This window comes from Streptomyces sp. NPDC014861, from assembly GCF_043081625.1.
GTDB lineage: Bacteria > Actinomycetota > Actinomycetes > Streptomycetales > Streptomycetaceae > Streptomyces.
In genome coordinates this window covers 1-56571 of sequence record NZ_JBIBWV010000013.1, presented here as the reverse complement: position 1 = coordinate 56571, position 56571 = coordinate 1, and the positions used below count along the sequence as shown (strand labels likewise).

General features: G+C 73.3%; 51 protein-coding genes and 1 riboswitch (1 of these 52 only partly in view). Of the genes, 14 read left to right on the top strand and 37 right to left on the bottom strand.

The genetic code is table 11. From position 1 onward, the window contains the following. From ACF1BN_RS24090 to ACF1BN_RS24010, 17 genes are all read right to left on the bottom strand, one after another. Positions 1–1180, bottom strand: partial view of a thioester reductase domain-containing protein gene (locus ACF1BN_RS24090; protein WP_392333659.1) — the 5' portion only. Its footprint begins 2306 nt before the window's first position; 1180 of the gene's 3486 nt are visible here — the first part of the coding sequence; the start codon lies at positions 1178–1180; the stop codon falls past the left edge of the window. A 17-nt stretch (positions 1181–1197) separates the two neighbouring features. Further along, positions 1198–1551: an acyl carrier protein gene (locus ACF1BN_RS24085; protein WP_392333658.1), complete on the bottom strand. Its 354-nt coding sequence runs from the start codon at positions 1549–1551 to the stop codon at positions 1198–1200. Next, a complete protein-coding gene (locus tag ACF1BN_RS24080) occupies positions 1548–4640 on the bottom strand; it encodes a condensation domain-containing protein (RefSeq protein ID WP_392333657.1) in 3093 nt (1030 codons plus the stop codon). Before ACF1BN_RS24080 ends, ACF1BN_RS24085 begins: the two co-directional genes overlap by 4 nt. Continuing rightward, on the bottom strand, positions 4637–6505 hold the full coding sequence (locus ACF1BN_RS24075) for an amino acid adenylation domain-containing protein (protein WP_392333656.1): 1869 nt from the start codon (positions 6503–6505) through the stop codon (positions 4637–4639). Before ACF1BN_RS24075 ends, ACF1BN_RS24080 begins: the two co-directional genes overlap by 4 nt. Positions 6506–6549: 44 nt before the next feature. Further along, on the bottom strand, positions 6550–6741 hold the full coding sequence (locus tag ACF1BN_RS24070; RefSeq protein WP_392333655.1) for a hypothetical protein: 192 nt from the start codon (positions 6739–6741) through the stop codon (positions 6550–6552). A 750-nt stretch (positions 6742–7491) separates the two neighbouring features. Beyond that, a complete protein-coding gene (locus ACF1BN_RS24065; RefSeq protein ID WP_392333654.1) occupies positions 7492–8658 on the bottom strand; it encodes an agmatine/peptidylarginine deiminase in 1167 nt (388 codons plus the stop codon). Positions 8659–8808: 150 nt separating this feature from the next. Then, entirely contained in the window at positions 8809–10260 is a 1452-nt protein-coding gene (locus ACF1BN_RS24060) for a purine-cytosine permease family protein (protein WP_392333653.1), read from the bottom strand. Positions 10261–10487: 227 nt separating this feature from the next. Next, positions 10488–11627 carry an agmatine/peptidylarginine deiminase gene (locus tag ACF1BN_RS24055; RefSeq protein ID WP_392333652.1) on the bottom strand — a complete coding sequence of 380 codons (1140 nt, stop codon included), beginning with the start codon at positions 11625–11627 and terminating at the stop codon, positions 10488–10490. 232 nt (positions 11628–11859) lie between these two features. Continuing rightward, positions 11860–12657 carry an ABC transporter ATP-binding protein gene (locus tag ACF1BN_RS24050; RefSeq protein WP_392333651.1) on the bottom strand — a complete coding sequence of 266 codons (798 nt, stop codon included), beginning with the start codon at positions 12655–12657 and terminating at the stop codon, positions 11860–11862. Further along, positions 12650–13645, bottom strand: a complete 996-nt coding sequence (locus tag ACF1BN_RS24045; RefSeq protein WP_392333650.1) for an ABC transporter ATP-binding protein — start codon at positions 13643–13645, stop codon at positions 12650–12652. The genes ACF1BN_RS24050 and ACF1BN_RS24045 overlap by 8 nt, the downstream gene beginning before the upstream one ends. Then, entirely contained in the window at positions 13642–14496 is an 855-nt protein-coding gene (locus ACF1BN_RS24040; protein WP_392333649.1) for an ABC transporter permease, read from the bottom strand. The genes ACF1BN_RS24045 and ACF1BN_RS24040 overlap by 4 nt, the downstream gene beginning before the upstream one ends. Further along, on the bottom strand, positions 14493–15452 hold the full coding sequence (locus ACF1BN_RS24035; RefSeq protein ID WP_392333648.1) for an ABC transporter permease: 960 nt from the start codon (positions 15450–15452) through the stop codon (positions 14493–14495). The genes ACF1BN_RS24040 and ACF1BN_RS24035 overlap by 4 nt, the downstream gene beginning before the upstream one ends. Further along, positions 15449–17185 (bottom strand): ABC transporter substrate-binding protein, encoded by a 1737-nt coding sequence (locus ACF1BN_RS24030; protein WP_392333647.1) that lies wholly within the window; start codon positions 17183–17185, stop codon positions 15449–15451. The genes ACF1BN_RS24035 and ACF1BN_RS24030 overlap by 4 nt, the downstream gene beginning before the upstream one ends. Positions 17186–17262: 77 nt before the next feature. Beyond that, positions 17263–18276: an agmatine/peptidylarginine deiminase gene (locus tag ACF1BN_RS24025; RefSeq protein ID WP_392333646.1), complete on the bottom strand. Its 1014-nt coding sequence runs from the start codon at positions 18274–18276 to the stop codon at positions 17263–17265. Positions 18277–18749: 473 nt separating this feature from the next. Beyond that, positions 18750–19331: a TetR/AcrR family transcriptional regulator gene (locus ACF1BN_RS24020; protein ID WP_392333645.1), complete on the bottom strand. Its 582-nt coding sequence runs from the start codon at positions 19329–19331 to the stop codon at positions 18750–18752. A gap of 169 nt (positions 19332–19500) precedes the next feature. Continuing rightward, positions 19501–20664, bottom strand: a complete 1164-nt coding sequence (locus tag ACF1BN_RS24015) for an agmatine deiminase family protein (RefSeq protein ID WP_392333644.1) — start codon at positions 20662–20664, stop codon at positions 19501–19503. A gap of 169 nt (positions 20665–20833) precedes the next feature. Continuing rightward, positions 20834–22510: a serine/threonine-protein kinase gene (locus ACF1BN_RS24010; protein ID WP_392333643.1), complete on the bottom strand. Its 1677-nt coding sequence runs from the start codon at positions 22508–22510 to the stop codon at positions 20834–20836. A 164-nt stretch (positions 22511–22674) separates the two neighbouring features. Here ACF1BN_RS24010 and ACF1BN_RS24005 point away from each other — a divergent pair, with 164 nt between their 5' ends. The 5 genes from ACF1BN_RS24005 to ACF1BN_RS23985 all read left to right on the top strand — a co-directional run bounded on the left by ACF1BN_RS24005 (position 22675) and on the right by ACF1BN_RS23985 (position 26407). Further along, positions 22675–23256 (top strand): TetR/AcrR family transcriptional regulator, encoded by a 582-nt coding sequence (locus tag ACF1BN_RS24005; RefSeq protein WP_392333642.1) that lies wholly within the window; start codon positions 22675–22677, stop codon positions 23254–23256. A gap of 185 nt (positions 23257–23441) precedes the next feature. Next, entirely contained in the window at positions 23442–24611 is a 1170-nt protein-coding gene (locus ACF1BN_RS24000) for an agmatine/peptidylarginine deiminase (protein WP_392333641.1), read from the top strand. Between the two features lie 48 nt (positions 24612–24659). After that, entirely contained in the window at positions 24660–25529 is an 870-nt protein-coding gene (locus ACF1BN_RS23995) for a DUF4436 domain-containing protein (RefSeq protein WP_392333640.1), read from the top strand. Between the two features lie 109 nt (positions 25530–25638). Beyond that, complete coding sequence (locus ACF1BN_RS23990) at positions 25639–25821, top strand: hypothetical protein (RefSeq protein WP_392333639.1); 183 nt, start codon at positions 25639–25641, stop codon at positions 25819–25821. Positions 25822–25999: 178 nt separating this feature from the next. After that, a complete protein-coding gene (locus ACF1BN_RS23985; protein ID WP_392333638.1) occupies positions 26000–26407 on the top strand; it encodes a Rieske (2Fe-2S) protein in 408 nt (135 codons plus the stop codon). 15 nt (positions 26408–26422) lie between these two features. On the opposite strand, the gene ACF1BN_RS23980 is transcribed toward ACF1BN_RS23985, so the two are convergent. Next, a complete protein-coding gene (locus ACF1BN_RS23980; protein ID WP_392333637.1) occupies positions 26423–27115 on the bottom strand; it encodes a cysteine hydrolase in 693 nt (230 codons plus the stop codon). A gap of 145 nt (positions 27116–27260) precedes the next feature. Here ACF1BN_RS23980 and ACF1BN_RS23975 point away from each other — a divergent pair, with 145 nt between their 5' ends. Beyond that, positions 27261–27728 carry a pyridoxamine 5'-phosphate oxidase family protein gene (locus ACF1BN_RS23975; RefSeq protein WP_392333636.1) on the top strand — a complete coding sequence of 156 codons (468 nt, stop codon included), beginning with the start codon at positions 27261–27263 and terminating at the stop codon, positions 27726–27728. A gap of 135 nt (positions 27729–27863) precedes the next feature. Here ACF1BN_RS23975 and ACF1BN_RS23970 read toward each other — a convergent pair whose 3' ends face one another. Continuing rightward, positions 27864–28766, bottom strand: a complete 903-nt coding sequence (locus ACF1BN_RS23970; RefSeq protein ID WP_387276414.1) for a LysR substrate-binding domain-containing protein — start codon at positions 28764–28766, stop codon at positions 27864–27866. Positions 28767–28840: 74 nt separating this feature from the next. Here ACF1BN_RS23970 and ACF1BN_RS23965 point away from each other — a divergent pair, with 74 nt between their 5' ends. Then, positions 28841–29917: a DMT family transporter gene (locus ACF1BN_RS23965; RefSeq protein ID WP_392333635.1), complete on the top strand. Its 1077-nt coding sequence runs from the start codon at positions 28841–28843 to the stop codon at positions 29915–29917. 38 nt (positions 29918–29955) lie between these two features. Here the strand turns inward: ACF1BN_RS23965 and ACF1BN_RS23960 are convergent, their stop codons facing one another. Then, positions 29956–31290 (bottom strand): aminotransferase class I/II-fold pyridoxal phosphate-dependent enzyme, encoded by a 1335-nt coding sequence (locus tag ACF1BN_RS23960; RefSeq protein ID WP_392333634.1) that lies wholly within the window; start codon positions 31288–31290, stop codon positions 29956–29958. Between the two features lie 47 nt (positions 31291–31337). Between ACF1BN_RS23960 and ACF1BN_RS23955 the strand changes: the two genes are divergently transcribed. Continuing rightward, positions 31338–32186 (top strand): pyridoxamine 5'-phosphate oxidase family protein, encoded by an 849-nt coding sequence (locus ACF1BN_RS23955; RefSeq protein ID WP_392333633.1) that lies wholly within the window; start codon positions 31338–31340, stop codon positions 32184–32186. Here the strand turns inward: ACF1BN_RS23955 and ACF1BN_RS23950 are convergent. The 3 genes from ACF1BN_RS23950 to ACF1BN_RS23940 all read right to left on the bottom strand — a co-directional run bounded on the left by ACF1BN_RS23950 (position 32168) and on the right by ACF1BN_RS23940 (position 35141). Continuing rightward, positions 32168–33226, bottom strand: coding sequence for a DMT family transporter (locus ACF1BN_RS23950; RefSeq protein ID WP_392333632.1), 1059 nt, complete (start codon positions 33224–33226; stop codon positions 32168–32170). The genes ACF1BN_RS23955 and ACF1BN_RS23950 overlap by 19 nt on opposite strands. Before the next feature lie 198 nt (positions 33227–33424). Beyond that, complete coding sequence (locus ACF1BN_RS23945) at positions 33425–34432, bottom strand: DMT family transporter (protein WP_392333631.1); 1008 nt, start codon at positions 34430–34432, stop codon at positions 33425–33427. Between the two features lie 91 nt (positions 34433–34523). Then, positions 34524–35141, bottom strand: coding sequence for a Clp protease N-terminal domain-containing protein (locus ACF1BN_RS23940; RefSeq protein WP_392333630.1), 618 nt, complete (start codon positions 35139–35141; stop codon positions 34524–34526). A gap of 195 nt (positions 35142–35336) precedes the next feature. On the opposite strand from ACF1BN_RS23940, the gene ACF1BN_RS23935 reads away from it, so the two are divergent. Together ACF1BN_RS23935 and ACF1BN_RS23930 are read left to right on the top strand one after the other, a co-directional pair. Next, positions 35337–35558 carry a hypothetical protein gene (locus tag ACF1BN_RS23935; RefSeq protein ID WP_392333629.1) on the top strand — a complete coding sequence of 74 codons (222 nt, stop codon included), beginning with the start codon at positions 35337–35339 and terminating at the stop codon, positions 35556–35558. A gap of 70 nt (positions 35559–35628) precedes the next feature. After that, positions 35629–36057 carry an SRPBCC family protein gene (locus tag ACF1BN_RS23930; RefSeq protein WP_376597855.1) on the top strand — a complete coding sequence of 143 codons (429 nt, stop codon included), beginning with the start codon at positions 35629–35631 and terminating at the stop codon, positions 36055–36057. Positions 36058–36149: 92 nt separating this feature from the next. On the opposite strand, the gene ACF1BN_RS23925 is transcribed toward ACF1BN_RS23930, so the two are convergent. Continuing rightward, a complete protein-coding gene (locus ACF1BN_RS23925) occupies positions 36150–36791 on the bottom strand; it encodes a PadR family transcriptional regulator (RefSeq protein ID WP_392333628.1) in 642 nt (213 codons plus the stop codon). A gap of 174 nt (positions 36792–36965) precedes the next feature. On the opposite strand from ACF1BN_RS23925, the gene ACF1BN_RS23920 reads away from it, so the two are divergent. Further along, a complete protein-coding gene (locus ACF1BN_RS23920) occupies positions 36966–37775 on the top strand; it encodes a PhzF family phenazine biosynthesis protein (RefSeq protein WP_392333627.1) in 810 nt (269 codons plus the stop codon). A gap of 74 nt (positions 37776–37849) precedes the next feature. Here the strand turns inward: ACF1BN_RS23920 and ACF1BN_RS23915 are convergent, their stop codons facing one another. Continuing rightward, positions 37850–38590: a CPBP family intramembrane glutamic endopeptidase gene (locus ACF1BN_RS23915; protein ID WP_392333771.1), complete on the bottom strand. Its 741-nt coding sequence runs from the start codon at positions 38588–38590 to the stop codon at positions 37850–37852. Between the two features lie 168 nt (positions 38591–38758). Further along, a complete protein-coding gene (locus tag ACF1BN_RS23910; protein ID WP_392333626.1) occupies positions 38759–40264 on the bottom strand; it encodes a glutamate-cysteine ligase family protein in 1506 nt (501 codons plus the stop codon). Between the two features lie 510 nt (positions 40265–40774). Here ACF1BN_RS23910 and ACF1BN_RS23905 point away from each other — a divergent pair. Next, complete coding sequence (locus ACF1BN_RS23905; protein ID WP_392333770.1) at positions 40775–41365, top strand: hypothetical protein; 591 nt, start codon at positions 40775–40777, stop codon at positions 41363–41365. 330 nt (positions 41366–41695) lie between these two features. Then, entirely contained in the window at positions 41696–41902 is a 207-nt protein-coding gene (locus ACF1BN_RS23900; protein WP_189849263.1) for a DUF5999 family protein, read from the top strand. Between the two features lie 69 nt (positions 41903–41971). Here the strand turns inward: ACF1BN_RS23900 and gcvP are convergent, their stop codons facing one another. Next, positions 41972–44857, bottom strand: coding sequence for an aminomethyl-transferring glycine dehydrogenase (gene gcvP, locus ACF1BN_RS23895; protein WP_392333625.1), 2886 nt, complete (start codon positions 44855–44857; stop codon positions 41972–41974). 179 nt (positions 44858–45036) lie between these two features. Continuing rightward, positions 45037–45136: riboswitch (glycine riboswitch) on the bottom strand. A gap of 113 nt (positions 45137–45249) precedes the next feature. Between gcvP and ACF1BN_RS23890 the strand changes: the two genes are divergently transcribed. Further along, positions 45250–45621, top strand: coding sequence for a PRC-barrel domain-containing protein (locus tag ACF1BN_RS23890; RefSeq protein WP_392333624.1), 372 nt, complete (start codon positions 45250–45252; stop codon positions 45619–45621). Between the two features lie 411 nt (positions 45622–46032). On the opposite strand, the gene ACF1BN_RS23885 is transcribed toward ACF1BN_RS23890, so the two are convergent. The 10 genes from ACF1BN_RS23885 to ACF1BN_RS23840 all read right to left on the bottom strand — a co-directional run bounded on the left by ACF1BN_RS23885 (position 46033) and on the right by ACF1BN_RS23840 (position 56389). Continuing rightward, positions 46033–47520 carry a DNA polymerase IV gene (locus tag ACF1BN_RS23885; RefSeq protein ID WP_392333623.1) on the bottom strand — a complete coding sequence of 496 codons (1488 nt, stop codon included), beginning with the start codon at positions 47518–47520 and terminating at the stop codon, positions 46033–46035. Positions 47521–47662: 142 nt separating this feature from the next. Next, on the bottom strand, positions 47663–48304 hold the full coding sequence (locus tag ACF1BN_RS23880; RefSeq protein ID WP_392333622.1) for a MerR family transcriptional regulator: 642 nt from the start codon (positions 48302–48304) through the stop codon (positions 47663–47665). 212 nt (positions 48305–48516) lie between these two features. Next, a complete protein-coding gene (locus ACF1BN_RS23875) occupies positions 48517–48984 on the bottom strand; it encodes a bifunctional nuclease family protein (RefSeq protein WP_030492457.1) in 468 nt (155 codons plus the stop codon). A gap of 90 nt (positions 48985–49074) precedes the next feature. Beyond that, positions 49075–49833, bottom strand: coding sequence for a MerR family transcriptional regulator (locus tag ACF1BN_RS23870; RefSeq protein WP_392333621.1), 759 nt, complete (start codon positions 49831–49833; stop codon positions 49075–49077). Positions 49834–49866: 33 nt separating this feature from the next. Continuing rightward, entirely contained in the window at positions 49867–50802 is a 936-nt protein-coding gene (locus ACF1BN_RS23865; RefSeq protein ID WP_392333769.1) for an FHA domain-containing protein, read from the bottom strand. Positions 50803–50883: 81 nt separating this feature from the next. Next, entirely contained in the window at positions 50884–51804 is a 921-nt protein-coding gene (locus tag ACF1BN_RS23860) for a DUF881 domain-containing protein (protein ID WP_392333620.1), read from the bottom strand. A 5-nt stretch (positions 51805–51809) separates the two neighbouring features. Further along, a complete protein-coding gene (locus tag ACF1BN_RS23855; protein ID WP_030492461.1) occupies positions 51810–52142 on the bottom strand; it encodes a small basic family protein in 333 nt (110 codons plus the stop codon). Continuing rightward, complete coding sequence (locus ACF1BN_RS23850; RefSeq protein ID WP_392333619.1) at positions 52139–53068, bottom strand: DUF881 domain-containing protein; 930 nt, start codon at positions 53066–53068, stop codon at positions 52139–52141. The genes ACF1BN_RS23855 and ACF1BN_RS23850 overlap by 4 nt, the downstream gene beginning before the upstream one ends. A gap of 100 nt (positions 53069–53168) precedes the next feature. Further along, entirely contained in the window at positions 53169–55664 is a 2496-nt protein-coding gene (locus ACF1BN_RS23845; RefSeq protein WP_392333618.1) for a sugar phosphate nucleotidyltransferase, read from the bottom strand. Positions 55665–55780: 116 nt separating this feature from the next. Further along, on the bottom strand, positions 55781–56389 hold the full coding sequence (locus tag ACF1BN_RS23840) for a CDP-alcohol phosphatidyltransferase family protein (RefSeq protein ID WP_376605335.1): 609 nt from the start codon (positions 56387–56389) through the stop codon (positions 55781–55783). Positions 56390–56571: the final 182 nt, after the last annotated feature.

The window sequence follows — 56571 nt, the reverse complement described above, 5'->3', positions numbered from 1 at the left end:
GCTGCTCGAAGGTGGGGTGCGGCGGGATCTTGCCGGTGCGGGCGACGTGGACGGCCTTGATGAAGCCGGCGATGCCCGCGGCGGGGCCGGTGTGGCCGATGTTGGACATCACCGAGCCGAGCGCGCAGTAGGCGGTCTTGTCGGTGGTGGCGCGGAACGCCCGGTCGAGGGCGATGAGTTCGATGTTGTCGCCGACCGGGGTGGCGGTGCCGTGGGCCTCGACGTAGCGGAGCTTGTCGGCGCCGACGCCGGCGGTGCCGAGGGCCGCCGCGACGACGTCGGCGACGCCGCGCGGGCTGGGGGCGACGAAGCCGAGGCGGTCTCCGCCGTCGTTGCCGACGGCGCTGCCGCGGATGACGGCGAGGACGCGGTCGCCGTCGGCGAGGGCGTCGTCGAGGCGGCGCAGGGCGACGACGCCGATGCCGGAGCTGTACGTGGTGCCGGTGGACGCGGCGTCGAAGGAGCGGCAGTAGCCGTCCTCGGAGAGCACGCCACCGGGCTGGTGGCGGTAGCCGCGGAAGGGTTCGAGGACGGTGGCGCCGCCGGCCAGGGCGATGTCGCACTCGCCGGAGAGGAGGCTGAGGGTGGCGTAGTGGACGCCGTACAGCGAGGAGGAGCAGCCGGTCTGGAGGCTGACGGCGGGCCCGCGCAGGCCGAGCTTGTAGGCGGCGCGGGAGGTCATGAAGTCGGCCTGTCCGCCGACGGTGAGTTCGAGGTCGTCGACGGCGGCGCGGAGACCGGACTCGCGAGCCTTGGCGGCGAGGAGGGCGGCGGAGTAGTTGCCGGCCGCGCTGCCGGCGAAGACGCCGACGACGGGGTCGGCGGGGCCGGTGCCGTCCTTGCGGACGGGGTGGCCGGCGTGCTCCAGCGCCTCCCAGCAGGCCTCCAGGAAGATCCGCTGCTGGGGGTCGATGGTCTCGGCCTCGCGCGGCGGGTAGCCGAAGAAGTCGGAGGCGAAGTCCTCGACGCCGGGCAGCGAGGTGGCGACGCGGACGAAGGCCGGGTCGGCGAGCATCTCCTCGGTGACGCCGGCGGCCTTCAGCTGCTCGGGGGACATCTCGCGCATGGAGACGACGCCGCGGTCGATGTTGCGCCAGAACTCCTCGGGAGTGGTGGCGTCGGGGTAGCGCAGGCCGATGCCGATGACGGCGATGTCGGTGCCGGCGGTGCTGTCGCTCATGGTCCGGATCTCCTCGCTCACGCGGACGGGCTCTGGTCGCGGCGGGCGCGGCCGAGCAGGCCGCCGCGGTTGCGGGCGCCGAGCGCGGTCAGCGGCTCCTCGGCGCCGGAGGTGTCGGCGAGCAGGGCGGCCTGGGCCCGTACGGTGCTGTGCTGGAAGAGGTCGGAGACCTTCAGGGTGCGCTCGGTCAGCGGCTCCAGCTCCTCCCAGAGCATGATGAGGAGCAGCGAGCTGCCGCCCGCCTCCAGGAAGTTGACGTCGTCGGGCACCTGGTCCGTGCCGTCCAGGTCGAGGACGTCGGACCAGGCCTGACGGACCTGGTCGATGAGTGCGGTCCCGGTGGGCGGGGTGGTGGCCACGGTGTCGTTCACGGAGTGCTCCTGGTGAAGGGGAGGGAGTCGGGGTCGGCTGCGAGGTCTTCGGCGGCGGCGACCACGTCGTCGAGCAGCGCCTGCGCGGTCTCCGGGGTGAAGAGGTGGACGGCGTAGGCCAGGGCGAGTTCGAGGCGGTCGGCCGTCGGTTCGGTGGCGACGAGTTCGAGCTCGTACTTGATGTGGAGCGGGTCGAGCGGGAGGAGCCGGGCGGTGGTGGCACCGGTCAGGGGGGCCGGTCCGGGGGCGCCGCTCTGGGCGCTGAGGAAGACCGGCGTCAGGGCGGGGCGGCTGAGGTCGCGGTCGGTGTGCAGCTCGTTGGCGAGGACGTCGAGGGCCACGTCGGCGTGCCGGTAGGAGACGGAACAGGACTCCCTCACCCGGCCGAGGAGTTCCCGCCAGGTGGGTTCTCCGCGCAGGTCGAGGCGGAGGATCAGGGTGTTGACGAACATGCCGACGGCCTCGGTGGCGTCCGGCTCCTCGCGGCCCGCCCAGGGGAAGGCGAAGAGGAAGTCGCGCTGGCTGCCGCGCCGGGCGAGGGCCACGGCGAACAGGGCGGCGGTGGTCATGAAGAGGGTGCAGCCGTTCACGGCCGCGGCGACGGCGCGCAGCCGGGCGGCGGTCGGCGCGGGCAGCGTGGCGGTGAGCAGCGCGGCCTCGGTGCTCTGGAGTTCGGTGCGGGGGCGGTCGTGGGGCAGCGCGATGTCGTTGGGGGCGTCGCGCAGGTGTTCCAGGAGGTCGGCGGCCCGCTCCTTCTCGCGGGCGGGGCCGAGGGCGTCCGGGGTGAGCCGGGCCGGGTGGACGGGTGCGGCGAGCGCGGGCTCGGTGCCGGCGGCCAGGGCCTGGTAGGCGGTGCCGATCTCGGCGAGCAGCAGGTCGCGGGACCAGCCGTCGGCGACGATGTGGTGGACGACGAGGGCGAGGACGGTCCGGTCGGGGCCGAGGACCAGGATCTCCGCGCGGGCGGCGGCCTCCTGCCCCAGGTCCATGGGGGCCCAGCAGAGCCGGGAGAGACGGTCGCGCAGGGTGTCCGGGTCCCAGTCGGCGGCGTCGGTGACGGCGGTCGGCGCGGGGGTGCCGCTGGTGCGGTAGCAGACGTGGCGCTTGCGCCGATCGAGGCAGAAGACCGAGGCGAGCGCGGGGTGGCGGCCGAGGACGAGGTCCACCGCGCGGCGCAGCACCTCGTGGTCGACGGCGCCTCCGTACTCGACGAGGGTGGGGATCAGGTAGGCGGCGCGCAGCGACGGCAGCCGGTCGAGGAACCAGAAGCGCTGCTGCACCGGGGAGGCGGGGTGGGCCTCGTCGTCGGCGGCGGGCGCGGACTCGGGCCGGGTGGCGGGGTGGGGGGCCGCGGTGCCGGAGGGGGTCCCGTCGCCGGTGGGGTTACCGGTCGCGGTCTCCGCCGCGGCCTCGGCCTCGGTGAGGAGGCCGGCGAGTCCGGAGACGGTGGGGCGGGGCAGGAAGGCGCGCGGCGAGACGACGAGGCCGTGGCGGCGCTTGGCCTCGGCGAGCATGCTGACGGCGAGCAGCGAGTGGCCGCCGAGCGCGAAGAAGTCGGAGTCCGGGCTGAGGTCGGCCGCCGCGGGGGCGGGGCCGAGGCCGCCGCCGCGGGCGAGGACGGCGGCGAAGAGCTCGGCCGCCCGGACCTCGGCCGGAGCGAGCGCGCCGCCGGGCGCTCCGCCCGGGGTACGGGTTTCCACCGCGGCCGGTGCTGCGGGCAGGGCGGCGGGAGCATCCGGCAGGGCGTCGAGGGCGGGCTGGCCGGGCGGCTCGGGGAGTTCGGCGAGGGGCGTGTCGGGGTCCTCGACCGCCGCGTCGAGCAGCCCCGCGAACCCCTCGGCGAGGGCGCGGGCGGTGGCGGGGGCGTACAGCGCGGTGTCGTACTCGACAGTGACGGAGAGTCCGTCGGGTCCGTCCTCCAGGATCAGCAGGAGGTCGAATTTGGCGGTGCCGGTCCCGAGGACGGCGGGGGCGCTCCAGCCGGTGGCGCCGGGGTGGGGGGCGGGGGCGTTCTGGTAGACGAAGCCGACCTCGACCAGGGGGCCGCGGCCGGTTCCCCGCGCGGCGGACGCGGCGGCGGTGAGCCGGTCGAAGGGGACGCGCTGGTGGGCCAGGGAGCGGAAGGCCTCCTTGCGGGTGGCCGCGCACAGGGCGCGGAAGGTGTCGGCGGGGTCGACCCGGCAGCGCAGCGGCACGGTGTTGACGAAGAAGCCGACGGCCTCCTCCAGGCCGGGGTGGTCGCGGTTGGCGGTCATGGTGCCGACCAGGAAGTCGGTACGGCCGGACCAGCGGCGCAGCAGGGCCTGGACGGCGGAGGCGAGCACCACGTACGGGGTGACGCGCAGGCCGCGGGCGAGGGCGTCGACGCCTGCGCGGACCGTCGCGGGGACGGTGAGGGCGAGCTGGGCGCCGGTCCGGGTGCCGTCGGGGGCCGCGGGCCGGTCGGCGCGGCCGGCGAGGCGCAGGCCGGGGGCGACGTCGAGGAGCCCGGTGACGCGCTCCTCCAGGGCGCGGACGGAGTCCGGGTCGCGTTCGGCGGCGCGTTCGAGGGCGGCGAAGTCGGCGTAGCGGGCGGGGAGCGGGGGCAGGTCGGCGGGGTCGCCGGCGAGGGCCGTGCCGTAGGCGCGGGCCAGGTCGTCGAAGAGCGGTGCGAGGGACCAGCCGTCCACGGCGATGTGGTGGACGGTCAGGAGGACGGCGTCGCCGTCGGGCAGGCCCTGCCAGAGGGTGCAGCGCAGCAGCGGTCCCGCGGTCAGGTCGAAGGGGGCCCGGCCGCGTTCGCGGGCCTCGCGCACGGCGCGGGCGGCGGCGTCGGGGGCGCCGGTGAGGTCGACGACCTCGACGGGCACCGGTTCGGGCTCCAGGACGTCCTGGACGGGAAGGTCGTCGACGAGCCGGTAGACCGTGCGCAGCGGCTCGTGCCGGGCGGTGACCGCCTCCAGCGCGAGGGAGAGGGCCTTGGGGTCGAGCGGGCCGGGGGCGCGGAAGAACAGCGGGACGTTGTACGTGGGGTTGCCGGGCGCGGTGGCGTCGGCGAACCAGAGCCGCTCCTGCGCGAAGGAGAGCGGTGCGGGCGGGTTCACGGTCACGGGGCGGCCGCCAGGGGGGTCGAGGCCACGTGGGCGGCCAGCTCGTCGAGGCTGTCGGTGAGCAGGACGGCTCCGGCGTCGACGCGTACGTCGAGGTGGCGCCGCACCCGGACGGCCACCTGCATGGCGAGGATGGAGTTGCCGCCGAGGTCGATGAAGTTGGCGTCGGGGGCGACGGCGTCGGTGCCGAGGACGTCCCGCCAGATCTCCTGGAGCGCGGCGAGCGCCGCGGCGTGCCCGGAGGCCGGGGCGGAGCCCGGGTCGGCCGGCGGGGCGGCGGCGGTGGACGGACCGGCGGCCGGGTCGGTGGACGGGGCGGCCGGCGTGCCGGGGCCGGGCGCGTCGAGGAGGGCGAGCAGGCGGGCGCGGTCGGCCTTGCCGGTGGACCCGAAGGGCACCCGGTCCAGGACCACCCAGCGGGCGGGGAGCATGTAGCCGGGGAGGGTCTCGCCGAGGCGGTGCCGGAGCGCCTCGGGCAGCTCCGCGCGGCTCGGGCCGGTGGCCTCGGGCGAGGGGAGGACGAAGCCGACGAGCGAGGCGGCGGGGCCCTCGCCGACCTTCTCGACGAAGGCGGCGTCCGCGAGCCCGGAGGCGGTGGCGGCCCGCTCGATCTCCTCCAGTTCGATGCGGAATCCGCGCAGCTTGACCTGGCGGTCGGTGCGGCCGAAGAGCTCGACGGCGCCACTGGGCAGCAGTCGGCCGGTGTCGCCGGTGCGGTAGATGCGCTCACCGGTGCGGGGCAGCGTGACGAAACGTTCCGCCGTCAGTTCCGGCCGGGCCAGGTAGCCCAGCGCGACGCCCGGTCCGCCGACGCACAGCTCACCGGTCTCCCCCGGCGCCACCTCGTTCAGCCCCGCGTCCAGGAGGTGCAGGGAGGTCTCCTGGAGCGGGAAGCCGACCGGAACCCGGTCGAGGCCCGCCAGGCTCTCCTCGGTGCAGTCGAAGTACGCCGCGAAGGTCGTCGTCTCGGTCGGGCCGTAGCCGTTGACCAGCCGGCCGGGAGCCCGGGCCGCCAGCACCCGGCGCACCGCGCCGAGTTCCAGCTGCTCGCCGCCGACCACGACGGTGCCCACGCCGGCGAAGGCGTCCGCGTTCTCCCGGGCCACCGTGTGGAAGAGGGAGGTGGTGAGGAAGAGGGCGTCGACGCGCTCGGTGCGGACCAGCTCGGCCCAGTCGTCCATGGGGAGTTCGGTGACGGACGGGAGGACCACGACGGTCGCGCCGCCGCAGAGCGCGTTCCACACCTCGAAGGTGGTGGCGTCGAAGGCGGGGTTGGCGGAGCTCGCCACCCGGTCGCCGGGCTCCACCGTGCAGAACAGGGCGCGGAGCGCGAGCCGCAGCACCGCGCGGTGCGGGACGACGACGCCCTTGGGGCGCCCGGTCGACCCGGAGGTGAAGTTCACGTACGCCGGGTCGTCGCGGTCGGCGGCCGGCGCGGGCACCGGCAGGCCCGGGTCCCGCTCCGGCAGGTCGAGCGGCTCGACGTCCGCCGGCAGCCACGCCGCCAGGTCGGCCCACCGGCCGGTGGGGCCGGGGGCGCGGACGATGACGCGCGCGCCGGACTCGCCGACGATGCCGGCGAGCCGGCTGGTGGGGGCGAGTCCGTCGAGCGGGAGGTAGGCGGCGCCGCAGCGCAGGATGCCGAGGAAGGTGACGATCAGGTCGAGGGAGCGGTCCTGGGCGACCGGCACGAGGTCGCCCCGGCGGACCCCCCGTCCGGCCAGTTCCGCGGCCAGCCAGCCGGACCGGAGCCACAGTTCCCGGTACGTGAGCGAACGGCCGGTCTCCGCCTCCCGTACCGCGCAGGCGTCAGGCTCCCGCTCGACCCACCGTGCCACGACCTCGTGCACGCCGACTGCCGCCATGTCCCACCTCTCCGCTGGATGTGAATGAACCGCGCCCGCCCGAATCAGCCCCAGCCGTGGTCCTCGGTCCCGCCGGCGAGGACGACGAGGCCGCCGGGCGTCGCGGGAACGTCGGCGGCCTTGCGGCCCCAGCCGTGGTCCGCCACGACCTGATCGCCCGGCCCGGAGGAGGTGCCGGCCGGAATCGCGCCGACGACCGTGGCGACGGCCGCGAGCAGAAGAGCCGAAGAGGCCATTCCGGCAGAATTGACGAGTCGGCTGGTAACCATCTCTCTCCGTTTCGGGTCGGCGGCCGGCTGGGTATTTCGACCGCGTTCGCTTTCCGACCTCCACATCGTGTGGGGCAGGGGCGACGCGGATCAACGACCCACGAGCGCACACCTGTGCGACGCACGATGATGCGGACCGGTGAAACGGACATCAGGGATGAACAGGGCCGGCGCGACCATGGCGGATTCCGCCTCATCGACGGCACCCAGGAGGGCAGAAAATCCGAGTATTACCCGGTAAAACAGGCGAGTCATGGGCGCCAATCGGCTCCTGCCGCCCTCGTCGGCCCGACCTGACAGACTCTGCGGCGACACGCCGGGACGAGCGCCGACGAACACCCGGCGCACCCACCCCGAGGGCGCCCGGCGGGGCCCTCCAGGACCGCGGGCCCGCCTGCCCCCGCCCCCGACGGCTCACGCATTCCTCTGCGCGAACGCGGCTGCGACCCGCGGGAAATCCGATCGGAAAAGGAACTACGGGCCCCGGAGAATTCACAGGACGAGCCCACTTCCCTACGCGCGCGTGACCGGCGGGAAAAGTAATGAAGGATTCATGGGGAATTCCGCCCGGACGCGGCCGGGGCCGGCCGCGTGGCGGCCGGCCTCGGCACTCCCCCGTCCGTCCGGGGCCGCCGGGGCGGCGACGGCGTCGGCGGTCCCCCTTCGGCGGCTCGGCCCGGGACCCGCGACGGGGCCCCGGGCCGACGGCTCACCGGCTCAGCGGCTCGGTTCCTGCATGGTCACGCAGTGGGCGCCTCCGCCGCCGTTGCCGTAGAGGTTGTCGAGGTTGAGCTGGACCACGGGGCGGCCGTACGCGGCGGCGATGGCGGCCTTCGCCGCCGCGTCCTTGGCCGTGTCGCCGAACTGGGTGGTGATGATCGCCCCGTTGGTCACCGTCCAGTTCATGTAGGAGCTGAGGAACTCGGCCCGCCGGCCGGCCGGGATCCGGGGCAGGGTGTCGGGCCCCTCGATGGTGAGCACCTGGAGCCTGCGGCCCCGGGCGTCGGTCGCGCCGGCGAGGGTGTCGCGGATGGCCCGGGCATTGGCGGTCCAGACGTCGGGGCGCACGGCTCCGGCGAGCTGGACCATGACGACGCCGGGCCGGATGTAGCGGGCGGTGCCGTCGATGTGTCCGTCGGTCACGTCCTGTCCCCTGACGCCCGGCAGCCAGATCATCTTGGAGGCGCCGAAGCGGGCCAGCAGCTCCGCCTCGATCTGGGCGCGGGACCTGCCGGGGTTGCGGTTGGAGTTGACCCAGCAGCTGTCGGTGGCCATCAGGGTGCCGTCGCCGTCGTACTCGATCCCGCCGCCCTCGCCGACCACGGAGGACTTCGCGAAGGGGACGCCGGTGTACGAGGCGATCCGCTGGGCGACGACGCGGTCCTTGTCGTAGGCGGAGGCGGGGATGCCGTAGAAGCGGGTGGCGTTCTCGCCCCAGGCGTTGAAGTTCAGGCCGAAGGAGTCGAGGCCGCCGGCGTCGTCGACGCGGAAGAGCGGGCCGGTGTCGCGCATCCAGCAGTCGGAGACCGGGATCGAGCTGATCACCGTGACGGTGGAGCCGCACGCGCTCCGGGCCCGCGAGGCGGCGGTGGAACCGTCCGCGCACATGATGACCGGCTCGTGCTTGGCGACCTCCTTGGCGAGCTTGGCGATGTCGGCCTGGATCCGGGACAGGTCGCTCGACCAGATCGTGGAGCTGGACGGCCAGGCCATCCAGGTCCTGCGGTGCGTCTCGTCCTCCCCCGGCACGCGCCAGGAGGCGGCCCGCGCGGTCTGTGCGCCGAGGACGGGTCCCACCGCCAGGGCGGCCGCGACCGCTCCGGTGCGGGCGAGGAGGGATCTGCGGCTGAGGCCGGGGCGGTCGCCGTCGTGTGCGTTCTTCACGTGGTGCTCCTTCTCTCCTGGGTTCTGTGCGTACGGGTGCGGGTGCGGTACGAGTGCGGTGCGCGTCCGGCTCGGCGGCCGGCGCGGTACGGGTACGGATGCGCGTCCGGCGCGGACGCCGGCGCCGCCACGTGTACGGGTGCGGCGAGGTCAGTGGAGTCGGTCCAGCAGCCCCTCCTCCCGGACCATCCGGCGCTCGGCGGCCAGGTCGAGGCTGCGGGCGAGGGCCCGATAGAGCCCGCCGGCCACCGGCAGGCCGACGAGGAGGGAGCAGTCGACGCCGCCGAGCAGGCGCGCGGCGGGCCCGACGTAGACGTCGGTGACGACCATGAACGGGGCCATGCAGACCAGTCCGACGAGGTAGGCGAGGTTGCCCCGCCAGCCCCACCGGCCGTATATCCCGCGGGGGTTGAAGATCTCCCTGACGACGTACTGGCCGCGCCGGACGAAGAAGAAGTCGACCAGGTTGATCGCCGTCCACGGGATGAAGAGGTAGGTCAGGGCGACGACCACGTGGGAGTAGAACCAGGTGAAGCGGTCGATGCCGACGAGGGACGAGACCGTGCCGACGGCGGCCAGCATGATGCCGATCGTCACGACGCGGAGCCTCCGCGTCGGCTTGACCGGGCGGAACGAGTCCATGATCGAGATCATGGTGAGGCTGCCGCCGTACTGGTTGATCGCCATGATGGAGAGCAGTCCGACCAGGAGGACGACGACCGCCACGGTGCCGAATCCGTCGAACAGCCGGTCCGCCGCCGTCTTCAGGGCGGTGACGGGATCGGTGCCCTCGGGAGCGCCGGCGGAGACGACGGCGCCGAGGACGAAGACCCAGATGCCGGAGACCGCGCTCGGCAGGTACGTCCACCAGAAGGTGGAGCGGACGGGGACGTCGGGTCTGAGATAGCGCGAGTAGTCGGAGACGTACGGCGCCCAGCCGAGCTGGAAGCCGGCGACGAAGACGAACACCAGCATGAACGGGGCGAGTTCGAAGGGTCCTGGTTCCCAGACGCCGTCCGGCAGCCCGCCGCCGAAGAGGGCGGAGGCGGTGACGGCCGCGGTGACCGCGACGAAGGGCCAGGTGAGCCAGCCGTTGATGCGGTGGATCCACTCGTACCCGAACAGGGCGATCACGGTCGCCACCGCGGCGGCCAGCACGTAGCCGACCGTGTTCGGCATCCCGGTGAGCAGGTTCATGGCCTGGCCGGAGAGGAGCGCGTCGGAGGTGTTGAAGGCCACGTAGTTCACCAGGGCGAAGACCCACACGGTGAGGGCGGCGCCCAGATAGCCGAACTGCGGCCGGGACTGCACCAGTTGCGGAAGGCCCAGCTGGGGCCCCTGGGCCGAGTGGAACGCCATGAAGAACGTGCCGAAGAGGGAGCCGAGGACGGTGGCCGTGACCGTCCAGACGAGCGAGGCCCCCATGGAGAGGGTCACGACGCCGGTCGCCAGACCGGTGAGGTTGAGACTGCCGACGAACCAGATGGCCCCGACGTCCGACGGTTTGCCGTGGCGTTCCGAGAGGGGCACCCAGTCGATCGAGTGCTGCTCGATCCCGGCGGGTCGGGCGGGATCATCCGTCTGCGAGGCAACTGGCCCCATGCGGGCTCCTGTTCACGGGTGCGTGCACGAATCCGGCAGGCACCTGAGAACCCCGGGCGCCGCTCGGATGCAGACACCGTAGGAACTGACCTAAATTTCAGTCAATCCATTGAACGCGATGAATTGACGGAACTTTCGCTACGGATTTCGTCGTCGGAGGTCCGCCCGGCGCACCGATCCGCAGGTCGGGGCCGCGCGCCGCACGGATACCGGGCGGACCTCCCGGCTCAGGCGACGGGCTGCTGCTGGGTGACGCAGTGGATGCCGCCGCCCCCGGTGCCGAGGCGGTCGATGTCGAGCTGCTCGATCACGCGGTCCGGGTAGAGCCGGGCGAGGGTGGCGCGCGCCGCCTCGTCGGCGCGCCGGTCGCCGAACCGGGCGCTGATGACGGCGTCGTTGCAGAGGTAGAAGTTGGCGTACGAGGCGAGGAAACCGCGGTCGGTGGAGCGGATCTTCTCGTAGTCGGGGCCCTGGAGGCGCAGGGTGTCGATGGGCCGGCCGGCGGCGGTGGTGGAGCGGGACAGGACGGCGAACTGCTGCCGGGCGTCGCGGGCGTAGTCGTCGGATTCCGAGGAGAGGGGCATCTGGACGAGGGCCTCGCCGGGGGCGAGGAAGCGGGAGGTCGCGTCGACGTGGTCGTCGGTGATGTCCTGTCCGTACACGCCGTCGAACCAGATGACCTTGGAGGCGCCGTACGCGTCGCACAGGGCGTCCGTGATCCGGCGCTCCGACATCCCGGGGTTGCGGTTGCGGTTCACCCAGCTGCTGCGGGTGGCCATGAGGGTGCCGGCGCCGTCCTGCTCGACGCCGCCGCCCTCGCCGACCACGTCGGCGTGGGTGAAGGGCACGTCGGCCCAGGCGGCGATCCGTTCGGCGACGCGGGCGTCCTTGGCGTGGGCCTGCTTGTCGCCCCAGCCGTTGAAGTTGAGGCCGACGGCGTCCAGCCCGCCGGCGCCGTCGGTGCGGAAGACCGGGCCCGTGTCGCGCATCCAGCAGTCGTCGACCGGGATGGAACTGATCACGGTGACCGTGGGCCCGCACAGCGCCCGGGCCTTCGCGGCGCTGCCGGAGTTGGCGCACAGGACGACCGGCTCGTACTTCGCGATCGTGCGGGCGATGAGCGCGATGTCCGCCTGCACGCCGCCGAGCCGGCCGCCCCAGATCGCGGTGGAGTCGGGCCAGGCCATCCAGGTGCGGGTGTGGCGGACGTCCTCGATCGGGACCCGGAAGGGGCGCGCGATGGCGTCGGCGCGTTCGGGCAGGGTCGTCGCGAGGACGGCGCCGACGGCGGTCGCGCCGGTGGCGACGAGGAATCCGCGCCGGTTCAGGCCACGGCGGGCGTGGCGTCCTGCGGTCTGCTCGTTCATGGTCGGTCTCCTGTGGTGGGCGGACCCGCGACCCGCGTGACCGTGACGTGCGCGGCGACGCGGAGGGCGGGCCCATGGGGGGGGTGGGGGCACGGCGGGCGGGGAGCACCCGTACCGGGAAGGTCGGAGGGTGACGGCGGGGAGGCCGGCGGGTGCCTGCGGGCGGGGACGCCCGCCGGGGAGGTCGGAGCGGGACGGCGGATGCCGGTCGGCGGAGGGGCCTCGCCGGACGTCAGAGGGCCCGGCGGGCGGCGGCGATCGCCTCGGGGTCCCAGCCGGGGCGGGGCACCGATTCCAGCAGCAGCCGGGTGTAGGGGTGTTCGGGCGCGGCGAGGACGTCGGCGGTGCGGCCGGCCTCGACGACGCGGCCCTGGCGCATGACGACGACCTCGTCGGTGACGCAGCGGACCACACCGAGGTCGTGGGTGATGAACAGGTAGCCGATCCGGGTCTGCTCGCGGATGTCGGCGAGCAGGTTGAGGATCTGGGCCTGGACGGAGACGTCGAGGGCGGCGACCGCCTCGTCCAGGACGAGGACGGCGGGTTCGACGGCGAGGGCGCGGGCGATGGCGACCCGCTGGCGCTGGCCGCCGGAGAGCTGACGGGGGCGGGCGTCGGCGGCCCGGGTCCCCAGCCCGACCTGGTCGAGGAGTTCGCGGACGCGCCGGTCGTGGTCCGTGCCGGGGAAGTGCAGGCGCAGGGTCTCGCGCAGCACCTGCTCGACGCTGGTGCGGGGGTCGAGGGAGAGGTACGGGTCCTGGAAGACCATCTGGACCTCGCGGGCGCGGGCCAGTCGCCGGGCCCTGCCGCGGCCGCCGGCGGTCCGGACCCTGCCCCGGATCCGTACCTCTCCGGCGTCGGCCCGCTCCAGGCCGACGACGATGCGGGCGGTGGTGGTCTTGCCGGAGCCCGACCCCCCGACGATGCCCAGGGAACCGCCCTCGGGGAGGACGAAGGAGACGTCGTCGACGGCGGGGACGCTCCCGAAGGCACGGTGGAGGCCGACGGCCTCCAGGGCGTTCTCAGGCATCGGCGGGGCTCCCTTCGAGCCGGTCGGTGTGGTGGCAGGCGGCCTGGTGGGCCGGGAGGCCGGGCGCGGTCCTCGGCTCCGGTGCCTGCCGGGCGCAGAGGTCGGTGGCGAGGGGGCAGCGGGCGGCGAACGGGCAGCCGTCCAACTCCCGCCGCAGGTCCGGGGGTTGTCCGTCGATGGCGGCGAGACGGCCACCGGGCGCTTCGAGGCGGGGGGTGGAGGCCAGCAGGGCGGCGGTGTACGGGTGCCGGGGCGCGGCGAAGAGGGCCTCGGCGGGTCCGCTCTCGGCGATCCGGCCGGCGTACATGACGTAGACGCGGTCGCTGATGGCGGCGGCGAGGTCGAGGTCGTGGGTGACGAAGAGCAGTCCGGTGCGGAAGCGGGCGCGCAGTTCGGCGAGGAGGGCGACGACCTCGGCCTGGGTGGTGACGTCGAGCGCGGTGGTGGGCTCGTCGGCGAGGAGCAGCTCGGGGTCGCCCATGAGCGCGGCGGCGATCATGACGCGTTGCAGCATGCCGCCGGAGACCTGGCTGGGGTACTTGCGCAGCGCGGAGTCGTCCAGGCCGACGGCGCCGAGGAGTTCGACGGCGCGGGCGGTGGCGTCGGCCCGGTTCATGGTCCGGGTGAGGGTGACGCTCTCGGTGAGGAAGTCGCCGATGCGGCGCATCGGGTTGAGGGCGGACCGGGGGTCCTGGAAGATCATGGCGACGGTGTCGGTGCGCAGGGCCCGCAGTTGTTCGGCCTTCATGGCGAGGACGTCGTGGCCGCGGACGCGGATCCGGCCCTCGACGGCCGCGCCGGGCGGCAGCAGGCCGAGCGCGCCGCGCGAGGTGAGGGACTTCCCGGAGCCGGACTCGCCGACGAGGGCGACGGTCTCCCCGGCGGCGACGTGCAGGTCGACGCCGTCGAGGACGGGCCGGGCGGTGCCGGGCAGCGTGACCCTCAGTCCCTGGACGTCGAGTGCGTGCGGAGGTGTCGTGGGGATCATCGGTCTCTCCTGGCGACGCGGTCGGCCCAGCGCTCGCCGACGACGTTGAAGGCGACGACGGTCAGCACGATGAACACGCAGGGCAGGACCGCGGAGAGCGGGTAGCCGTGCTGGACCGCGGTCTGTCCGTCGAAGACCATGCGGCCCCAGTCGGGCGTGAGGGCGGGGACGCCGAGGCCGAGGAAGGACAGGCCGGCCAGGTCCATGAGCGCGTAGCCGAAGTTGATGGTGGACTGGGCGAGGACGACGGGGGCGATGTTGGGCAGGATGTGGCGCAGGCAGATCTGGAGCGCCGAGTGGCCCTGGACCTGGTAGGCGCTCACGTAGGGCCGGGCGCGTTCGGCGAGGACGAGCGAGCGGGTGAGCCGGCTGACGTACGGCAGATAGGCGAGCGACAGCGCGATGACGGGGGCGAGCAGCCCCTCGCCGTGGATCGAGATGATCAGGATCGCGAGCAGCATGCCGGGGAACGCGAAGACGAGTTCGGTGGTGCGGGAGAGGACGGAGTCGAGCCAGCCGCCGCGCCAGGCGGCGGCCATGCCGATCGCGAGGCCGGCGAGCGTGGAGAAGAGTACGACGCCGAGGGGCCCGAGCAGGGAGGTGCGGGCGCCGAGCAGCAGCCGGGAGAGGGTGTCGCGGCCGGCGGCGTCGACGCCGAGCGGGTGCGCGGCGGAAGGGCCCGCGAGCGCGTTGCCGAGGTCGATCTCGTTGGGGTCGTACGGGACGATCCAGGGCGCCAGCAGGGCGGCGGCGGTGACGATCCCGACGAGGCCGAGGCAGAGCAGGTGGAGCGGGGACCGGGTGGTACGGAGCCGGGCGAGGCCGGGCCGGCGCGTGAGGACGGCGGTCATGCGGAGGAGCTCCTCGTTCCGAGCGCGATCCTGGGGTCGACCAGCGGGAGCAGCAGGTCGACGATCAGGTTCACGGACATGAAGAGAGCGACGATGATCAGGGAGATCGCCTGGACGGTCGGGAAGTCCTTGGTCGAGGTGGACAGTTCGAGGAGCTGGCCGACGCCGCCGATGCTGAACGCGGTCTCCACGAGGATCGTGCAGACGAGCAGGGTGGAGACGATGAGGCCGCCGGTGGTGAGGACGGTGCCGAGCGAGTTGCGGAAGACGTGGCGGCGGATGACCTGGCGCTCGGGGACGCCCCGGCTGCGGGCGACGGTGACGTGCTCGCTGTCGAGGGCTTCGAGCATGGCGGAGCGGGTGACCCGGGCGAGCATGCCGATCAGGTAGAGCGCGAGGGCGATCGCGGGCAGGGTCAGGTGCCAGACCCGGTCGAGGAAGCCGTCGCCGGCGCCACTGCTGGGGAACCAGCCGAGCTTCACGGCGAACACGCCCTGGAGCAGCACGGCGGCGACGAACGACGGCGTGCCCACGGCGAAGGTCGTGCCGACGAGGACGGCGGTGTCGGTGGCGCCGCCGCGGACGGCGGAGAGCCGGCCGAGGAAGAGGCCGACGACCACGACCACGACGAGCGCCATGCCGATGAGGAGCAGGGTGGTGGGCAGCCGGTCGGCGAGGAGGCGGGAGACGTCGGTGCGGTAGGTGAGGGAGCGCCCGAAGTCGCCCTGGACCATGTCTCCGAGCCAGCGCAGGTACCGGACGGCGAAGGGGTCGTCCAGGTGGTGGCGGGCGTTGATCTCGGCCAGCGCCTCGGGCGAGGCCGAGCGGCCCGCGAGCAGGAAGCTCGCCGGGCTGCCCGGGGCCAGGTACAGGGCGCCGAAGACCACGAAGGAGGCGGCGAGGAGGGTCGCGGCCATCTCCGCCACGCGCCGTACGGCGAAGCGGAGGAAGCTCACCGCGCCGCTCCCACGGAGGCGGCCCACGGCTGGTACATGTACGAGATCGTCGTGGGGGCGCCGGTGATCCTCTTGTTGAGGAAGACCGAGGTGGGCCACTCGGCCACGGGTATCCAGAGGAGCCGCTCGGCGGCGATCCTGTTGAGCTCGGCCTCGATCGCCAGCCGCTTGCCGGGCTCGTACGCGGCGGTGGCCCGGTCGACGAGTTCGTCGTACCGCCGGTCGCTGTGGCCGGCGTAGTTGAGGTAGGCGCCGGTCTTGAAGTTGGTGAGGAGGTCGAGGGGGTCGGTGATCGAGTTGTAGATGGTGAGCGGGAACATGTCGACGCCCTCACGCGCCTCGGGGTCGGTGAACAGCGCGGTGAAGGCGTTCGGGGAGACCGTCCTGAGGCGGATGTCGAGGCCGATGCGCGTGCCGGCGGCCTGGACGGCGGTGGCGAGCAGCGAGACGTCCTGGCCGATGGGGCTGGTGACCATGGTCAGGGTCTTGCCGGTGGCACCGGCCTCCTCGACCAGGGCCTTCGCCTTCTCGACGTCCGGTGCGGTGGGCGGCAGTCCGTCGAAGGCCGCCCTGAGGGCGCTCTCGGGTGCGGAGGCCCAGGCGGCGCGGGTGGTGAGGGAGTTGGTGACGGTGCCGGCGCCGCCGAGTCCGGCCTTGACGAAGCCGGAGCGGTCGAGGGCGAGGGAGAGGGCCCGGCGGACCCGGACGTCGCCGAGCGGGCCCTTCATGTTCGTGATGTTGACGTTGACGGTGCTGAGTCCCTCGCCGAAGTACAGGGTGCCGACCCCGGCGCCCTTGAGGCGGGCGTAGCTCTCGGTGGGGATGAGGTAGCCGCCGTCGATCTCGCCGCTGAGCATGGCGTTGGTACGGGCGGAGGGGTCGGTGAGGACACGGAGGACGGCCTTCTTCGCCTTGGCCCCGGTGCCCCAGTAGTCGTCGAAGCGGTCGAGTTCGATGGACTGCCCCTTCTGCCAGGCGCCGAGCTCGAAGGGACCGGTGCAGGCGAGGCCTCCGGTGGTGCCGTAGTCCTTGCCCGCCGCCTCGACGCCCTTCTTCGAGGCGACGACGCCGGCGGCGCCGGCCATGTACTGCGGGAACTGGGAGTCGGGCCGCTTGAGGCTCACGGTGACCTGGAGGGGGCCGGTCGCGCGGACCGACGCGACGTTCTGGAAGACCTGCGCCCAGGCCGCCGCGTTCTTCGGGTCGGTCTGCCGGCCGAGGCTGAAGACGACGTCGTCGGCGGTCATCGTCCGCCCGTCGTGGAAGCGCACCCCGGGCCGCAGGTCGTACACCCAGGTCCGCGGGTCGGGGTTGCTCGCCCTGCGGGCGAGCCCCGGTTCGACGGTGAGCTGCGGCGTCCAGCGCATGAGGCTCTCGCACACGTTGGACAGGACCGTGTTCTGCGGGTAGTCGAAGGCGACCGTGTAGTCGAGGGTGGGCGGCTCGGCGTAGAGGGCCCAGGTGAAGGAGTCGATCTCGCCGCGCGCGGGGGGCGTGGTGGCGGAGAGCCGGGCCTCGACGCCGGCCGCGCCGCCCTTGGGCGGACCGGAGCAGGCCGCGAGGAGGGCGAGGGCGGACAGCGCCGCGGTCACGGCGGCCGTCCGGCCGCGACGTCCGGGGCGTCCGGGGCTGCCGGGGCGTCCGGGGCTGCCGGGGCCGACGGGGCCGACGGGGCCGACGGGGCTGCCGAAGCGTCCGGGGCGTCTGCGGCTCGGGGAGGGAGGTGTCGTCATCGTCGCGCTGTCTTTCCGTGAGGGTGACGGGGCTGACGGGCCGCGGGGCCGGCCCGTCGGCGGCGGACTCGGGCGCGTTACGCGGAGGCGCGGGCGGCCGGCACCTGCTGGGTGATGCAGTGGACCCCGCCACCGCCGTACGCGATCGCGGCGGCGCGCACCGGGACGACCTCGCGTCCGGGGTAGGCGGAGGCGATCACCGCGAGGGCGGCCTCGTCCTGGGGCTGCCCGGCCACGGGGACGACGACGCCGCCGTTGGCCACGTAGTAGTTGAGGTACGAGACCTCGACCTCGCCGCCCGGCATGTCGGCGTAGGCGGTCTGGGGCACGTCGATGATCTCCAGCCGGCGGCCGCGGGCGTCTCGGGTGGCCTCCAGGACCGCGCGGTTGGCGCGCATCCGGGCGTGGTCCGGGTGGTCGGGGTCGTCGGGCAGTGAGACCACGACGGTGCCGGGGGCGGCGAAGGCGCAGACGCCGTCGACGTGCCCGTCGGTCTCCGTGTCGAGGAGGCCGCCGTACGGAAGCCAGATCACCTTCTCCACGCCGAGCCGGGCCTTCAGCTCGGCCTCGATCCGCTCGCGGGTCAGGCCGGGGTTGCGGTTGGGGTGGAGCAGGCACTGCTCCGTGGTGATGAGGGTGCCCTCGCCGTCGACCGTGATCGCCCCGCCCTCCAGGATCATGCCGGAGGCGATGCGCTCGACGCCCAGGTGCTCCAGGAGGAGCGCGCTGACGCGGTCGTCGGAGTCGTACGGCTGGTGCTTGCGGCCCCAGGCGTTGAAGCGGAAGTCCACGCCGGCGCGGTTGCCCTCGCCGTCGAGGACGAACAGCGGGGCGGAGTCGCGGAACCACGAGTCGTCGTGCGGCAGCTCGACGACGGTGACGCCGTCGCCGCACCTCACCCTGGCCTCGTCGCCGTGGCCGGGCGGCGCGACCATGGTCAGGGGCTCGAAGGCGGCGATGGCGCGGGCGACGTTCGCGTACTCCTCCTTGACGTCGTCCAGCACGCTGCTCCACAGGTCCTCGCGGACGGGCCAGGCCATGAGGCACGCCTCGTGCTCGGACCATTCGGCGGGCATACGGAATGCGGTCATCACGGGTCTCTCTTCGTTTCGCCAGAAGTACCCGTCGGCGGCGCCGGCTCAGCCTGGCGCGCACGTGGGGACGGGTACGCGGTGTGAACAGCATCCTCCTCCCGACTGAAAATTCAGTCAAGAGTGAAGGCGGGGTTTCAGGACAAGGTTTCAGGACAGCGGGTTGCGGCAGGGAGAGAGCTAGGGGTGGCTCAGGTGCGCGGGGGCGGGGGGCTCCGGAGGGCGCGGATCCGGCGCGGGAGTCGGCTCAGGGACCGGCGTGGGGTCGGCTAGGGACCCGGCGCGGGAGTCGACTCAGGGACCGGCGTGGGAGTCGGCCCAGGGATCGGCTCAGGAAGCCTGAGAGCCCGCCGCCGGGCCCCGGTGTCGGCACCGGCACCAACACCGGCCCCGCAGCGGAAGCCGCAGCGGTCGGCGGGGACCCTCGGCGGATGGCGCCGACCCCATGACGGGGCCGGCGCGGAGCGAGCGCGTCAGCGGCGGCCGAGGCGCTCGATCTCGGCGTCGATGCCCTCGCTCATCAGCGCCCGGGCGTGGGAGATCTGGAGCGTGCCGCTGAGCCAGCGCATGCTCAGCCCCTCCAGCAGGGCGGTGAGCCGCTCGGCCGCGCCCGCGAGGGCGACCGCCGGGGCCATCGGCTGGACCCGGCCGAGCAGCGCCGCGACCTCCTGGACCCAGACCAGCGTGGCCCGCGTCAGGTCCTCGCGCAGCACGTCGTCGAAGACGGCGCTGGCCCGCAGTTCGCCCCAGGCGCTGCTGTTCTCCCGGACCTCGGTGGTGTCCTGGAGTTCGAGCAGCAGGGTGTGCTCCAGCTCCTCGCGCGCGCTCAGCGGCGCGGCGTCCGGGTCGCGCTCGGTCGTGTACCGCTCGGCGCGGTCGTTGATGAACTCCAGCGTCTTCAGCAGGATCCCGTTGCGGTCCTTGAAGTGGTAGTAGATCAGCGCGGTGGACACGCCCGCCTCGGCGGCGAGCTCCTCCACGCGCAGGCCACGGACCCCGCGCCGGGCGATCACCCGGGCGGCTGCTTCGAGGATCTGAGTACTGCGAGACGCCATGGCCCGAACCTTACCGGGCCCCGCCCGCCGCCGGACGACCGGCCGGATCACCAGCCGACGCCCGGCGGCCGGGCCGTCCGGATCATCGGCCCGAGAGTCGTCGGACGGCTGACGCGCCGGCCGTCGGACGCTCGGAGGGAGGACCGTCGGACGCCCGGCGCGACGGCCGTCAGGCCGCCGGGGGCACGGCCGGCTGCGACTGGGTGGCGCAGTGGATGCCGCCCCCGCCGCTCGCGATGTTGTCGATGTTCAGCCGGACGATGTTCCGGCCCGGGTAGGCCGCCGCGAGGACCGAACAGGCCGCGGCGTCGGCGTCGGCGTCGCCGAAGTGCGGGACGAGCACGGCGTCGTTCACCGTGTAGTAGTTGGTGTAGCTGGAGAGGAAGCCGTCGCCGCCCCGCCGGATCTTGTGCCGGTCGGGGCCGGTGAGCTCGGTGACGGCCAGAGGGCGCCCCTGCGCGTCGGTGGCGCTCGCCAGGATCCGCTTCGTCTCCTCGTGGACCGCGACCCACCGGGGGTCGGTGCGGGGGCCGGGCCGGTCCAGGATGACGTGCCCGGGCGCGGCGAAGCGGGCCAGGCAGTCGATGTGGCAGTCGGTGATGTCCTGGCCCGCGAGCCCGGGGACCCAGATCACCTTCGTGACGCCGAGCGCAGCCTTCATCTCCCGCTCGACCTGATCCTGCGTCATGCCCGGGTTCCGGTTGGCGTTGACGAGGGAGCTGACCGTGGCGAGGAGGGTGCCCTGGCCGTCGGTCTCCAGCGAGCCGCCCTCACCGACGAACCCGGCGCGTACGCGCGGGACGCCGTACTGCGCGAGCAGCGCCTCCGCCGCGAGGGCGTCGTTGGCGTAGGGCTGCGCGTAGGAGGTGCCGGCCTTGCCCCAGCCGTTGAAGTGGGTGTCCACTCCGGCGACCGCTCCGGGGGCGACGACGAAGGTGGGGCCGAAGTCCCGTATCCAGAGGTCGTCGTTGGGGATCTCCAGGATGTCGATGCCGTAGTACGCCCCCGCACCGCACCGGTGGCGGGCGTCGGCCGCCTGCGAGGAGCGGGCCAGCACGGTGACCGGCTCGTACCGGGAGATCGTGTCGGCGACCTTCGCGATGTCGGAGCGGACGCCGTCGAGCGTGTCGGACCAGATCGACGACAGCGCCGGCCAGGCCATGAAGGTACGCACGTGGCGGTCTGTCTCGGCGGGCATCCGCAGCGGCTCGGCCGCGGAGCCGGTGGCGGCGCGGGCGGCGGCGGAGGGGAGCGCCGACCCGAGGGCCGCGAGCGGCAGGGCCGCCGCCCCGACCTGGAGCAGGCGGCGCCGGGAGGTGGTGGGAGTGTCCATGAGGGTCCTGCCTGAGGGAGGTGGGAGGAGGGGCGGGCAGGGGCGGGAGGGGCGGATGAGGAGCCCGAGCCCTGACCCTGGCGCCACCCATCGTTCAACAGACTGAAAATTCAGTCAATAATCTCGTCCGGACTGTCCGCGCGGGAACCGTCGAGGCGACCGTCGAGGTCTAGTCCTGCCGGTAGGGCTCGAGGACGGCGGTGACCGGACCCCCGTCCGGCAGGGCCTCCAGCAGCCGTACGACGACGAGCTCCCGGGCGTCCGCGCCCCGGATGCAGAAGGGGCGCTCGTCGGCCAGGTCCGCGAAGGCGACCCGGGTGACGGGCTCCGTGTCGATGCCTCGCACGCAGTCGGCGGGGCTCAGATCGTCCCCCTCGGCCACGAAGGCGTCGCTGTCCTCGGGCAGGACGAACTCCGACCGGTCCCGCGCCAGGTACCAGCCGGCCGTGTCCGCCGGGACGACCTTCCGGGCCCTCAGATCGAACTCGTAGCTGTCGTCCGGGGCGGTGAGCGTGACCTCCTGCCCGACCGGGGTGTACCTCATCGGTCCGGACCCCGGCACCGGACCGATGAGGTACACCCCGCCGGCGACCGCGCCGGCGGCGACGCACGCGGCCAGGACCCACACGAGCCGGCGCCGCCCGCTCCGCCGCGCCCGCCGCGCGGAGGGCGCGGCGGAGCGCCCCGTACGACCACGCGCCGAAGGCTCCCCCGACGCGTCCGCGCTCCTCGGCGCACCCGCGCCCGGAATCGCACCCGGAACCACATCCACAACACCCACGCCCGGAACCACCGCCGCACCCGGAACCGCCCCCGCCGCGAGCGTCGGCTGCGCGTGGACCGGAGGGCGGTCCTGGTACGCCGGCCCCGGCGCGGACCGGGCGGGCTCCGGGTACGCCGACCGCCCCGGCGCGGACCGGGCGGGCTCCGGGGGCACCGCCCGCCCCGCGACCTCGCTGCTGATCCACCACGGCAGCCAGCCCTCCCCGAACTCGGGGCGGGATCCGACGAGGGGGTGGGCGCGGACGGCCGCGATCAGCTCCGCCGGCGCCGGCCGGCCCTCGGGCCGCTTGGCGAGGCACCAGGCCGCCAGGTCACGCAGGTCCTCCGGTACGCGGGAGAGGTCGGGCTCCTCGTGGACCACCCGGTACAGGGCCGCCGACTCCGGGCCCGCCCCGAACGGCGGCTCGCCGCTCACCACGTACACGACGAGCGCGCCGAGCGCGAAGACGTCGGTGGCCGGGGACACCGGGGCGCCCAGCGCCTGCTCGGGCGCCATGAACGCGGCGGTGCCGATCCGCAGCCCCGTGCCGGTCAGCGCGACCGCGTCGGCGGCCCGCGCGATGCCGAAGTCGATGACCCGGGGGCCGTCCTCCGCGAGCAGGACGTTGGCGGGCTTGAGGTCGCGGTGGACGACGCCGGCCCGGTGGATCGCCTCCAGCGCCTCGGCGATCCCGGCCAGGAGCGGCAGGACGGTCCGCACCGGGAGCGGGCCGTGCCGCCGGACCACCTCGTGCAGCGAGGGCCCGGGGACGTACGCGGTGGCGAGCCACGGGGTCGGGGCGTCCACCCCCGAGGCGACCACCTGCGCCGTGAAGAGTCCGTGGATGCGCTCGGCGCTGGCCACCTCCTGGGCGAACCGCAGGCGGAACCCGGGGTCCCCCGCGTACTCCTCCCGCACCGCCTTGAGGGCGATCGGCCGGCCGCCGGGCGTGTGCGCGAGGTACACCACGCCCATGCCGCCCGAGCCCAGCCGTGCCTGGAGGCGGTAGCCGCCGATCTCGCGCGGGTCGTCGGCCGTCAGCGCCGCGTGAGCGGGCCGTGCACCAGGAAGCTGAGCGGACATGGGTGGCTCTTTCGACGAGGCGGAACGGGTGGAACGAGTCGGATCGCGGGACGGAGCGGAACGGGGCCGGGGGCGAGGGACGCAATGGGCGCATCGTGCATCTAACTAAAGATTCAGTCAACATGCGACACTGAGGGCTCAGACTCATCGGGAGGGGATCACACGTGGCGACGGACCGCAGAAACGCCATCCTGGAGGGCGCGGCCCGGGTCATAGCCCGGCGCGGAGTGCGCGGGCTGCGCATGGAGGAGCTCGCCGCGGAGGCGGGGGTGTCCACCGCGCTGATCTACTACCACTTCAAGGACCGGGCCGGCGTCCTGCGGCACACCCTGGAGTTCATCAGCGACCGCGCCGACCGCTACACCTCCGGCGGGGACGCCCCCGACCTGCCGCGGGACCCCCGGCAGGAGCTGGTGCAGTCGCTGCTCCTGGAGTTCCAGGACCTCCCCGAGGTCCGGGAGAACAGCACGGCCTGGGGGGAGCTGCGGGCCAGCGCGGTCTTCGAGCCCGAGTTGCGCGGCGACCTGGCGAGAGCGACCCTGACCTGGATCCATGATGTCGCGGACCTGCTGGGCGGCATCCGGCCGACGGCCCCCGCGCCCGCCCTCACGGCCTCCGCGGAACGCCTCACCGGCCTCCTGGAAGGGCTCAGCACGCGGTGGCTCAGCGGCGCGCTCCCCCTCCCCCACGCCCGCGAGCTGGTGAAGGAGGCGGTCACCCTCGAACTCGAACGCCTGAGCCGCTGACGGCGGGCGCCACGGACGACCTCCGGTCACCGCGCGCCGCACGACCCAGGGGTTTGACTGAATTTTCAGTCAGTGTCAGAGTGGCGACACGGCAGCCTCGTCCGGCCCGGCCATGCCGGGGATCCGGGGGCCTGTCCGTGCACCCTGTTGACCTGGTCCCGCCCCCCACTCGATCGGAGACCCAGATGTCCGACTTCCGTCCCTCCCGCCGCTCCGCCCTGCGGGTGCTCGCCGGGATCGGCGCTCTCGCCCTCGGCTCCGCGGCGTGCGGCCCCTCCGACCCCGGCCGGTCGGGGGCGACCGCCACCGGCTCCGCCCCCGGGGCGGGCCCCGGGACCGACGCGGACCGCCGCCTGGGCGCCGAGTGGGAGAGCCACGCCCGCACCTTCATGTCGTGGCCGGCCCTGGACTCCGTCTGGGGCGAGGACCTGCCCTACGTACGGGAGGACATCGCCCGCGTGGCCCGGGCCATCGCCGCGTACGAGTACGTCGTGATGATGGCGCGGCCGAACCAGGTGTCCGCCGCCCAGAAGGCGTGCGGCAGGGACGTCGAGGTCATCCCGCTCGCCGTCGACGACCTGTGGGCGCGCGACACCGTCCCGGTCTTCGTCGAGGAGGGCGGCGAGGTCGTCGGCGTCGACTTCCACTTCAACGGCTGGGGCGAGAAGCAGGTCCACGACAACGACGCCCAGGTCGGCCGGAAGCTGCTCGCCAAGTACGGCATCCCCCGCGAGGAGGCGCCGCTCGTCTCCGAGGGCGGCTCGTTCGAGACGGACGGCGAGGGCACCCTCCTCGTCACCGAGAGCTCCATCGTCAACGAGAACCGGAACCCGGGCATGAGCCGCGCCGAGATCGAGGCCGACCTCAAGGAGCTCCTGGGGATGGAGAAGGTGATCTGGCTGAAGGGCGTGCGCGGCGAGGACATCACCGACGCGCACGTCGACAGTCTCGTCCGGTTCACCGCCCCCGGCGTGATCCTCCTCGACCGCGCCTTCCCCGGCACGCCCGCCGACTCCTGGTCGCGGTCGTCGGACCAGGCCGCGTCCGTGCTGAGCCGGGCGACCGACGCGAAGGGCCGCCGCTTCGAGGTCATCGACCTCCCGCAGCCCGATCCCGACCGGATCTCGGGCTACAGCGACGACTTCCTCTCCACCTACGCGAACTTCTACATCGGCAACGACGCCGTGTACATGCCCAAGTTCGGCGACCGGAAGGCCGACGACCGGGCCCGGGGCATCCTCCAGGAGCACTTCCCCAAGAGGGACGTGGTGCAGGTGAACATCGACACCATCGCCACCGGCGGCGGCGGGATCCACTGCGCGACCCACGACCAGCCCGGCGAGCCGGTCGACTGACCACGAGGGGAAGAAGAGCGAGACCGGAAACGACCAGGGAGAGCCAGCGTGTCCACCACCCGTCGCCGCGGACCGAACCGGGGCGGCCCGCTGCCCGCCGTCCTCGCCTGCCTCCTGGTCGTGGCCGCCCTCGCCCTGGGCGTCTGGGTCCAGTTCGGCGAACGCCAGAACCAGGACACGGAGTACGCCGTGGGCGGCACCGCCCCGGACCGGGTCGACGTCCTGGCCTCGGTCCAGCGCGTCGACGCCGCCGGCCGCGAGCTGACGCTCCGCGTCCTGGTCACCCCCAGAGGCGGCCTGGCCGAGGCCGGCGGCGTCTCGCCGACCGAGGACCTGACGCTCCAGACCTCCACCTCCACCCGGGGCGACCTGTCCTTCCCCGCGCACAGCCGCATCGCGACCAAGGACCTGCCCGTCACGCTGACGGGCGGCTCGATCACCGACTACCCCTTCGACGCCTACGACGCGGCGATCGAGTTCACCGCCGTCCAGGGCGGCGAGCCGGTCCCCGTCCGGATGACGCTCACCAACGCGGACGCGCTCTTCTCGGCGACGGTGGACGCCTCCGAGGAGAACGGGACCGCGCTCTTCGACGTCTCCCTCGGCCGCTCCGACAGCGTCCTCGTCTTCGCCGTCTTCATGATGGTGGCCATGTGGGCCCTGGCCGTCTCCGTCTTCCTCGGCGCCTGGTTCCTCGTCACCGGGCGCAAGGGACTGACGTGGCCTGCGCTCGGCTGGATGGCCGCCACGCTCTTCGCCCTCGCCGCCTTCCGCAACACCGCCCCCGGCACACCGCCGATCGGCAGCCTCCTGGACTACCTCGCCTTCCTCTGGGCCGAGACGGTGATCGCCTGCTGCATCGTCGCCGTGGCCGTCACGGGCTTCCGCGCCGAACGCGGGACCGCGGAGACCTCCTGATCCCCGCGCACGCGGCCCCGCCGGTCCGGGAACCGGCGGGGCCGCGGCGGAGTCTCGGATCACGGGGGCGGAGCCGGGGGGTTCCGCGCGGCGACCGGGGGGAGTTCTCATGGATCTGTTCGACTTCGAGGCGGGCGGGCGCGGCGGCGACGTGCCGGACCCGGGTGGCCACGGCTGCGGCTGGGGCACCGTGCTCTTCCTCGGCTTCTGCGTGCTGCTCGTGGTGGTGGCCCAGTGGGCCTTCGGCGCCGTGGGGGACCTGCTCGGCTGGCTGCTCGGCCTCCTGAACTGACGCGCCGCCTGTACGGCCGGGCGCCCGGCGGGCTCGGCGCGTGACGCCGAAGGCCCTTGGGGAGTGAGTCTGCGCCGAACAGGGCGTACGTCACAGGAACTGCGTCTACCGTCACTCCGGGAACGCGCCGGCGGTACGGCCGGCGGCGCACGAGCGCACGGACGGGAGAGGGGCAGGCATGAGCGGAGTGGCACGGCGGACCGTGGTGACGGCGGGCGGGGCGGGGCTCGCGGCGGCGGCACTGGCCGCCTGCGGAGGCTCGGACACGGAGGGCGGCACCGGCTCGGACGGCTCGCCCCAGGGCCCGCTCGCCAGGACCGGGGACATCCCGGTCGGCGGCGGCAAGGTCCTCGCGGACAGAGGCGTCGTCATCACGCAGCCGAAGGCCGGCGAGTACAAGGCTTTCTCGTCGAAGTGCACCCACTCCGGCTGCGCGGTGAGCGAGGTGAAGGACGGCGTGATCATCTGCCCGTGCCACCAGAGCAGGTTCGACGTGAACGACGGCAGCGTGAAGTCCGGGCCCGCGCCTTCGCCCCTCCCTCCGGAGCCGATCGAGGTGAAGGGCGACTCCATCTCCTTCGGCTGAGGGGACCGGCGGCTGTCACCCCTCCCGGACCGCGGAGCGCCGGGGCGCCTTCCAGGCGGTGAGGAGGTCGTCGGTCGTGGCGAGGGTGGCGACGAGGGCGAGGGTGTTGCGGATCATCGCGGGGGTGTAGTCGGCCGGGACCCCCGCGATCGCGTCCCGGGGGACGACGACGGTGTAGCCGAGGTTGACGGCGTCGAAGACGGCGTTGGGCACGGCCACATTCGCGGAGACACCGGTGACGACGAGGGTCCGGCAGCCGAGGTTGCGCAGCAGCGCGTCCACGTCCGTCCCCGCCAGCGGGGACAGGCCGTGGAGGCGGCGCACCACCAGGTCCTCGTCCGCCACCTGGATCGGCGCCGCGATCCGCACCGCCGTGGACCCACTGTGCTGTTGCACAGGGAGCCGCGCGGCGGCGTGGAAGAGCCGTGCGTTGGCGTTGGAGCCGCGCCCGTCGGGGCGCCGCTCGGCGACGGCGTGGACGACCTGGACGCCGGCGCCGTGCGCCGCGTCGACCAGCCGGGCGACGTTGGCCAGGGCACCCGACCTCCGGGCGACGGCGGCGAGTTCGGGAAGGGCACTCCTCTCGCCGACCACCCCTTCCTGGCACTCGATGGTGAGCAGCACCGTCGTGTCCGGGCGCAGTCGCTCGTCGAGCTCCTCCCGGCGGTTCCCGGCTCCCCCTCGGCCCGTCGTTCCGCTTCCGCTCATCGCTCCCCCTCGGACGTACCCCTTGCACCGGCGTGGACGTGCGCCCATGCTTTCTGACGTCTCATCAGAAATCCAGTCCCCTCGGGAACTCGGTCCCGTCCACGCACCGGACCGGCCTCGTCGGACAACCAGAAGGGTGCGGACGATGACCGTCGCACAGCGCCGCGGACGCCGGATCATGATGACCCCGGAGGAGCTCGACGCCTTCCTCGCGGAACAGCGCACCTGCCGGGTCGCGAGCGTGTCGGCCGACGGGCGGCCCCATGTGAGCGCGCTCTGGTTCGCGTGGGACGGCACCTCGCTCTGGCTGTACTCGCTGACGCGCAGCCGCCGCTGGTCCGAGCTGCGGGCCGATCCCCGGATCTCCGTCCTGGTGGACGACGGCGAGGACTACGGAGAACTGCGCGGGGCCGAGCTGTCGGGGACGGCTGTCTTCGTCGGCGAAGCGCCGCGCACGGGCGAGCCCTGCCCCGAACTCGACCCGGTGGAGCGCCTCTTCGCCGCGAAGAACTTCGGCCTGGACGCCATGCCGCACGACGGCCGGCACGCCTGGCTCCGGCTGACCCCGGACGCGGTCGCCTCCTGGGACTTCCGCAAGCTCGGCGGGGTGTAGGGCCCCCGGCCCTGATCCGGCGGACGGGCCCCGGCCGCGCCCGCCGCTCAGCCGGTGCGCGGCCGCCGCTACGCAGGTGCGCGTCGGGCGTGCGGCCGGTGCTAGGCCGGCGTGCGGCCGGCCCACAGCAGATCTTCAGCCGGCGTGCGGCCGACCCGCCTCCCGCAGCGCCTCGACGACCGCGCGCAGCGAGGGCCTGCGGCCGGCGTCGGTGCGCCAGGTGGCGTAGATGTGCCGCCTCATCTGCTGGCGTACGGGCACGCAGACCACGCCCTCCGGGTGCGGCCGGCCGAGCCGGGGGGTGACGCAGACGCCGAGTCCTGCGGCGACGAGGGCGAGCTGGGTGTGGTGCTCACCGGCGAAGTGGGCGATGCGCGGCTCGATGCCCTGGGAGCGGAGGGTGAACATCAGCCAGTCGTGGCAGAACTCGCCCTCCGGCCAGGACACCCACTCCTCGTCGGCGAAGTCCTCCAGGTCGACCGCCTCCCGTCCGGCGAGCCGGTGGCCGGCGGGCAGGGCGACGTCCGCGGCGTCGTCGAGCAGGTGGGCCCGCTCCAGCTCGCCGGGAACCGGCGCCCGCCGGTTGCTCCAGTCCAGGACGATCGCGAGGTCGGCGTCGCCGCGCAGCACCGCCCGTACCCCGTGCTCGGGCTCGAACTCGGCGGTGCGGACCCGCAGATCGGGGTGGCGGGCGCGGAGCGAGGCCAGGGCGGCGGGGAAGAGGCCGCGCGCGGCGGTCGGGAAGCCGACCAGCCGGACCTCGCCGACGACCTGGCCGCGCTGGGCCTCGATGTCGGCCTGGGCGAGCTGGACGTGGGAGAGGATGCGGGCCGCGTGCTCGGCGAGCAGCAGCCCGGCGTCGGTGAGCCGCACCCCGCGCCCGTTCTTGGCGAGGAGCCGCTGGCCCACCTCGCGCTCCAGCTTGGACAGCTGCTGGGAGACGGCGGAGGTGGTCACGTGCAGGCCGTCGGCGGCTCCGCTGACGGAGCCGTGCCGGGCGACGGCGTCGAGGGTGCGCAGGCGCTCCAGGTTCAACATGTAAGCAATGCTAAGGGAAAGGGTCGACATAATCTCGCTTGTTCTACGACGTTGTTCGCCGTCACCCTGAGTGCATGAGCCCCGCAGCCTCCCCCGCCTCCCCGCCCGGACCCGCCTCCCCGCCCGGACCGTCCTTCCCCTCCGGACCGGCCTCCTCCCCCGGACCGATCTCCTCCCCCGCCCGCGGCCCCTTGCGCGCGAGTCTCCTCGACTGGCGGGCCCGCTTCGGCGTGCTGGCCCTGATCTGGGGGTTCAGCTTCCTGTTCATCAAGGTCGGCACGGAGGGATTCGCGCCCTTCCAGGTGACCTTCGGCCGACTGCTCTTCGGCACGGCGGTGCTGGCGGTGGCCCTCGTGGTGAAGCGGGACCGGCTGCCGCGCGGGGCGCGGACGTGGGGGCACCTGACGGTGGCGGCGTTCCTGCTCAACGCCCTGCCGTTCTCGCTCTTCGCCTACGCGGAGCTGACGATCCCGTCGACTCTGGCGGGGATCTGCAACGCGACGACCCCGCTCTGGGGCATGGTCCTGTCCCTCGTGGCGCTCTCCGAGGACCGGCCCACCCGGGTGCGCGCGGCGGGTCTCGGGATCGGCTTCATCGGCGTCCTGACGGTCCTCGGCGCCTGGCAGGGCTTCTCCGGACTCGACGTGACGGGCACGGCGCTGGCCCTGCTCGCCTCGGCCAGTTACGCGGTCGGGTGGATCTACGTCCGCCGCACCCTGAGCGGCAGCGGCGCCTCGAACCTCTCCCTGGCGACCGGCCAGGTCGGCGTGGCCGCGCTGCAACTCGCCGTCGTCACCCCGCTCTTCACGACCGTCCCGGACTCCGTCGAGCTCCTGCCGCTGCTCGCGGTGATCGCCCTCGGCGCCCTCGGCACGGGGTACGCGATGCTGCTCCAGTACGGCGTCGTCGCCGAGGTAGGCCCGACGACGGCCTCGATGGTCACGTACTTCGTCCCGGTCATCGCGACGGCGGCGGGCGTGGCCTTCCTGGGCGAGCGGCTCGCCTGGAACACCCCGGTCGGCGCCCTGGTGATCCTCCTCGGCGCGGCCCTCACCCAGACGCGTACGTCGTCCAGGACCTCGCCCCCGTCCCGTACGACTCCCGCTCCCGCCGCCGCGGCGGCGCCCCTGAAGGCCCCGGCGCGCACCTGACCCGGAGGTCCGGTCCGGCCCGCCCGGGCCCCGTCCCGTCAGCCGTAGCTGCGGGCGGGGGCCGGGCCCGCGGCCGTCGCGACCGCGTCGGCCAGCGGGTCGATGTCCTCGCGGGAGAGGGACGAGACGGTGACGCGGACGGCGGGCCCGGTGGCGATGCGGAAGCGGGCGCCGGGGGCGACCGCCCAGCCGGCGGCGAGCAGCCGCGCGACGGCCCCGGTCTCGTCGGCGACCGGCACCCAGACGTTCATGCCGCTGCGTCCGTGCGCCTCCACGCCCCGGCGCGCCAGCGCCCGGACCAGGGCGTCCCGCCGCTCCCCGTAGGCGTCGGCGACCGCTTCCGGGTCGATCGCGTCCGTGCTCCACAGGTGGGCGACCGCCTGTTGGAGGAGGCGGCTGACCCAGCCGGGGCCGAGGCGCTGCCGGCCGAGGACGCGGTCGACGGTCTCGGGGTCGCCGGTGAAGGCGGCGACGCGCAGGTCCGGCCCGTACGCCTTGGCGACCGAGCGGACGAGCGCCCAGCTGTCGGTGACTCCGGCGAGCGGCCGCAGCCGCCGGGTGACGATGCCGTGGCCGTGGTCGTCCTCGACGAGCAGCACGCCGGGGTGGGCGGCGAGGACCCGGCGCAGCTCGGTGGCGCGCGCGGCGCCGACGCAGGCTCCGGTGGGGTTCTGCGCGCGGTCGGTGACGATCACCGCGCGGGCGCCCTCCGTGGTGATCGCCCGCTCGACCGCGTCCGCGAGCGGCCCCTCGTCGTCCACGGCGACGGGTACGGGCCGGAGGCCGAGGGCGGGCACGAGGTCGAGGAGGCTGCCCCAGCCGGGGTCCTCGACGGCGACGGCGTCGCCGGGCCTGAGACGGACGGCGAGGATCCGCTCGATGGCGTCGAGGGAGCCCGAGGCCACGCCGACCGGCCCGCCGGGGACTCCGTCGGCGTCGAAGGCGGCGCGCGCGAGCCGGGCGAACTCCGGGTCGACGGGGGCCTCGCCGTAGAGGCCGGGCCGCACGGCGTACCGCCGGGCCGCCTCGGCGAAGGCCGCGTCGAGCGCCGGCAGCAGGGCGGGGTCGGGGTTGCCGCCGCTGAGGTCCCGGACGCCGGGCGGCGCCTCGACGCGCAGCGAGCCGCGCGCGGTGGTGGCGGGGCGCGGACGCACCCGGCTGCCGCGCCGCCCGCCGGTCTCGATGACCCCGCGCTCCCGCAGGGTCCGGTACGCGGCGGCGACGGTGTTCGGGTTCACGCCCAGCTCGACGGCCAACTCCCGCATGGGCGGGAGGGCTTGGCCGGGCTCCAGGGCACCCGCCGCCACACCCCGCTCCACACTGGCGGCGATCTCCGATGCACGACGGCCCTCGATCCGATACTCTCCTAGCACAAACCACATTATGCACTAGTGCAATAGAGAGGGCAAGGGGACCCGCCATGAACACCACGACCACCGCCGCCGGACACCCCGCGGACCGCGCCCCCGTCGAACACCCCGCGGACCGCGCCCCCGCCGGCCGGACCGCGGACCACACCCCCGGCGAGGGCTCTCCGGAGTACACCCCCACCGACCGGACCGTGCCCACCCGCGCCCGGCAGCGCGCCTCGTACGACCGGGCGCTCGTGCACGCGATCCTCGACGAGGGCTACGTCGGCCACCTGGGCTTCATACGGGACGGCGCCCCGGTCGTGCTGCCCACCCTCTACGGCCGGATCGGCGAGCGGCTGTACGTCCACGGCTCCACCGGCTCCCGCCCGCTCCGCATGGCCGCCCGCCCGAAGCCCGCCGGAGCCGCCGGGACCACGGGGGCCGGCGGGGCTGGCGGGGCCGGCGGGGCCGGCGGGGCCACCGACGACGCCGAGGCGCCCGGCCTGCCCGTCTGCCTCACCGTCACCCACGTCGACGGCCTGGTCCTCGCCCGCTCCGCCTTCCACCACTCGCTCAACTACCGCTCGGTCGTCGTCCACGGCACCGCGCACCAGGTCACCGACCCCGAGGAGCTGCGCGCCGCCCTCGACGCGCTCGTCGACCAAGTGGTGCCCGGCCGCGCCGCCGACTCGCGGCCCGCGAACACCAAGGAGCTGGCCGCGACCGCCGTCGTCCGGCTCGACCTGGAGGAGGTCTCCGCCAAGGTGCGCGCCGCCGGCCCGAACGACGACGAGGAGGACCTGGGGCTGCCGCACTGGGCGGGCGTGGTCCCGGTCGCCCCGGCCACCGGATCCCCGGTCCCGTCCGCGGACCTGGACCCTTCGATCGCCCTGCCCGCCTACCTGACCGCGCTCTGAGGGGCTGGCGCGTCCGTCCGTCCCCGGGTCACACCGTCGCCGGCTCCGCGCCGCACGGCCGCCGCCGCCCGCGCCTCCGCGAGGGCGAGCCCGGTGACGGCGGCGAGCAGCAGGACGGTCCCCAGCACGGTCGTGGCGGTCAGTTCCTCACCGAGGAGGGTGACGGCGAGCAGGGCCGCGCTGACCGGCTCCAGGAGCATGATCACGGAGACGGTGGCGGCCCGCACGACCGCGGCCCCGGCGAAGTAGAGGGCGTAGGCGAGGGCGGTCGGGATCGCCGCCACGTACAGCAGCAGGAGCAGCAGCCGGACGAGGTCGTCGGTCCGCGGCAGCAGTCCCTCGGCGAGAGCCAGGGGCAGCACGACGGCGGCCGAGACCGCGAAGCTCCACGCGGTGCCCGCGAGCGACCCGGCCGCGCCGCCTCCGGTACGGCCCAGCCATCGGGTGAGCAGGGTGAGGGCGGCGAACCCGGCGGCGGAGAGCACCGCGTACCCGACGCCGGCGAGCCTGACCTCGGCTCCCCCGCCGCCCAGCACGAGGACGGTGAGGCCGGCGAGCGCGCCGGTGACGGCCGCGAGGCCGCCGAGGCCGAGGCGCTCGCCCATCGTGACGCGGGCGCCGATCGCGATGAGGACGGGTCCCGCGCCGAGGGTGACGACGGTGCCGACGGCGAGCCCGGTGGACTCGACGGCGGCGAAGTAGGCGGTCTGGAAGACGGCGAGCCCGACCCCGGTCCCGCCGATCCGGATCAGCCGGGTCCGGCGCGTCTCGGTGACGGGCGCGCCCCCGCCGGCCGCGCGGCCCCGTCCTTCCCGCGGACTCCGCAGCGCCTTCAGCGCGGGGACGGCGAGCAGCAGGAGCAGTCCGCCCGCGCAGCGCCAGAAGGAGAGGGCGAGGGGCCCCATGTCGCTGTTGCGGAAGACGAGCGAGCCGGCGGCGCCGGCGGTGCCCCAGGCGATGCCGGCGACGACGAGGTAGGCCAGGCTCCGCCCGACGGGCAGGACGGGGTGCGCGGCGGAAGGGGAATGCGGATTCGACACGTGGTTTCTCCGTGAAGACGGTCGTCCGTGCGGACGGACCGGGTGAAGGGTGGTCGCCTGCTCCGCGCGCGGGCGGCGACGGACCGCTCGGGGGCGAGAGGTCGCCCGTCCGAGCCCGGTCGGTCGTCTTCGGGAGGAAGGTGCCGCGCGCGCTAGGCGACGGGCGGCGGAAGAACGGTCTGGTGCATGGCCGTCACCCTAGGGGGTGGTCCTTCCGCCCGACAACTCCTGCTCGTGTCCGGCCGCGGAAGTCTGTCCCCCGCCGCCACCGGAGCCCGCGACGGGCCCCTCCGACGCCGGCTTCGGCGCGGCGGACTGGGCGATGAAGGCGCCGACGAGGACGAGCGCGCCGCCGATGAGCTGGGGTGCCTCCAGGTGCTCGCCGAGGAGCACCCAGGCGAGGACGGTCGCGACGACCGCCTCCAGGCAGGCGACGACGCCGGCGACCTGCGGCGAGAGCCGGCGCACCGAGACGACGCCGGTGACGTAGGCGAGGACGGTGGCGATCAGGATGATCCAGCCGAGCAGCAGCCAGGCCGGGACGGAGGTCCCGTCGAGGTCGGCCCGCCCGGCCAGGATCCCGGTGTCCATGCCCCACGGTCGGGCGACGACGGTGAGGACCAACGCGCCGATGAGCAGTCCGTACGCGATGACGCCGAGCGGATCGGCCGGTTCGGCCTCGTCGGAGCCCTGGTCGGAGAGGACGAAGTAGCCGACCTGGCAGCAGGCGGCGGCGAGTGCGAGGAGCAGTCCGAGCAGGTCGAAGCTCAGGCCCGACCAGATCTGGACGACGCAGGCGAGACCGCCGACGGCGAGCACCACGCCCAGGGCGGCGGCGCGGGTGACCGGCCGGCGCTGGACGAAGCGCACCCAGCCGAGGACCAGCGCCGGGGCCAGGTACTCGATGAGGAGGGCGACGCCGACCGGGATCCGGGAGATCGAGGCGAAGTAGAAGGCCTGCACGCCGGCGACGGCGAGGAGGCCGAAGCCGAGGAGCAGGCCGGGCTTGCGGCGGAGCAGGTCCCGGTGGCGCCAGGCCACGGGCAGCATGACGAGGGCGGCGCCGGCGACCCGGAGCCAGACGACATGGAGCGGATCGAGGCCCGCCTCGATCAGCGGCTTGGCCGCCACTCCCGAACCACCGAATGCGAAGGCCGAGGCCAGGGCGAGTCCCAGGCCGGCGCTTCTCCCCTGAGACGCGTGCATCGGGCCATCATGACAGGACCCGGTCAGGCGTGTAACCCCCGTCGCACCTGTTGAGACGCCGGCCCCCGTAATCCCCTCCCCGGGGCGGAATTCAGTGCTCCGCGCCCCCCGGCGCCCCGGTGCCGGCCTGCCCCGCCGGGTCCCCGTCGAGGAGGCCCGCGCCGTGCGGCGCGAGGACGGAGGCGAGCGCGACGGCCCGGGCGCCCAGCACCGGCGGGTCGATCCCGGCGTGCCGCAGCACCTCGCCGGCCCGGCTGCCGGGGTCGGCGGCAAGTCCCGCCAGCAGATCGAGGCCGCGCGGCTGCTCCTCGCCCCGGGCGGCGGCGCGGCGCAGCGCCTCCTCCAGGGCGGCCGCGGCCGCCGGGGACCAGCGGGAGGTGCGGCGCCGCGTCCCCTCGCCGGCCCGGACGGCGGGCAGCGGGAGCGCGGCTCCCCCGCCCTCGCCGGACCTCTGCCAGCGGAGCCCGTACCCGATCGAACGCTGGACCAGGTAGCCGAGGACCCGGGCGACCCTCGGTTCGCCGTCGAAGGCGGCGCGGGTCTCGGGGTCGGACTCGACGAGGGCGTGGAGCAGGTGGGCGGTGTCCACCTGGCGGTCGCCGTCGCGCAGGGCCCGGCGGCGGGCGGCCCCGAGCACGGTGGCGAGCAGCGTCGCGTGTCCGGCGGGGGCCGGGGGCGGGGTGGGGCGCGAAGGGACGGGAGGGTGCACCCTCCCACCTCACCAGGCGCGCCCGCGCAGGACATCCCACGGGAGAACCATGTCCGCGTCCCACCCGAGTCGTGCACCCGTGCTCGGCTCGTCCTCCTCCGGGAGGATATCCGGACGATTTCCCGTACGGGGCGCGCGCCGTCTTGCCTCGCGCCCGGAGCGCAACCATGTGCCGGGGCCGAGCGTCTCTTCTGTGTGTTCTGGATGGTGGGCCTGGCCGCGCGTGACGGCCGGCAGTTCGTGTACCGGGTGTACGCACCCCGGGAGGCGCTGCCGGGCGATCTGTTCTGGGCCGCGTTCCACCGGCACGAGGAGGACGGCGGCCCGCGCGTCCCGGACGTCTTCGACGCCGCCGAGATCTGGTGGATCGGCGGTACGGACCCGACCGCCGCAGAACTGACGGTTCATCAGTATTGAATGTTCACGCCCCTCCGGCTACGTTCCGCGACACCAGAACCGAGCGGGCACGCGTGAAGGGGTGGTCGTCATGGCCGAAGTCACCGCGGAGGCACGGATCGAGGCACCGGCCGGGAAGGTGTGGGAACGCCTCACCGACTTCGGTTCGTACGGCGAGTGGAACGCCACCCACACCAGCTTCCCGAACGGCGGCCCCGAGCACCTGGCCGCCGGCTCCACCTTCACCGAGAACATGAAGCTCATGGGTTTCCCCGCCGAGGTGCTGTGGACCGTCGAGGAGCTGGAGGACGGCCGGGTCCTCGCCATCCGCGGCAAGGGCCCGATGGGCGTGATCGTCGGCACCCGCTACTCGCTCGCCGACGAGGGCGGGGCGACCACGGTGCGGATCGACGGCGACTTCACCGGGGCGGCGGTCTCGCTGATGGCCGGGAAGCTGAAGGACTCCGCGACGGCGGCGCTCAACGAGTCGCTGCGCAAGCTCGCCGGCCTGGTCGGCTGAGCGTCCGGGACGCGCCGGCCGGGCGTCCGGGACACCCGGAGGGGGCCCCGGTGGCATGTGCCACCGGGGCCCCCTCCGTGCCGTCACCGGCGTCAGTCCTCGTCAGCGAGGATCAGGTACAGCTTCTTCCGGGCCTCGTTGATGACCCCGACGGCCTTCTGCCGCTGCTCGGCGCTGCCGGTCTTCCAGACCTGCCCGAACGCCTCCATCAGGCCGAAACCGGCCTGCCGGACCTCGTTCATCGCCTCCCAGTCGACACCCCGGCCGACCTCCTCCCAGGGGGCCTCGGCTCCCGCCTCGGCCTCCTCGCGCCCGGTGTCGGTCAGCGAGAAGAGCTTCTTGCCGCCCTCGCTCGCGCTGACGATCAGCCCCTCGTCCTCCAGCAGCTGGAGGGTCGGGTAGACCGAGCCGGGGCTGGGCTTCCAGGCCCCGCCGCTGCGCTCGCCGATCTCCTGGATCATCTCGTAGCCGTGCATCGGGCGGTCCTTGAGCAGCGCCAGGATCGAGGCGCGCACGTCACCGCGCCGCGCCCTCCCCCGGCCTCCGCCGCGGCCGCGCCCGAAGGGCCCGCCTCCGAAGCCGGGACCGCCGCCGAAGCCGGGACCGAAGGGCCCGAAGGCGGCACGCCGTCCCTCGAATTCGCCCCGCGGTCCGGGCCCGCGGTTCCCGCGCCCGGCACCGGGGCCGTGTCCGTGGCCGAACTCGTGTCCGTGGTCGTGTCCATGTGAACGCATCACAACGCTCCTTCCGTGAGTGCCAATCGTCGAACTGTCGCGATGCTTCAACGATATATCGGAACTGTTCGGTGAGCAACCCACCGACTGCCACGGCCCTCGCACGCGCTCCGAGGCCGCCGATCCCGGATTGGCCTTGGCCGGGCGCCACCGCCCGCCGGTACGGTCCGGAGCATGCGCATCCGAATCGTCGACGCCTTCACCGACCGGCCCTTCTCGGGCAACCCCGCCGGAGTCCTCCTCCTCGACTCCTTCCCGGACGACGCCTGGCTCCGCGCGGTCGCCTCCGAGGTCAACCTCTCCGAGACCGCGTTCGCCCACCCGCTGCCCGCCGGCGGCGACGCCGACTGGGCGCTGCGCTGGTTCACCCCGACCACCGAGGTCGACATGTGCGGCCACGCCACCCTCGCCACCGCCCACGTCCTGCACACCACCGGCGCGGCCACCGGCCCGGTCCGCTTCGCCACCCGTTCGGGCGTCCTCGGCGCCGTCACCGAACCGGACGGCGGCATCACCATGGACTTCCCGACCTCCTCGCTCACCCCGGTCCCGGTCCCCGACGGCCTGGCGCAGGCGCTCGGCGCCGAGGTCCTGGCCGTCCACGACACCGCCGCCCACGTCGGCGATCTGGTCGTCGAACTGCGCGACGAGGCCACCGTCCGCGGCCTCGCCCCCGACCACGCCGCCCTCAAGGCCCACTCGTCCCGCGGCGTGATCGCGACCGCGCCCGCCGCCGACCCCGACGGGGGCTACGACTTCGTCTCGCGCGGCTTCTTCCCCTCCGTCGGCATCGCCGAGGACCCGGTCACCGGCAGCGCCCACACCGCGCTCGCCCCCTACTGGTCGGCCCGCCTCGGCCGCGACGAGCTCACCGGCTTCCAGGGCGGAGCCCGTACGGGCCTGGTCCGCACCCGCCTGCGCGGCGACCGCACCCTCCTGACCGGCCACGCGGTGACGGTCATCGAGGGCGAGCTGCGCGCCTGACGCGGGCGGCCTCCCCCCGGTACGACGAAGGGGCGTACGGCACCGGTGCCGTACGCCCCTTCCACTCACCCCGCTCACACGGTGGGCAGCCAGTCCACCTTCCCCGCCAGCAGCCCGTACCCGACGAAGGCCACGATGTCGAGCAGCGCGTGGGCGACCACCAGCGGTCCCACCCGGCCCCAGCGCCGGTAGAGCAGCACGAAGACGACGCCCATCACCATGTTCCCGACGAAGCCGCCGATGCCCTGGTAGAGGTGGTACGAGCCCCGCAGCACCGAGCTCGCCACCAGCGCGGCCATCGGCGACCAGCCCAACTGGCCGAGGCGGCGCAGCAGGTAGCCCACGACGATGACCTCCTCCAGGACGGAGTTCTGGATCGCCGAGAGGATCAGGACGGGGTACTTCCACCACACGTCCGGCAGCGACTCGGGCACGACCGTCAGGTTGAAGCCCGACGCCTGCGCCACGAGGTAGAAGGCGAGGCCGGCACTGCCGATGCCGGCGGCCACCAGCGTCCCGCGCCCGAGGTCCGGCCACGGCCGGGTGCGGTCGAAGCCGATGGCCCTGAGCCCGGCCCCCTCCCGCAGGAGCAGGTGTGCCACGAGCACCACCGGGACGAGGGCCGTGGCGATGCCGAAGAGCTGCCAGGTCAGGTCGAGCCAGGGGCGTCCGGGGGCGTACGACCCGTTGAGGTTGGCGGCCTGCTCCTTGAGCGCGCCGGGCCGGGTCAGCGAGCCGATGAAGCTGATGAGTGAGGAGACCGCGCTCGCCCCGAGCGAGAGGGCGAGCACGATGAGCGTCTCGGAGCCCAGCATCCGCCGCGAGAGCCCGCCCGGGGCCGCGTCCACGACCCGTTGTTCCGACACCACGCCCGACTCCCGTTCCCGTCGCGACCGCCTCGGGGACCGGCCTCGGTCCCCCGTACGACGATCATCCGCGACGGCACGCCGGGAGCGCCATCCAGGTCCCCGTCCGGCGTCGCCTCAGGCGCCCTCCGCGCCCACCGCCCAGGTGTGCACCGGCTCCCCCTCCAGCATCAGCTCGCGGTACCGGCGGGTCGTCGCCGCCAGCGCCGCCTCCCGGTCGAGGCCGGACTCCAGGGCCCGGTGGAAGGTGTCGGCCTGCCAGGACGCGCCGTTGACCCTCCGCTGGCACCGCTGCTCTATGACGCCCAGATAGAAGTCGCGGTCCGCCGGGTCGATGTGCCAGGCGTCGAGCCCCGCCGCGGCCAGCGGCAGCAGTTCGTCGAGGACGAGGCGCACGGCGGGCACGACCGCCGTCCCGCCCGCGCGGCCCGGCCGGGGCCAGCGCAGCTCCGCCTCGATGCCGTGGCGGCACGCGGTGTCGAAGTTGGCCTCGGCGTCCTCGAACGCCATCCGCTTCCACACCGGGCGCGGGTCGTCGGCGAGCGAGCGGACGAGCCCGTAGTAGAAGGCGGCGTTGGCGAGGACGTCGGTGACGGTGGGGCCGGCGGGCAGGACGCGGTTCTCCACGCGCAGGTGCGGGACGCCGTCCACCCAGCCGTAGACCGGCCGGTTCCAGCGGTAGACGGTGCCGTTGTGCAGGACCAGTTCCTTGAGCTGCGGCACCCCGCCCTCGTCCAGGACCCGCAGCGGGTCCTCCTCGTCGCAGAGCGGCAGCAGCGAGGGGAAGTAGCGCACGTTCTCCTCGAAGAGGTCGTACACCGAGTCCACCCACCGCTCGCCGAACCAGGTGCGCGGCCGCACCCCCTGCGACTGGAGCTCGGGCGGGCGGGTGTCGGTGGCCTGCTGGAAGAGCGGCGGGCGGGACTCGCGCCACACCTCGCGGCCGAAGACGAAGGGCGAGTTGGCGCCCAGGGCTATCTGCACGCCGGCGGCGGCCTGGGCCGCGTTCCACACCGAGGAGAAGCGCGCCGGGGTGACCTGGAGGTGCAGCTGCACCGAGGTGCAGGCGGCCTCCGCGATGATCGACTCCGAGGTGTGCCGGAGCCGTTCGACGCCCTGGATGTCGAGGGTGATCTGCTCTCCGCGCGCGGTGAGGATCTGGTCGTTGAGCAGGGCGTAGCGGTCGGCCGCGGAAAGGTTCTCGAAGACGAGCTCGCGCTGCGACAGGGTCGGCAGTATGCCGATCATGACGACCCCCGCGTCGACTTCGGCCGCCTTGCGGTCGGCATATCCCAGACCGGTTCTCAGCTCTTCCGCGAGCCGGTCGAATACGTGGCCTCCGAGCCGCCTCGGAGCGATGTTGACTTCCAGGTTGAACATTCCGAGTTCGGTCTGGAAATCGGCGCTCGCGATCTTTTCCAGGACGGCGTCGTTCAACATCCGGGGGAGTCCGTCGGAACCTGTGAGATTGAGTTCGATCTCGACGCCCATGAGGTTGCGGGGACGGTCGAACCGCTGCTCCGCGAGGAGCCGGGCGAGCCCCGCCAGACACTGCTGGAGCTTGCGCCGGTAGCGCTGCCGGTCGGCCGGGCCGAACCCGTCCGTCGCGACCTTCTCCCCCATCGAGGCGTCCCTCCCGCGTGGCGGCCCGGGCGGGCCGCGCGTACGGACGATGATGCCCACGCCACTGATCGACAACGCCTGCGTTTCCGGCCGCTCCGCGGATAGTCTGGTACGAACCTGCCGCCGCGCGCACGGCCCTCCACCTTCGGAGCGGCTGACGACATATACCACTGTCATATTGCTCTTCCGGTGTCGGCGGCATGACTTTCGGAATTCTGACGTCCGGCTTGCCGGGGAATGCGAGGACGGAGATCCTGTCTTCGCTCCGATTCGGCTCCGCGGTCCGCCGCGAACGACCTGATGACGCCTTGCCAGGAATATCGGCGGCGTCTAGCGGAAACACTCTGTGAACACGTGTCGTATAAACTCCGCGGACGAGGCAGAGCGCCGGCGACGGCCATGACCCATGGCCCCCCGCTCCGCCCCCGCCGCCGACAGCGCCGTCGCACCCGTCCCCCGGCCGTGCGTTCCCGTATCCCCGTGTCTCCTGAGCGAGAGGCGACCCACACGATGCTCCGACCCTCCCCGGCCCCCGCGCCCGCCCTCCGCAGCGTCCTCGCGGCACTCGGCTCGCCCACGGCCGTACGCGAGGCCCGCACCCCGGCACTGCGTGCCGCGCCGGGCCCGCTGAGTCCCGAACTCCCGCTGCCCGTCCACGTGCTGAGGATCTCCGAGGCACCGGGGCAGGCGCCCGGCACCCGGCTCGTCGGCTGGCGCTTCCTGATCCGGAGCGGGGACCGGGCGATCGCCGCCGCGGACACCATGCTCACCCCGGACGGCTGGTCCTTCTCGCACTTCTTCGAGGGGCCGTACGTCGCCGCCACGGAGCGGGCCCTGGGCCAGGCCGAGGCGCTGCCGGGCACGTACCAGCCGCGGCTGCTCTCGGTGCCGGAGCTGTACATGCTGACGCTGTGGCTGCACGCCGAGCCGGATCCGGACGGCACCGAACCGGCGGCGGAGGACGCCGACGTGCTCGTGCCGCTCGCCCCGGCTCCGCCCGGGATCACCGCCAACCGCCCCTACCCGGTGGCCGATCTGCTGCCCGTGCTCAGCACCCGGCTCGCGCCGCCGCCGCTGCTCGGCTCCGCGGCACCCGCCTGATCCGCACCGCGCGCACCGCCCCGTGACCCGCTCGGGTCACGGGGCGCACTGCTGTCCGGAAACCACGCCCGAACATCGCCGCCGAACACCCCTCCCGTACGGACTAGCCCGCTCGGGCCATCCCTAACCACCCGAAAGAGCTGGGGCGTTGACCTGAACCGCCCCTGCGGGTGATGCGTCTTCCCAGGAGAGGACGAGCTGACCCGAAATACCTGCGGAAGACCCTCCGTGGGGCAACACTGGGGACCGGAACCGAACCGACCGACGGGGGCGGCCGTGAGCGCGAAGAGCCGCAGGACATCCACCACGACGCAGCGAAAGAACCCACCCATGTGCCAGCACCAGCCTGCCTGTCCCACCGCCGATTCCGCCGACCGTGAGGCCGCCCACCCTGTGGCGTGCCATCCGGAGCAGGGCTGGAGCCTGCTGTGCAACGGTGTCCTGCTCTTCGAGGACACCGGCGAACTGCTGCCGGACGGACAGATCATCGCTCCGCACCGGCCGCTGACGACGGGCCGGGTGACGACGGCGGCCTGACAGCCGCTCGGGCACGGCCGAGGGCCGGCCCGGAGGAGACTCCGGACCGGCCCTCGGTCATAACTGCCGTCAGTGGTCGTACTCGTCCAGCGGCGGGCAGGAGCAGACCAGGTTCCGGTCGCCGAAAGCGCCGTCGATGCGACGGACCGGCGGCCAGTACTTGTCGGCGGCCGAGACACCGGCGGGGAAGACCGCCGTGTCACGGTCGTAGGCGTGGTTCCACTCGCCGCCGAGCGCCGCCGCGGTGTGCGGGGCGTTGGCCAGCGGGTTGTCCTCGGCGGGCCACTCGCCGGAGGCGACCTTCTCGATCTCGGCGCGGATCGCGATCATCGTGTCGCAGAAGCGGTCCAGCTCGGCCAGGTCCTCGGACTCGGTCGGCTCGATCATCAGCGTGCCGGCGACCGGGAAGGACATGGTCGGCGCGTGGAAGCCGTAGTCGATGAGGCGCTTGGCGATGTCGTCGACGGAGACGCCGGTGGCCTTGGTGAGCGGGCGCAGGTCCACGATGCACTCGTGGGCGACGAGCCCGGCCGGGCCGGTGTAGAGGACCGGGTAGTGCGGCTCCAGGCGCTTGGCGATGTAGTTCGCCGCGAGGACGGCGACCTGGGTGGCGCGCGTGAGGCCCTCGCCGCCCATCAGGCGGACGTAGGTCCAGGAGATGGGCAGGATGCCGGCGGAGCCCCACGGGGCGGCCGAGATCGGGCCGACGCCGGTCTCCGGGCCCGCGGTGGGCTGGAGCGGGTGGTTCGGCAGGTACGGGGCGAGGTGGGCGCGGACGCCGACCGGGCCGACGCCGGGGCCGCCGCCGCCGTGCGGGATGCAGAAGGTCTTGTGCAGGTTGAGGTGCGAGACGTCGCCGCCGAAGTGGCCCGGCTTGGCGAGGCCGACCAGGGCGTTGAGGTTGGCGCCGTCGACGTACACCTGGCCGCCGGCCTCGTGGACCTCGGCGCAGATGTCGGCGACGTGCTCCTCGAAGACGCCGTGCGTCGACGGGTAGGTGATCATCAGCACCGAGAGCTCGTCACGGTGCTGCGCGATCTTGGCGCGCAGGTCCTCGACGTCGACCTCGCCGTCCTCGGCGGTCTTCACGACGACGACCTTCATGCCGGCCATCACCGCGGAGGCGGCGTTGGTGCCGTGCGCGGAGGACGGGATGAGACAGACGGTGCGCTGCTCGTCGCCGTTGGCGCGGTGGTAGGCGCGGACCGCGAGGAGGCCGGCCAGCTCGCCCTGCGAACCGGCGTTGGGCTGGATCGAGACCTTGTCGTAGCCGGTGACCTCGGCCAGGCGCTCCTCCAGCTCGGTGATGAGCGTGACGTAGCCCTGGGCCTGGTCGATCGGCGCGAAGGGGTGGATCTGGCCGAACTCGGGCCAGGTCACCGGCTCCATCTCGGTGGTCGCGTTCAGCTTCATGGTGCAGGAGCCGAGCGGGATCATGCCGCGGTCGAGCGCGTAGTCGCGGTCCGAGAGGCGGCGCAGGTAGCGCAGCATCGAGGTCTCGGAGCGGTGCGCGTGGAAGACCGGGTGGGTCAGGTACGCGTCGGAGCGCAGCAGTCCGGCCGGGAGGCCGTCCTCGGTGGCGGCGTCCAGGGCCTCCACGTCGGCCTCGACGCCGAAGGCGCCCCAGACGGCGGCGAGCTGGGCGCGGCCGGTGGTCTCGTCGCAGGACATCGAGACGCGGTCGGCGTCCACGCGGTACAGGTTGACGCCGGCCTCGCGGGCGGCGGCGACGACGGCGTCGGCGCGGCCGGGCACGCGGGCGGTGAGCGTGTCGAAGAACGCGCCCTGGGTGAGCTCGACGCCCCCGGCGGTCAGGCCGGAGGCGAGGATCGCCGCGTACCGGTGGGTGCGCTGGGCGATCTGCCGGAGACCGTCGGGACCGTGGTACACGGCGTACATGCCGGCCATGACGGCGAGGAGCACTTGGGCGGTGCAGATGTTGCTGGTGGCCTTCTCGCGGCGGATGTGCTGCTCGCGGGTCTGGAGCGCGAGGCGGTACGCCTTGTTCCCGTCGGCGTCGACGGAGACTCCGACGAGGCGGCCGGGGAGGGAGCGGGCGTGCTTGTCCTGGACGGCCATGTAGCCGGCGTGCGGACCGCCGAAGCCCATCGGCACGCCGAAGCGCTGGGTGGTGCCGACGGCGATGTCGGCGCCGAGCGAGCCGGGCGACACGAGCAGGGTGAGGGCGAGCAGGTCGGCGGCGACGGTCACGATCGCGCCGAGTTCGTGGGCGGCGTCGATCAGCGGCTTGATGTCACGGACGGCGCCGGAGGCACCGGGGTACTGGATCAGGACGCCGAAGACACCGCGCTCGGCGACCTCCGCCGGGATGCCCTCGCCCAGGTCGGCGACGACGACCTCGACGCCGGTCGGCTCGGCGCGGGTCTCGATGACGGCGATGGTCTGCGGCAGGGCGTCGGCGTCGACCAGGAAGACGCCGTTCTTGACCTTGCCGACGCGGCGGGAGAGCGACATGGCCTCGGCGGCCGCGGTGCCCTCGTCGAGCAGGGAGGCGCCGGAGGTGGGCAGACCGGTCAGGTCGGCGACCATCGTCTGGAAGTTGAGCAGCGCCTCCAGGCGGCCCTGCGAGATCTCCGGCTGGTAGGGCGTGTACGCCGTGTACCAGGCCGGGTTCTCCATGACGTTGCGCAGGACGACCGGCGGGGTGAAGGTGCCGTGGTAGCCGAGGCCGATCATCGGGGCGAGGACCTCGTTGCGGTCGGCGAGCCGGCGCAGCTCGGCCAGGACCTCGGCCTCGGTGCGGGCGCCGGGGAGGTCCAGCGCCTCGGCGTTCTTGATGACGTCCGGCACCGCGGCGGCGGTCAGCTCGTCGAGGGAGCCGTAGCCGACCTGGGCGAGCATCTTGGCCCGCGCCTCGGCGTCGGGTCCGATGTGCCGCTGCTCGAAGGGGATGCCCTGCTCGAGCTCGGAGAGCGGGGTGCGGTTGGCGGTCATGATGCGGGGGCCTCCTGGTCGTCACGACCTGCGAGGGGCACCACGGCGCGGGTGCCCGGACGGCCTCCCCCTCTGTCATCTCAACCTGAGAGCTTCACCGGCACGCCCGTGGGCACGCCGGCTTTCACCGTCGGTGAGAGCGGATGCCGTCGGACTCCCGCCCTGCTTTCCAGAGTGACCTCGCCCGCGCGGTACCGGGTGCCTGAGAGATTCCGGGGAGGATTTGCTCCTTCGGCGCCCCCGGAAACCTTCTCCGGAGGACTCTCCCGCACGGTGTCGACAGCCACAGCCAGCCTACCAGCGCGCTTGTCGCCCCCATCGCTCAAGTGGCCGACATCTCGGATGTGCACTTTCGTAGGGGTGTGGAGCAGTTGCGACCAGTTGGAGGGACCGTGCAGACCGACATCGATCCGCGCAGCCTGATCGGCCGCAAGGCGTACGACCGGAACGGGCACAAGATCGGAACCGTGGACGAGGTGTACCTGGACGACGCGACCGGCGTACCCGAGTGGGCCGCCGTCCGCACCGGGCTGTTCAGCCGGGACGCCTTCGTCCCGCTGGAGCCCAGCGAGCTGGCCGACGACGGCCTGCACATCCCGTTCGAGCGTTCCCTGATCAAGGACGCGCCGGACTTCGGCGTGGGCCGCCACCTCTCCCCCGAGCAGGAGCTCCAGCTCTACCGCCACTACGAGCTGGCGCTCCCGCCCGCACCGGAGGCGATCCCCGACTTCGGCCGCCTCGCCGGCCAGGACGACGCCGCCTAGCCGCGCCCCTCCCCCGCCACCACCGGACAAGCCCTCGGGCCGCCCCCAGCCGGTCCGCCCGGCTCGGGGCTCGGGGCTCGGGCCGATGTCGAGCCGAGGTCGAGCGGGACACGAGCCGAGGTCCAGCCGAATCGGGCCGAGGTCGGCTCGGCCCGCACGCGGACCGCTCGGACCGGACGGCTGCCCGCCCACCCGGCCGAACTCGGGCCGGCTGCCCCGGTCCCCACGCCCCCGCCGAGGACCGAACGGCCCCCACAACCTCCCGAGCACCGCGCAGGACCCCCGCCCGGCCGCACACCCTCATCGGGCCCCTCACACCGGCCCGGGCCGGTACCGCCCGTACCCGAGCGAACCCGCCGGACGCCTCCCCAGCGTCCGCCTCACCAGGTCACCCGGTCACCCGGTGACCGGTCACCCGCCCAACGGCGCGACCCTGGCGGCGCCCTCCGCCCCCGTCGCCCCGCCGGGCACCAGCGGCAGCGGATCGGACGGTTCCAGCTCCGGGTCGTCCACCGCGAAGGTCCGCACCCGCCCCGGCACGGTGCTGCCGGGCTCCTCGAAACGGACGGTGACCCGCCCGAGCCCGCTGCCCTGCACCCAGCCGGCACCCAGCACCGCGTGCCGTACGTCGTTCCCCGGCGCCCACCGGCGTTCGACGGCCTCCGCCGCCGTCCCCGGCACGGACACGGCCTCCACCGCTCCCTCCTCCCCGGCCCCCGCCGGCCCGGCGGCTCCCCCGACCACCGCGCTCCCGATCTCCGCCTCTGCCCCGGCGCCGGCCTCGGCCACGGCCTCCGCCGCCGCTCCCGCTCCCGCTTCGGCCTCCGCCTCCGCCTGGGCGAACAGGTCCTCCTGCGTGTAGTCGGCGAGCCCGCTCACCCCGACCCCCAGCAGCCGCACCCCACCCGTGGTGTCGACCAGTTCGAGCAGCCGCTCCGCCGCCTCCCGCACCACCAGGGGATCGTCCGTCGGCCCCCGCAGGGTCTCGGACCGGGTCAGCGTCGAGAAGTCGAAGCGGCGCACCTTCAGGACGATCGTCCGCCCCGAGTGTCCCGACCCCCGCAGTCGCGCCACGCACCGCTCGGCCAGCCGCTCCACCTCCAGCCGGATCCGCAGCCGGTCGTGCAGGTCGATGTCGAAGGTGTCCTCGACCGAGACCGATTTGGCGTCCCGCTCGGCCACCACGGGCCGGTCGTCGTGCCCGAGCGCCATCCGGTACAGCGAGGCCCCGTGGGACCGCCCCAGGATCCGCACGAGTTCGTCCTCCCCCGCCTCCACCAGGTCGGCGACCGTCGTGATCCCGGCCCGCCGCAGATGGTCGCCGGTGGCCGGCCCCACCCCGGGGATGATCCGCACCGACCGGGGCGCGAGCAGCACCCGCTCGGTGCCCGGCTCGTACAGGACCAGCCCGTCAGGCTTCGCCTCCTCCGAGGCGATCTTCGCGAGCATCTTCGACCCGGCGAGCCCCACCGACCCGGTCAGTCCCGTCGTCGCCAGGATCTCGGCCCGCAGCCGCTCCCCCACGGCCCGCGCGCCCGCGCTGTCCTCCGCCAGCCCGCCGGCCTCCAGGTCCACGAACGCCTCGTCGAGGCTGAGCGGCTCCACCAGCGGCGACAGCCGCCCCAGAAGCTCCATGACCTGCCCGCTGATCGCCCGGTAGAAGGCGAAGCGCGGCACGAGATACGCGGCGTTGGGCACGAGCCGCCGCGCCTGTCCCATCGGCATGGCCGAGTGCACCCCGAAGCGCCGCGCCTCGTACGACGCCGTGGCGACCACCCCGCGCGGCCCGAGCCCGCCGACCACGACCGGCTTGCCGCGCAGGCTCGGCTTCGACGCCTGCTCGGCGGCGGCGAAGAAGGCATCCATGTCCAGATGCAGGATCGTGGGGGCGGCTCTCACGTCTCCGATGCTGCCTCACGTCACTGACAATCGCCCGTACGGGCGACAGGACCATACAAACGCCGGGAGCACCCGCGCGGAGGACCGCGCCGGAGACGCACCCGGGGAGGGGACCCGCCGGGACCGGGTCCCGGGAGAGGCCTCAGACGGCCCGGTCGCGCCGCCGCCGGGCCAGTTCGTCCTGCGGGTTGTGCCGGACCAGCGTCTCGCCGGTGTCCACGCGCTCCCCGTGCAGCTGCGACAGCGCCGACTCGACGTCGCGCCAGACGACACCCACCGCGATGCCGAAGACGCCCTGTCCGCCCTGGAGCAGGGAGACCACCTCGTCGGGCGAGGAGCACTCGTAGACGGTCGCCCCGTCGCTCATCAGCGTCATCCGCTCCAGGTCGCGGAAACCGCGGGCGCGCAGGTGCTGCACGGCGGCCCGGATGTTCTGGAGGGCGACGCCCGTGTCGAGGAACCGCTTGACGATCTTCAGGACGACGACGTCGCGGAAGCTGTAGAGCCGCTGCGTCCCGGAGCCGTAAGCGGGCCGCACGCTCGGCTCGACGAGCCCGGTGCGCGCCCAGTAGTCCAACTGGCGGTAGGTGATGCCGGCGGCCGCGCAGGCCGTGGGCCCCCGGTAGCCGATCGCCTCGTCCGCCACTCCGGCGCCCGTCTCCGTCTCGAAGCCGCCCCCACTGCCGTGGTCGAGGTCGCCCGCACTCCCGTGAAGCGGATACGGACCGCTCTCCTCGGACACGCGTCCGAGCGAGCTCCCTGCCGTACCGTCCGCGCTGCTCATCACGCCGACCCTCCGTCCTTGACCTGCCCACTCGAAGGTAGGCAGTCGCTAGGGGTGCGTCAACGATCGCCACACTCGGCACGCCGAGTGATAATCACCCAGAGAGTGGTTTCACGTGCCCCACTCCGGGGAAAGGCTACTCGAATGCGCCGACAGCGCTCTCCGGCCGCCCCGTTCGCGGCCTCATCGAACCGGCGCCCGGGACCGACCGGTCACTGGCTCCCGAAGTCCTCCGGCGAGATCTGGTCGAGGAACTCGCGGAACTTCTCCACCTCGTCCTCCTGCTCGTCGGGGATCGCGATGCCGGCGTCGTCGAGGACACCGTCGCTGCCGAAGATCGGCGAACCGGTCCGCAGGGCCAGGGCTATGGCGTCGGACGGCCGCGCGCTCACCTCCACGCCGCTGGCGAAGACCAGCTCGGCGTAGAACACGCCGTCCCGCAGATCGGTGATGCGCACCTGGGTCAGCTCCTGCCCCACGGCCTCCAGCACGTCCTTGAACAGGTCGTGCGTCAGCGGCCGGGGCGGGGCCATGCCCTGCTGGGCGAAGGCGATCGCGGTCGCCTCGCCGGGTCCGATCCAGATGGGAAGGTACCGGTCGCCTCCCACCTCGCGCAGGAGAACGATCGGCTGGTTGGAGGGCATTTCCACCCGGACACCCACAACGTCGAGCTCGTTCACACAGCAACCCTAGGACGTGCCCGACCGGTTTGGATAGTCGGGCCCCCGCTCAGCACCCCCGCGCCCCCGCACGGGAGGCACGGGAGAGCGTCACTGGAGGCGGATCCCGAGGGCCGTCTGCACCAGCGCGGCGTGCAGCCGCACCGACAGCTGCGCCAGCTCTGCGGCGGTCTCCTCGGCGTGGGCCCTGGTCTGCGGATTGCGGTGCCGGCGCAGCGGCGCCACCACCTGCCCGATCAGCCCGGCCTCCCGGTCCGCGGACGCCTTCACGGCCCGCAGATGCCGGGGTTCGAGCCCGAACCGCCCCAGATCGGCGACGATCCGGGCCACGTTCACGCTCTCCGCGTCGTAGCCGCCGCCCTCGCTCTCGCCGATCAGGCCGTACGACTCCCACTGCACCAGATCGACCTCGGTGACCCCGGCCGCGGCGACCAGCTCGGCCCGGCCCAGGCGCGTGCCGGTCGGACGCTCGGCCGCCTCGGCGTCCGAGGGCACGTCGAGCAGCCCGTCCAGCAGATCACGGCGCCGCCCGGGCGCGGGAAGGGCCACCTGCTCGCCGCGGGCGAGGGCGTCGAGGTGCTCGCGGATGACCTTCAGCGGAAGATAGTGGTCCCGCTGCATCCGCAGGACCGCGGCCAGCCGCTCCACGTCCTGCGGGCTGAACTTCCGGTACCCGGAGGCCGTACGCCGGGGCTCGACGAGCCCCTCGGCCTCCAGGAAGCGGATCTTGGAGATCGTCACTTCGGGGAACTCGTCCCGCAGCTGGTTCAGCACGGTGCCGATACTCACCAGCCGGCCGCCCGCGGTGGCGGTGCCGGAACCGGCACCGCCCGTCGGTGTTCGCACCATGGACCTTTCCTGAGGATCTCCGCCAGGCGTGTGTCAGACGCCTCGCTGGCTCGCGTAGAAGACCAGCCGGTACTTGCCGATCTGCACCTCGTCGCCGTTGTTGAGCACCACGACCGAGTCGATCGGCTCACGGTTGAGGTAGGTGCCGTTGAGGCTGCCGACGTCGGAGACGGTGAACCGTCCGTCCTGGCCCCGGCGGAACTCGACGTGCCTCCGGGAGACCGTGACGTCGTCCAGGAAGATGTCGCTCTGCGGGTGACGGCCGGCCGTCGTCAGCTCGCCGTCCAGGAGGAAGCGGCTGCCCGAGTTCGGACCGCGGCGCACCACCAGGAGCGCCGAGCCCGGCGGCAGCGCCTCGACGGCCGCGAGGGCCTCGGGGGACAGCGCCGGGATCGCGATCTGACCGGTGGTCTCCGCGTCGTACGCCTCCAGACCCGAGATCGAGATCGTCGACGTCGTCTCGGAGGGACGCTCGGCGGCGATCCCGCCCCGCAGCGGCGTGCCGCAGTGGGAGCAGAAACGGCTGTCCGCCGTGTTGCGGTGACCGCACCTCGTACACACCGGCATGGACGCGTCCTCCTGCCGCGGCTGCCCCGCGGAGGTCTGGGTCGCGTACGGATCGGGGTTGAACCCTCCACCCGTACTTGAGGTTGATGGTTCACCGAAACCTATGCGCGCGGCACCGGTGTGGTCAACAGACGACGCGCCCTGCGCGCCCGGAATGTCGCCACCGACCTCGTCACGGAAGAGCGGGCGCTCGCCGCCCTGCTCCTCGCTCTGGGCATGGCGCGGCGCGCGGTGCCTGGCGTTGCCGCCGTCCTCGCGTGCGCTCCTGCCGAACAACTTCGCAAACAACTTCACGGGCGATTCCCCTTGACCGAAACAGACCCGCCCGTGGGGCAGGACGAACCGAGATCCATCACACCTGCCGACCCGGACACCTTCACAACGTCCGTATCCTCCGGACAGTTTCCACCACGCACCACCGTTGTGGTGCGCCGACCCCCCGCAACGCTCCAGCCCATGTCGCGGGACCCCTCGCCCCCTCTCTCACGGGGAGGACGACCGAGCGTAGTCAGGCTGCTTCGCGGGTCGCAAGGCGTCGACGACGATCTTCGCCGACCGCTCCACCGTGGCCGTGGCCTGCTCCTTCTCGAGGGTCTGGACGACTCCACCGGGGATGTTGAGCGCGGGCTCCAGATCCTCGGGCTTGCCGATGACCTTGAAGACGTACGGAGCGGTCACCTGCGTTCCATCGATCCGCATGTCTTCGCCGCCACCGGTGAAATACGTGTTGGCCACCACCCGCACCCCGTCGACCTGGATCGCCTCGGCACCGGCCGCGCGCAGCTCCTGGATGGCGTCGAGCAGCATGTCGGACTCGACCGCGCCGACCGGGTCGGTCACGGTCAGCGTGATCCCGGGCCCCTCGGCGGCCACCGTGCCGGCCAGGATCCCGAGCTGCCGCTCCTTCTCCTGCGTCTGCCGGCGGGCCTCCTCGGCCTGGTCCGAGCTGGACTCCAGCTCCGAGCGCTGCTTCTCCAGCCGCGCCTTCTCGTCCTCCAGCCGCTGGGTCCGGTCGTCGAGCTCGTCGAGGATCCGTACCAGGTCCTCCTGCCGCGCCCCGCGCAGAGCGCTGCCCTCGCTGGTCGAGGAGACCTGGATGGCGAGACCGAAACCGAGACAGGCCAGCAGCAGGGCCACGACGAGCTGCGCGCGCGTCACCCGCGGCGGCCACAGGGCGTCCGCCAGGCGCCGACGCCCGTCGGGCCCGCCCCCGGTGCCACCGGGGGCCTCCGGGGAGGGCACAGCCCCCTCGGGAGCGCTCTCACCGCTCTCCGCGGACGGGGGCACGGGTACGGCCGCGGGCAACTCGGCCGGGACCTCCCGGGCCGGGTGCGCCAGCGGCGCGTCCGGGGCCTTCGGCTCCTCGCCGCCCGGCTCGGGCTTCTCGTTCGGGTTCACACTCATCGGCCTCACGCCCGGAAGACATGGCGGCGGATCGCGGCCGCGTTGGAGAAGATCCGGATGCCGAGCACGACCACGACACCGGTGGAGAGCTGCGCGCCGACACCGAGCTTGTCGCCGAGGAAGACGATCAGCGCGGCCACGACCACGTTGGAGAGGAAGGAGACGACGAAGACCTTGTCGACGAAGATCCCGTCGAGCATGGCCCGCAGGCCGCCGAAGACCGCGTCGAGGGCGGCGACCACGGCGATCGGGAGATAGGGCTCGACGACCGCCGGGATCTCGGGCCGGACCAGCAGTCCCGCCACGACTCCGACGATCAGGCCCAGTACGGCGATCACGATGTTGCCTTCCCCTTGTCGGCCGTGGCCCGGCCGGACGGCGTCGCCGCCCCGGCCCCCCTCGGCTCAGCTGTACGTACGATCAGGCTCGGCGCCGCCGGCAGGCTCAGCGCGCCCTCGACCGAGAGGCTGCTGCGGATCCCGAAGTTCTCCACCAGCGCGTGCAGGTACTGCCCGTCGGCGCTGTCCTGGAACGCGGTGCCGAGCCCCTGCCCGTCCCCGACCGCGAGCACGGTGTACGGCGGCACGAGGGGGCGGTTGTCGACGAGTATGGCGTCGCCGGCGGCCCGGATCGCGGAGAGCGCGGTCAGCCGCTGGCCGTTGATCGACACGGCCTCCGCGCCCGACTCCCACAGCCCGTTGACCACCCGCTGCATGTCTCGGTCGCGCACCCGCCCGGTGTCGGAGAAGCCGGCGCTCTCGCGCGGCCCGCCTCCCCCGCCGTCGGAACCCTTGGCGTCGTCGACGACGAGCTTCACCCCGGGGCCCTGCACCGGGGTGGCGCCGGAGAGCAGCGCGACCAGTTCTCCCTGGTCACCGCCATGCTCCTGGAGCGCGGCCCGCTGCCGGTCGCCGACCTCGGCGCGGATCCGCTCCACGTCCCGCTCCAGCCCGTCGGCCGCCTCGTTCTCGCCCTCGATCCGGTCGATGAGCTCCTGGCGCTCCTTGGCGACGACGGGAGCCGACACCCTCGCCTCGGCCGCGCCGACGGTCACCACCGCGGCGGCCAGGACCAGACCGGCCGCCAGCCCGAGCTTCGCCCGCAGCGGCTTCGGCAGGGTTCCGCCCTCGGCCCGGCGCCGGGCGGTCGCCTCCGCGTACCCGTCGTCCAGCGCGTGGTCCATGACGTTGTTCAGCAGCGACATCGACGCGTCCGGGCGCGGGGGCGGAGAACCGGTGCTCCGAACGGGGGGCTGCTGCGACATGCCGCACATCGTCGCACGTCGCACGTCCTACCGCCGAATGGCCCCACGAGAGGCCGGGCGGCTCCGTCCCTCGGCCGCCCGGCCTCCGCCCGTCATCCGGTCAGCGACCTGCGCTCTCGACCACCTGCGTCCACTCGTCGAGCAGGGCCTGCGCGGAGGTGTCGTCGGGCCCCTCCGCCCACAGATGGGTGACGGCCTCCGCCGGGTCCGGCAGCACCATCACCCACCGTCCGTCGGTCTCCACCACCCGCACGCCGTCGGTGGTGTCCACCGACCTGCTGCCGGCCGCCTCGACCACCCGTCGCATCACGAGCCCCTTCACGGCCCACGGCGTCGCGACGTCCCGCTTGATGACGTGCGCCCGCGGGATCCGCGCGTCGATCTGGCTGAGCGTGAGCTGCGTCCGCGCCACCAGTCCGATGAGCCGCACGAACGCAGCGGCGCCGTCGAAGACGCTGCTGAACTCGGGCACGATGAACCCGCCGCGCCCGTCGCCGCCGAAGATCGTCGACTCCTGCCGGCCGACCCGGGTGAGGTCGTCGGGCGAGGTGGTCGTCCACTCGACCTGGGTGCCGTGGTACGCCGCCACCTGCTCGGCGATACGGGTCGTGGTGACCGGCAGCGCGACCCGCCCGGACCTGCGCTCGGCCGCCACCAGATCGAGCATCACCAGCAGCGCCCGGTCGTCCTCGATGATCCGGCCCCGCTCGTCGACCAGCGACAGCCGCTCGCCCACCGGGTCGAAGCGCACACCGAACGCGGCCCGGGCCGACGCCACGATCTCACCGAGCCGGACGAGCCCGGCCCGCCGCCGCTCGGCGGACTCCGTCGGCCGCGACTCGTCCAGTCCGGGATTGATGGTCAGCGAGTCGACCTGGAGCCGCCCGAGCAGGCTCGGCAGAACGAGCCCCGCACTGCCGTTGGAGGCGTCCACGACCACCTTGAGCCCGGCCTCCGCGACCCCGCCGGTGTCGACGTTCCGCAGCAGGGAGCCGGTGTACGAGTCGAAGACGCTCGCCGGGAAGGACAGGTCCCCGATCTCTCCGGGGAAGGCCCGCCGGTACTCCTGCCGCGCGTACACCCGGTCGAGCTTGCGCTGTCTGGCCTGCGACAGGTCCGCGCCCCGCTCGTCGAAGAACATGATGTCGACGGAGTCCGGCACACCGGGCGAGGTGCGCACCATGATCCCGCCGGCGCTGCCCCGCGCCGTCTGCTGCCGGGCGACCGGGAGCGGCACGTTCTCCAGGTCCCGCACGTCGATGGCGCTGGCCTGGAGCGCGGAGATCACGGCCCGCTTCAGAGCTCGCGCACCGCGCGAGTGGTCACGGGCGGTGGTGACGGTGGCGCCCTTCTTCAGCGTCGTCGCGTACGCCCCCGCGAGCCGGACGGCCAGCTCGGGCGTGATCTCGACATTGAGGATCCCGGACACCCCGCGTGCCCCGAAGAGGTGGGCCTGGCCTCGGGACTCCCAGATCACCGAGGTGTTGACGAACGCACCGGCCTCGATGGTCTTGAACGGGTAGACCCGTACGTTCCCCTGCACAATCGATTCCTCACCGATCATGCACTCGTCGCCGATGACGGCGCCGTCCTCGATCCGGGCCGCCCGCATGACGTCGGTGTTCTTGCCGATGACACAGCCGCGGAGATTGCTCTGCTGCCCGATGTAGACGTTGTCGTGGACGACCGCCTTGTGGAGGAAGGCTCCGGACTTGACGACCACGTTGGAGCCGATGACCGTGTGTTCCCGGATCTCGGCGCCGGCCTCGACCTTGGCGTAGTCACCGATGAACAGGGGTCCGCGCAGCACCGCGTCGGGGTGCACCTCCGCGCCTTCGGCGACCCAGACGCCGGGGGAGATCTCGAAGCCGTCGATGTCGACCTGGACCTTGCCCTCGAGCACGTCGGCCTGTGCCTTGACGTAGCTCTCGTGGGTGCCGACGTCCTCCCAGTAGCCCTCGGCGACATAGCCGTAGATCGGCTTGCCTTCCTTCATCAGCTGCGGGAAGACGTCACCGGACCAGTCGACCGGGACGTCGGCCTCGACGTAGTCGAACACCTCGGGCTCCATGACGTAGATGCCCGTGTTCACGGTGTCCGAGAAGACCTGTCCCCAGGTCGGCTTCTCCAGAAAGCGCTCGACCTGTCCTTCCTCGTCGACGATCGTGATGCCGAATTCCAGCGGATTGGGCACACGCGTCAGACAGACGGTGACGAGGGCGCCCTTCTCCTTGTGGAACCGGATCAGGTCGGTGAGGTCGAAATCGGTGAGGGCATCCCCCGAGATCACGAGGAAGGCGTCGTCCTTCAACGCTTCCTCGGCGTTCTTCACACTGCCCGCTGTGCCAAGAGGCTTCTCCTCGTTGGCGTACGTGAGCTCCATCCCGAGCTCCTCGCCGTCGCCGAAGTAGTTCCGGACGAGGGATGCGAGGAATTGGACGGTGACCACGGTCTCGTTGAGACCGTGCCTCTTGAGCAGTCGTAGGACGTGCTCCATGATCGGCCGGTTCACCACCGGCAGAAGAGGCTTGGGCATGCTCGAGGTCATGGGGCGAAGTCGTGTTCCTTCGCCACCGGCCATCACGACGGCCTTCATGTCGGAAGCGTCCTCCTTGAAGAGACGACGGTCCTGCCGACCGAACCTGTCCGCTTACTTGCCCTCGGACGTCCTCGTTCCTGCCGGCGACGTTGCACGGCACGGGACGGACGGGCTCAATCGGCCTCGGTATCCGCCTTCACGAGTCGACGGACCTGGACCACGTAGAGGATCCCTGCCCACCAATACAGAGTTGTACCCCATCCGGCGAAAGCCCATCCGAAAACTTCAGCGAGTGACGCCAGCCAACCGGTTCCGTCACTGAGAAGCAGCAGCGGGAAGGCGTACATCAGGTTGAAAGTCGCAGCTTTCCCGAGGAAGTTCACCTGTGGCGGCGGGTAGCCGTGCCGGCGGAGGATTCCCACCATGACCAGCAGCATGACTTCACGCGCCAGGAGGACGGCGGTCAGCCAGAGCGGCAGGATCTCACGCCAGGTGAGGCCCACGAGGGTGGACAGGATGTACAGCCGGTCGGCGGCGGGATCCAGCAGCCGGCCGAGGCTGCTGATCTGGTTCCACTTCCGCGCGAGCTTGCCGTCGAGATAGTCGCTGACACCGCTGAGCATCAGGACGAGCAGCGCCCAGACGTCGCTGTTGGGCCCGCCGAACTCCGGCCGGAGGATGAGCCACAGGAACAGCGGCACGCCGAGAAGACGCGCCATGCTGAGAATGTTGGGGATGGTGAGGACCCGGTCCGTCTGGACCTCGGTCTCCTGGACCTCCACCCGAGGGCCTCCTGCTGAGAACGGTACTGACGGGTTGACCCTTGACCTTACCTCCCGCCCGCTCCCCTTCCCGACCCGGGTCGCGCCGAACGCAGAAAAGCCCCGCACCATAAGGTGCGGGGCTTTCCCACAATGATTGTTCGGCGGTGTCCTACTCTCCCACAGGGTCCCCCCTGCAGTAC

Bases quoted from the DNA above. Each gene is read 5' to 3' on its own strand.
- ACF1BN_RS24075 (WP_392333656.1), bottom strand. From the start codon at position 6,505: ATGGCGGCAGTCGGCGTGCACGAGGTCGTGGCACGGTGGGTCGAGCGG.
- ACF1BN_RS24070 (WP_392333655.1), bottom strand. From the start codon at position 6,741: ATGGCCTCTTCGGCTCTTCTGCTCGCGGCCGTCGCCACGGTCGTCGGC.
- ACF1BN_RS24060 (WP_392333653.1), bottom strand. From the start codon at position 10,260: ATGGGGCCAGTTGCCTCGCAGACGGATGATCCCGCCCGACCCGCCGGG.
- ACF1BN_RS24055 (WP_392333652.1), bottom strand. From the start codon at position 11,627: ATGAACGAGCAGACCGCAGGACGCCACGCCCGCCGTGGCCTGAACCGG.
- ACF1BN_RS24050 (WP_392333651.1), bottom strand. From the start codon at position 12,657: ATGCCTGAGAACGCCCTGGAGGCCGTCGGCCTCCACCGTGCCTTCGGG.
- ACF1BN_RS24045 (WP_392333650.1), bottom strand. From the start codon at position 13,645: ATGATCCCCACGACACCTCCGCACGCACTCGACGTCCAGGGACTGAGG.
- ACF1BN_RS24040 (WP_392333649.1), bottom strand. From the start codon at position 14,496: ATGACCGCCGTCCTCACGCGCCGGCCCGGCCTCGCCCGGCTCCGTACC.
- ACF1BN_RS24030 (WP_392333647.1), bottom strand. From the start codon at position 17,185: ATGACGACACCTCCCTCCCCGAGCCGCAGACGCCCCGGACGCTTCGGC.
- ACF1BN_RS24025 (WP_392333646.1), bottom strand. From the start codon at position 18,276: ATGACCGCATTCCGTATGCCCGCCGAATGGTCCGAGCACGAGGCGTGC.
- ACF1BN_RS24020 (WP_392333645.1), bottom strand. From the start codon at position 19,331: ATGGCGTCTCGCAGTACTCAGATCCTCGAAGCAGCCGCCCGGGTGATC.
- ACF1BN_RS24015 (WP_392333644.1), bottom strand. From the start codon at position 20,664: ATGGACACTCCCACCACCTCCCGGCGCCGCCTGCTCCAGGTCGGGGCG.
- ACF1BN_RS24010 (WP_392333643.1), bottom strand. From the start codon at position 22,510: ATGTCCGCTCAGCTTCCTGGTGCACGGCCCGCTCACGCGGCGCTGACG.
- ACF1BN_RS24000 (WP_392333641.1), top strand. From the start codon at position 23,442: ATGTCCGACTTCCGTCCCTCCCGCCGCTCCGCCCTGCGGGTGCTCGCC.
- ACF1BN_RS23990 (WP_392333639.1), top strand. From the start codon at position 25,639: ATGGATCTGTTCGACTTCGAGGCGGGCGGGCGCGGCGGCGACGTGCCG.
- ACF1BN_RS23985 (WP_392333638.1), top strand. From the start codon at position 26,000: ATGAGCGGAGTGGCACGGCGGACCGTGGTGACGGCGGGCGGGGCGGGG.
- ACF1BN_RS23980 (WP_392333637.1), bottom strand. From the start codon at position 27,115: ATGAGCGGAAGCGGAACGACGGGCCGAGGGGGAGCCGGGAACCGCCGG.
- ACF1BN_RS23975 (WP_392333636.1), top strand. From the start codon at position 27,261: ATGACCGTCGCACAGCGCCGCGGACGCCGGATCATGATGACCCCGGAG.
- ACF1BN_RS23970 (WP_387276414.1), bottom strand. From the start codon at position 28,766: ATGTTGAACCTGGAGCGCCTGCGCACCCTCGACGCCGTCGCCCGGCAC.
- ACF1BN_RS23965 (WP_392333635.1), top strand. From the start codon at position 28,841: ATGAGCCCCGCAGCCTCCCCCGCCTCCCCGCCCGGACCCGCCTCCCCG.
- ACF1BN_RS23955 (WP_392333633.1), top strand. From the start codon at position 31,338: ATGAACACCACGACCACCGCCGCCGGACACCCCGCGGACCGCGCCCCC.
- ACF1BN_RS23945 (WP_392333631.1), bottom strand. From the start codon at position 34,432: ATGCACGCGTCTCAGGGGAGAAGCGCCGGCCTGGGACTCGCCCTGGCC.
- ACF1BN_RS23930 (WP_376597855.1), top strand. From the start codon at position 35,629: ATGGCCGAAGTCACCGCGGAGGCACGGATCGAGGCACCGGCCGGGAAG.
- ACF1BN_RS23925 (WP_392333628.1), bottom strand. From the start codon at position 36,791: ATGCGTTCACATGGACACGACCACGGACACGAGTTCGGCCACGGACAC.
- ACF1BN_RS23920 (WP_392333627.1), top strand. From the start codon at position 36,966: ATGCGCATCCGAATCGTCGACGCCTTCACCGACCGGCCCTTCTCGGGC.
- ACF1BN_RS23915 (WP_392333771.1), bottom strand. From the start codon at position 38,590: ATGCTGGGCTCCGAGACGCTCATCGTGCTCGCCCTCTCGCTCGGGGCG.
- ACF1BN_RS23910 (WP_392333626.1), bottom strand. From the start codon at position 40,264: ATGGGGGAGAAGGTCGCGACGGACGGGTTCGGCCCGGCCGACCGGCAG.
- ACF1BN_RS23905 (WP_392333770.1), top strand. From the start codon at position 40,775: ATGCTCCGACCCTCCCCGGCCCCCGCGCCCGCCCTCCGCAGCGTCCTC.
- ACF1BN_RS23900 (WP_189849263.1), top strand. From the start codon at position 41,696: ATGTGCCAGCACCAGCCTGCCTGTCCCACCGCCGATTCCGCCGACCGT.
- gcvP (WP_392333625.1), bottom strand. From the start codon at position 44,857: ATGACCGCCAACCGCACCCCGCTCTCCGAGCTCGAGCAGGGCATCCCC.
- ACF1BN_RS23880 (WP_392333622.1), bottom strand. From the start codon at position 48,304: ATGAGCAGCGCGGACGGTACGGCAGGGAGCTCGCTCGGACGCGTGTCC.
- ACF1BN_RS23870 (WP_392333621.1), bottom strand. From the start codon at position 49,833: ATGGTGCGAACACCGACGGGCGGTGCCGGTTCCGGCACCGCCACCGCG.
- ACF1BN_RS23860 (WP_392333620.1), bottom strand. From the start codon at position 51,804: ATGAGTGTGAACCCGAACGAGAAGCCCGAGCCGGGCGGCGAGGAGCCG.
- ACF1BN_RS23850 (WP_392333619.1), bottom strand. From the start codon at position 53,068: ATGTCGCAGCAGCCCCCCGTTCGGAGCACCGGTTCTCCGCCCCCGCGC.
- ACF1BN_RS23845 (WP_392333618.1), bottom strand. From the start codon at position 55,664: ATGAAGGCCGTCGTGATGGCCGGTGGCGAAGGAACACGACTTCGCCCC.